Annotated in this window: 56 protein-coding genes (2 of these 56 running past the window's edge); 31 read left to right on the forward strand and 25 right to left on the reverse strand. The window is 64.3% G+C overall.

The window, feature by feature from the left end:
• The 4 genes in view from D4Q51_RS09555 to D4Q51_RS09570 are tightly spaced (at most 5 nt apart) and all read right to left on the reverse strand, a layout consistent with a single transcriptional unit that may run on beyond the window.
• Window positions 1-758 carry the 5' portion of an efflux transporter outer membrane subunit gene (locus D4Q51_RS09555; protein WP_120077541.1) on the reverse strand. Its footprint begins 619 nt before the window's first position, so only the first 758 of its 1,377 coding nucleotides appear in the window; it begins with the start codon at window positions 756-758; the stop codon falls past the left edge of the window.
• A 5-nt stretch (window positions 759-763) separates the two neighbouring features.
• A complete protein-coding gene (locus tag D4Q51_RS09560) occupies window positions 764-1,888 on the reverse strand; it encodes an HlyD family secretion protein (RefSeq protein WP_120077542.1) in 1,125 nt (374 codons plus the stop codon).
• Window positions 1,885-3,570, reverse strand: coding sequence for an MFS transporter (locus D4Q51_RS09565; RefSeq protein ID WP_120077543.1), 1,686 nt, complete (start codon window positions 3,568-3,570; stop codon window positions 1,885-1,887). Before D4Q51_RS09565 ends, D4Q51_RS09560 begins: the two co-directional genes overlap by 4 nt.
• Window positions 3,563-4,195: a TetR/AcrR family transcriptional regulator gene (locus D4Q51_RS09570; RefSeq protein WP_162925278.1), complete on the reverse strand. Its 633-nt coding sequence runs from the start codon at window positions 4,193-4,195 to the stop codon at window positions 3,563-3,565. Before D4Q51_RS09570 ends, D4Q51_RS09565 begins: the two co-directional genes overlap by 8 nt.
• Before the next feature lie 251 nt (window positions 4,196-4,446).
• Between D4Q51_RS09570 and D4Q51_RS09575 the strand changes: the two genes are divergently transcribed.
• Together D4Q51_RS09575 and D4Q51_RS15725 are read left to right on the forward strand one after the other, a co-directional pair.
• The gene (locus tag D4Q51_RS09575; protein ID WP_120077545.1) at window positions 4,447-5,130 is read left to right on the forward strand and encodes a type 1 glutamine amidotransferase domain-containing protein; all 684 of its coding nucleotides are present in this window, start codon (window positions 4,447-4,449) and stop codon (window positions 5,128-5,130) included.
• 217 nt (window positions 5,131-5,347) lie between these two features.
• On the forward strand, window positions 5,348-5,494 hold the full coding sequence (locus D4Q51_RS15725) for a hypothetical protein (RefSeq protein ID WP_162925279.1): 147 nt from the start codon (window positions 5,348-5,350) through the stop codon (window positions 5,492-5,494).
• A 73-nt stretch (window positions 5,495-5,567) separates the two neighbouring features.
• Here the strand turns inward: D4Q51_RS15725 and D4Q51_RS09580 are convergent, their stop codons facing one another.
• A complete protein-coding gene (locus D4Q51_RS09580; RefSeq protein WP_120077546.1) occupies window positions 5,568-7,091 on the reverse strand; it encodes an alanine/glycine:cation symporter family protein in 1,524 nt (507 codons plus the stop codon).
• A gap of 277 nt (window positions 7,092-7,368) precedes the next feature.
• Between D4Q51_RS09580 and secE the strand changes: the two genes are divergently transcribed.
• The 3 genes from secE (at window position 7,369) to D4Q51_RS09595 (ending at window position 8,649) form a co-directional block, all read left to right on the forward strand.
• A complete protein-coding gene (secE, locus tag D4Q51_RS09585; RefSeq protein ID WP_120077547.1) occupies window positions 7,369-7,596 on the forward strand; it encodes a preprotein translocase subunit SecE in 228 nt (75 codons plus the stop codon).
• Between the two features lie 42 nt (window positions 7,597-7,638).
• Window positions 7,639-8,178: a transcription termination/antitermination protein NusG gene (nusG, locus tag D4Q51_RS09590; RefSeq protein ID WP_120077548.1), complete on the forward strand. Its 540-nt coding sequence runs from the start codon at window positions 7,639-7,641 to the stop codon at window positions 8,176-8,178.
• A 150-nt stretch (window positions 8,179-8,328) separates the two neighbouring features.
• Complete coding sequence (locus D4Q51_RS09595; RefSeq protein ID WP_120077549.1) at window positions 8,329-8,649, forward strand: DMT family transporter; 321 nt, start codon at window positions 8,329-8,331, stop codon at window positions 8,647-8,649.
• A 6-nt stretch (window positions 8,650-8,655) separates the two neighbouring features.
• Here D4Q51_RS09595 and D4Q51_RS09600 read toward each other — a convergent pair whose 3' ends face one another.
• Window positions 8,656-9,204, reverse strand: coding sequence for a DUF305 domain-containing protein (locus tag D4Q51_RS09600; protein WP_120077550.1), 549 nt, complete (start codon window positions 9,202-9,204; stop codon window positions 8,656-8,658).
• 20 nt (window positions 9,205-9,224) lie between these two features.
• The gene (locus D4Q51_RS09605) at window positions 9,225-9,497 is read right to left on the reverse strand and encodes a metal-sensitive transcriptional regulator (protein WP_120077551.1); all 273 of its coding nucleotides are present in this window, start codon (window positions 9,495-9,497) and stop codon (window positions 9,225-9,227) included.
• A gap of 51 nt (window positions 9,498-9,548) precedes the next feature.
• Between D4Q51_RS09605 and D4Q51_RS09610 the strand changes: the two genes are divergently transcribed.
• Both D4Q51_RS09610 and D4Q51_RS09615 read left to right on the forward strand, forming a co-directional pair.
• Complete coding sequence (locus D4Q51_RS09610) at window positions 9,549-11,270, forward strand: copper resistance system multicopper oxidase (RefSeq protein ID WP_120077552.1); 1,722 nt, start codon at window positions 9,549-9,551, stop codon at window positions 11,268-11,270.
• Entirely contained in the window at window positions 11,270-12,268 is a 999-nt protein-coding gene (locus D4Q51_RS09615) for a copper resistance protein B (protein WP_120077553.1), read from the forward strand. Before D4Q51_RS09610 ends, D4Q51_RS09615 begins: the two co-directional genes overlap by 1 nt.
• 37 nt (window positions 12,269-12,305) lie before the next feature.
• On the opposite strand, the gene D4Q51_RS09620 is transcribed toward D4Q51_RS09615, so the two are convergent.
• Window positions 12,306-13,124 (reverse strand): CPBP family glutamic-type intramembrane protease, encoded by an 819-nt coding sequence (locus D4Q51_RS09620; protein ID WP_120077554.1) that lies wholly within the window; start codon window positions 13,122-13,124, stop codon window positions 12,306-12,308.
• A 105-nt stretch (window positions 13,125-13,229) separates the two neighbouring features.
• Between D4Q51_RS09620 and D4Q51_RS15730 the strand changes: the two genes are divergently transcribed.
• From D4Q51_RS15730 to D4Q51_RS09645, 6 genes are all read left to right on the forward strand, one after another.
• Entirely contained in the window at window positions 13,230-13,505 is a 276-nt protein-coding gene (locus D4Q51_RS15730) for a hypothetical protein (protein WP_162925280.1), read from the forward strand.
• 60 nt (window positions 13,506-13,565) lie between these two features.
• Window positions 13,566-13,997, forward strand: a complete 432-nt coding sequence (rplK, locus tag D4Q51_RS09625) for a 50S ribosomal protein L11 (RefSeq protein ID WP_120077555.1) — start codon at window positions 13,566-13,568, stop codon at window positions 13,995-13,997.
• A gap of 4 nt (window positions 13,998-14,001) precedes the next feature.
• Complete coding sequence (rplA, locus tag D4Q51_RS09630; RefSeq protein WP_120077556.1) at window positions 14,002-14,694, forward strand: 50S ribosomal protein L1; 693 nt, start codon at window positions 14,002-14,004, stop codon at window positions 14,692-14,694.
• A 129-nt stretch (window positions 14,695-14,823) separates the two neighbouring features.
• Entirely contained in the window at window positions 14,824-16,836 is a 2,013-nt protein-coding gene (locus tag D4Q51_RS09635) for an acyltransferase family protein (protein WP_120077557.1), read from the forward strand.
• 105 nt (window positions 16,837-16,941) lie between these two features.
• The gene (locus tag D4Q51_RS09640; RefSeq protein ID WP_120077558.1) at window positions 16,942-20,169 is read left to right on the forward strand and encodes an autotransporter outer membrane beta-barrel domain-containing protein; all 3,228 of its coding nucleotides are present in this window, start codon (window positions 16,942-16,944) and stop codon (window positions 20,167-20,169) included.
• Window positions 20,170-20,316: 147 nt separating this feature from the next.
• Window positions 20,317-20,553 (forward strand): hypothetical protein, encoded by a 237-nt coding sequence (locus D4Q51_RS09645; RefSeq protein ID WP_162925281.1) that lies wholly within the window; start codon window positions 20,317-20,319, stop codon window positions 20,551-20,553.
• A 26-nt stretch (window positions 20,554-20,579) separates the two neighbouring features.
• Here D4Q51_RS09645 and D4Q51_RS09650 read toward each other — a convergent pair whose 3' ends face one another.
• From D4Q51_RS09650 to D4Q51_RS09675, 6 genes are all read right to left on the reverse strand, one after another.
• The gene (locus D4Q51_RS09650; protein WP_120077560.1) at window positions 20,580-21,347 is read right to left on the reverse strand and encodes a competence/damage-inducible protein A; all 768 of its coding nucleotides are present in this window, start codon (window positions 21,345-21,347) and stop codon (window positions 20,580-20,582) included.
• The gene (locus D4Q51_RS09655) at window positions 21,344-22,852 is read right to left on the reverse strand and encodes a flavin-containing monooxygenase (RefSeq protein ID WP_120077561.1); all 1,509 of its coding nucleotides are present in this window, start codon (window positions 22,850-22,852) and stop codon (window positions 21,344-21,346) included. Before D4Q51_RS09655 ends, D4Q51_RS09650 begins: the two co-directional genes overlap by 4 nt.
• A gap of 94 nt (window positions 22,853-22,946) precedes the next feature.
• Complete coding sequence (gene folD, locus D4Q51_RS09660) at window positions 22,947-23,807, reverse strand: bifunctional methylenetetrahydrofolate dehydrogenase/methenyltetrahydrofolate cyclohydrolase FolD (RefSeq protein WP_120077562.1); 861 nt, start codon at window positions 23,805-23,807, stop codon at window positions 22,947-22,949.
• 42 nt (window positions 23,808-23,849) lie between these two features.
• The gene (folD, locus tag D4Q51_RS09665) at window positions 23,850-24,776 is read right to left on the reverse strand and encodes a bifunctional methylenetetrahydrofolate dehydrogenase/methenyltetrahydrofolate cyclohydrolase FolD (protein WP_120077563.1); all 927 of its coding nucleotides are present in this window, start codon (window positions 24,774-24,776) and stop codon (window positions 23,850-23,852) included.
• 25 nt (window positions 24,777-24,801) lie between these two features.
• Window positions 24,802-25,650: a formyltetrahydrofolate deformylase gene (purU, locus tag D4Q51_RS09670; protein WP_120077564.1), complete on the reverse strand. Its 849-nt coding sequence runs from the start codon at window positions 25,648-25,650 to the stop codon at window positions 24,802-24,804.
• Window positions 25,650-26,525 (reverse strand): methylenetetrahydrofolate reductase, encoded by an 876-nt coding sequence (locus tag D4Q51_RS09675; RefSeq protein ID WP_120077565.1) that lies wholly within the window; start codon window positions 26,523-26,525, stop codon window positions 25,650-25,652. Before D4Q51_RS09675 ends, purU begins: the two co-directional genes overlap by 1 nt.
• Window positions 26,526-26,664: 139 nt before the next feature.
• On the opposite strand from D4Q51_RS09675, the gene D4Q51_RS09680 reads away from it, so the two are divergent.
• The 3 genes from D4Q51_RS09680 (at window position 26,665) to D4Q51_RS09690 (ending at window position 29,592) form a co-directional block, all read left to right on the forward strand.
• Window positions 26,665-27,366: an alpha/beta fold hydrolase gene (locus D4Q51_RS09680; protein WP_120077566.1), complete on the forward strand. Its 702-nt coding sequence runs from the start codon at window positions 26,665-26,667 to the stop codon at window positions 27,364-27,366.
• 68 nt (window positions 27,367-27,434) lie between these two features.
• Window positions 27,435-28,859, forward strand: a complete 1,425-nt coding sequence (gene desA, locus D4Q51_RS09685) for a syringate O-demethylase (protein WP_120077567.1) — start codon at window positions 27,435-27,437, stop codon at window positions 28,857-28,859.
• A 97-nt stretch (window positions 28,860-28,956) separates the two neighbouring features.
• Window positions 28,957-29,592: a hypothetical protein gene (locus D4Q51_RS09690; RefSeq protein ID WP_120077568.1), complete on the forward strand. Its 636-nt coding sequence runs from the start codon at window positions 28,957-28,959 to the stop codon at window positions 29,590-29,592.
• Window positions 29,593-29,595: 3 nt separating this feature from the next.
• Here the strand turns inward: D4Q51_RS09690 and D4Q51_RS09695 are convergent, their stop codons facing one another.
• Together D4Q51_RS09695 and D4Q51_RS09700 are read right to left on the reverse strand one after the other, a co-directional pair.
• On the reverse strand, window positions 29,596-30,375 hold the full coding sequence (locus D4Q51_RS09695) for an IclR family transcriptional regulator (RefSeq protein WP_120077569.1): 780 nt from the start codon (window positions 30,373-30,375) through the stop codon (window positions 29,596-29,598).
• A gap of 50 nt (window positions 30,376-30,425) precedes the next feature.
• Window positions 30,426-31,553, reverse strand: coding sequence for a cobalamin-independent methionine synthase II family protein (locus D4Q51_RS09700; RefSeq protein WP_120077570.1), 1,128 nt, complete (start codon window positions 31,551-31,553; stop codon window positions 30,426-30,428).
• Window positions 31,554-31,692: 139 nt separating this feature from the next.
• On the opposite strand from D4Q51_RS09700, the gene D4Q51_RS09705 reads away from it, so the two are divergent.
• The 5 genes from D4Q51_RS09705 to D4Q51_RS09725 all read left to right on the forward strand — a co-directional run bounded on the left by D4Q51_RS09705 (window position 31,693) and on the right by D4Q51_RS09725 (window position 35,205).
• A complete protein-coding gene (locus D4Q51_RS09705) occupies window positions 31,693-32,082 on the forward strand; it encodes a nuclear transport factor 2 family protein (RefSeq protein WP_120077571.1) in 390 nt (129 codons plus the stop codon).
• Between the two features lie 10 nt (window positions 32,083-32,092).
• The gene (locus tag D4Q51_RS09710) at window positions 32,093-32,842 is read left to right on the forward strand and encodes an SDR family NAD(P)-dependent oxidoreductase (RefSeq protein WP_120077572.1); all 750 of its coding nucleotides are present in this window, start codon (window positions 32,093-32,095) and stop codon (window positions 32,840-32,842) included.
• Between the two features lie 2 nt (window positions 32,843-32,844).
• Window positions 32,845-33,375, forward strand: a complete 531-nt coding sequence (locus tag D4Q51_RS09715; RefSeq protein WP_120077573.1) for a DUF3237 domain-containing protein — start codon at window positions 32,845-32,847, stop codon at window positions 33,373-33,375.
• Between the two features lie 192 nt (window positions 33,376-33,567).
• Complete coding sequence (locus D4Q51_RS09720) at window positions 33,568-34,515, forward strand: sensor histidine kinase (RefSeq protein ID WP_240624665.1); 948 nt, start codon at window positions 33,568-33,570, stop codon at window positions 34,513-34,515.
• 168 nt (window positions 34,516-34,683) lie between these two features.
• Window positions 34,684-35,205 carry a DUF1097 domain-containing protein gene (locus tag D4Q51_RS09725; RefSeq protein ID WP_120077575.1) on the forward strand — a complete coding sequence of 174 codons (522 nt, stop codon included), beginning with the start codon at window positions 34,684-34,686 and terminating at the stop codon, window positions 35,203-35,205.
• 61 nt (window positions 35,206-35,266) lie between these two features.
• Here D4Q51_RS09725 and D4Q51_RS09730 read toward each other — a convergent pair whose 3' ends face one another.
• Genes D4Q51_RS09730 through D4Q51_RS16045 form a run of 3 tightly spaced genes read right to left on the reverse strand, consistent with a single transcriptional unit; the run spans window position 35,267 to window position 36,876 of the window.
• Window positions 35,267-35,689, reverse strand: a complete 423-nt coding sequence (locus D4Q51_RS09730; protein ID WP_120077576.1) for a hypothetical protein — start codon at window positions 35,687-35,689, stop codon at window positions 35,267-35,269.
• Window positions 35,686-36,726 (reverse strand): hypothetical protein, encoded by a 1,041-nt coding sequence (locus D4Q51_RS09735; protein WP_120077577.1) that lies wholly within the window; start codon window positions 36,724-36,726, stop codon window positions 35,686-35,688. Before D4Q51_RS09735 ends, D4Q51_RS09730 begins: the two co-directional genes overlap by 4 nt.
• A 24-nt stretch (window positions 36,727-36,750) precedes the next feature.
• Window positions 36,751-36,876 carry a hypothetical protein gene (locus D4Q51_RS16045; RefSeq protein ID WP_276309490.1) on the reverse strand — a complete coding sequence of 42 codons (126 nt, stop codon included), beginning with the start codon at window positions 36,874-36,876 and terminating at the stop codon, window positions 36,751-36,753.
• A gap of 88 nt (window positions 36,877-36,964) precedes the next feature.
• Between D4Q51_RS16045 and D4Q51_RS09740 the strand changes: the two genes are divergently transcribed.
• Window positions 36,965-38,725 (forward strand): hypothetical protein, encoded by a 1,761-nt coding sequence (locus D4Q51_RS09740; RefSeq protein ID WP_120077578.1) that lies wholly within the window; start codon window positions 36,965-36,967, stop codon window positions 38,723-38,725.
• A 15-nt stretch (window positions 38,726-38,740) separates the two neighbouring features.
• On the opposite strand, the gene D4Q51_RS09745 is transcribed toward D4Q51_RS09740, so the two are convergent.
• Window positions 38,741-40,231, reverse strand: coding sequence for a lignostilbene-alpha,beta-dioxygenase NOV2 (locus tag D4Q51_RS09745; protein ID WP_120077579.1), 1,491 nt, complete (start codon window positions 40,229-40,231; stop codon window positions 38,741-38,743).
• 99 nt (window positions 40,232-40,330) lie between these two features.
• On the opposite strand from D4Q51_RS09745, the gene D4Q51_RS09750 reads away from it, so the two are divergent.
• Both D4Q51_RS09750 and D4Q51_RS09755 read left to right on the forward strand, forming a co-directional pair.
• Entirely contained in the window at window positions 40,331-40,861 is a 531-nt protein-coding gene (locus D4Q51_RS09750; RefSeq protein ID WP_120077580.1) for a MarR family winged helix-turn-helix transcriptional regulator, read from the forward strand.
• Window positions 40,862-40,877: 16 nt separating this feature from the next.
• On the forward strand, window positions 40,878-41,303 hold the full coding sequence (locus D4Q51_RS09755; protein WP_240624666.1) for a nuclear transport factor 2 family protein: 426 nt from the start codon (window positions 40,878-40,880) through the stop codon (window positions 41,301-41,303).
• Here D4Q51_RS09755 and D4Q51_RS09760 read toward each other — a convergent pair.
• Window positions 41,293-42,534, reverse strand: coding sequence for an MFS transporter (locus tag D4Q51_RS09760; protein ID WP_162925282.1), 1,242 nt, complete (start codon window positions 42,532-42,534; stop codon window positions 41,293-41,295). The two genes, D4Q51_RS09755 and D4Q51_RS09760, sit on opposite strands and share 11 nt — an antisense overlap.
• The gene (locus D4Q51_RS09765; RefSeq protein ID WP_120077583.1) at window positions 42,524-43,423 is read right to left on the reverse strand and encodes a DUF8021 domain-containing protein; all 900 of its coding nucleotides are present in this window, start codon (window positions 43,421-43,423) and stop codon (window positions 42,524-42,526) included. Before D4Q51_RS09765 ends, D4Q51_RS09760 begins: the two co-directional genes overlap by 11 nt.
• A 98-nt stretch (window positions 43,424-43,521) precedes the next feature.
• On the opposite strand from D4Q51_RS09765, the gene D4Q51_RS09770 reads away from it, so the two are divergent.
• Genes D4Q51_RS09770 through D4Q51_RS09780 form a run of 3 tightly spaced genes read left to right on the forward strand, consistent with a single transcriptional unit; the run spans window position 43,522 to window position 46,024 of the window.
• The gene (locus D4Q51_RS09770) at window positions 43,522-45,084 is read left to right on the forward strand and encodes an FAD-binding oxidoreductase (protein ID WP_120077584.1); all 1,563 of its coding nucleotides are present in this window, start codon (window positions 43,522-43,524) and stop codon (window positions 45,082-45,084) included.
• On the forward strand, window positions 45,081-45,509 hold the full coding sequence (locus D4Q51_RS09775; RefSeq protein WP_120077585.1) for a c-type cytochrome: 429 nt from the start codon (window positions 45,081-45,083) through the stop codon (window positions 45,507-45,509). Before D4Q51_RS09770 ends, D4Q51_RS09775 begins: the two co-directional genes overlap by 4 nt.
• Window positions 45,506-46,024, forward strand: coding sequence for a hypothetical protein (locus tag D4Q51_RS09780; RefSeq protein WP_120077586.1), 519 nt, complete (start codon window positions 45,506-45,508; stop codon window positions 46,022-46,024). Before D4Q51_RS09775 ends, D4Q51_RS09780 begins: the two co-directional genes overlap by 4 nt.
• Window positions 46,025-46,027: 3 nt before the next feature.
• Here D4Q51_RS09780 and D4Q51_RS09785 read toward each other — a convergent pair whose 3' ends face one another.
• Window positions 46,028-46,525 carry a nuclear transport factor 2 family protein gene (locus tag D4Q51_RS09785; RefSeq protein WP_120077587.1) on the reverse strand — a complete coding sequence of 166 codons (498 nt, stop codon included), beginning with the start codon at window positions 46,523-46,525 and terminating at the stop codon, window positions 46,028-46,030.
• A 91-nt stretch (window positions 46,526-46,616) separates the two neighbouring features.
• Between D4Q51_RS09785 and D4Q51_RS09790 the strand changes: the two genes are divergently transcribed.
• From D4Q51_RS09790 to D4Q51_RS09800, 3 genes are read left to right on the forward strand one after another with little or no spacing between them, the layout of a single operon-like run.
• Entirely contained in the window at window positions 46,617-47,525 is a 909-nt protein-coding gene (locus D4Q51_RS09790) for an SDR family oxidoreductase (protein WP_120077588.1), read from the forward strand.
• Window positions 47,522-49,744 (forward strand): PQQ-dependent dehydrogenase, methanol/ethanol family, encoded by a 2,223-nt coding sequence (locus D4Q51_RS09795; protein WP_120077589.1) that lies wholly within the window; start codon window positions 47,522-47,524, stop codon window positions 49,742-49,744. The genes D4Q51_RS09790 and D4Q51_RS09795 overlap by 4 nt, the downstream gene beginning before the upstream one ends.
• An 8-nt stretch (window positions 49,745-49,752) precedes the next feature.
• Complete coding sequence (locus D4Q51_RS09800; RefSeq protein ID WP_120077590.1) at window positions 49,753-51,222, forward strand: aldehyde dehydrogenase; 1,470 nt, start codon at window positions 49,753-49,755, stop codon at window positions 51,220-51,222.
• Here D4Q51_RS09800 and D4Q51_RS16115 read toward each other — a convergent pair.
• Window positions 51,125-51,649: a nuclear transport factor 2 family protein gene (locus D4Q51_RS16115; RefSeq protein ID WP_120077591.1), complete on the reverse strand. Its 525-nt coding sequence runs from the start codon at window positions 51,647-51,649 to the stop codon at window positions 51,125-51,127. The two genes, D4Q51_RS09800 and D4Q51_RS16115, sit on opposite strands and share 98 nt — an antisense overlap.
• 59 nt (window positions 51,650-51,708) lie before the next feature.
• Entirely contained in the window at window positions 51,709-53,889 is a 2,181-nt protein-coding gene (locus D4Q51_RS09810) for an outer membrane protein assembly factor BamB family protein (protein WP_120077592.1), read from the reverse strand.
• 105 nt (window positions 53,890-53,994) lie between these two features.
• On the opposite strand from D4Q51_RS09810, the gene D4Q51_RS09815 reads away from it, so the two are divergent.
• On the forward strand, window positions 53,995-55,837 hold the 5' portion of the coding sequence (locus D4Q51_RS09815) for a TonB-dependent receptor plug domain-containing protein (RefSeq protein ID WP_120077593.1). The gene runs 164 nt beyond the window's last position; 1,843 of the gene's 2,007 nt are visible here — the first part of the coding sequence; the start codon lies at window positions 53,995-53,997; its stop codon lies off the right edge, out of view.

The raw sequence follows: 55,837 nt of genomic DNA on the forward strand, positions 1-55,837 counted from the left end.
GTGATTGCGCCCGGCAGTTCGCCTGTGAGCACCGAAAGGGCATTCTCCTGCTGCGCGATCTGGGCCTTGAGCTGCGGCACCAGTTGCGCGGTTGCCTGGTATTCCGCCTCAGCCTGCCGCAATGGCAATTGCGAGGTGTAGCCCACCTCGGCCCGGTCGCGTGCGAAATCCACCGCTTCCTGCCGTGCCGCCAGTGTCTGTTCGAGCACGCTTAGCCGCGCATCGAGCGCCAGCAGCGTGATGTAGCCGCTGGCTGTCGCGGCCGTAACCGCAAGGCGCGCAGCCTCCTCTCCCGCCGCGCTGGCAGCGACACTGGCCTCGGCGGCGTCCACCCGCGCGGCATTCTTGCCGAACAGGTCCACCTCGTATGAGGCGCGGAAGGCCGGTTGTGCCGCAATCGATTCCTGGGCGCGGCCAAGCGGCGACACCTCGCGCCGGACGCCGGCTTCAACCCCGGCCCCCAAAGAGGGGAGCAGATATCCACGCGAGGCATTTTCGGTGGCTCGCGCTTCCTCGACTCGTGCCGCGGCAATCTGCACGTCGGGATTGTTGCGGCGCGCCTGTTCGACAAGACGCGACAGTTGCGGATCGCCGAAGCTTTCCCACCAGTTCGCCTCGACAGGCGCGGTTACACCCAGTTCGGTGCGCCACTCAGTGGGAGCGGAAACGGAGGCTTCCACCGGTGGTTCCTGCAGCGCGGGCGCACAGGCGGAGAGCGCCAGCGCGGATGTGGCGATAAGGGCAATTGTCTTGCGCATGGCCCTCAGTCCTCCGTGTGAACAGTTGCGATCACCGACATGCCGGGACCGAGGCGGCTGGCCGCTTCCTGCCCCTCGTCGAGGACGATACGGACCGCGATGCGCTGGGGCACCTTCACGAAGTTTCCTGCCCCCGTATCCGGTTTGACGAGGCTGAATTCACTGCTGGCGGCAGGCGCGATGCTCTGCACCCGGCCGGTGAGTTCAAGCCCGCCGAGCGCATCGACCTCCAGCGTTGCGCGCTGGCCGACTGCCATTTCGGACGTCTGTGTTTCCTTGAAATTGGCGACCACCCACAATTCGTCGGGGACAATGTACATGAGCTGCGTGCCAGCGGTGACGAGCTGCCCCTCGCGGGCGGAGACCTCGCTCAGGCGGCCCGAACGCGGAGCGCGGATTTCGGTGCGGGAGAGTTCGAACTCGGCAAGACCCCTCGATGCCTCTGCGCCCGCGACCTGCGCTTCTAGTGCCCCGCGACCCACGGTTACCGAACGCACGTTCTCTGCGGCAATGGCGCGCTGTGCCTGGGCCTGACGAACGCCCGCCTGCGCCTGTTGCAGGGCAGCGCGTGCCTGGTCTCGTTCGCGTAACGAGACCGATCCTTCGTCGACCAGTTCGGCGATGCGGTTCATGTCGGCCTGCGCCTGCTGCAAGGCGGCACGCGCGCTGGCCACGGCGGCTTCCTGCAGTTCAAGCTGCGCCTGGGCCGAGCGCAGGCTCTGCGCGCTGTTCGCCAGCGCCGCCTGCTGTGCCGCGTAATTCGCTGCGCCCTGCTGCACCCTTTCCTGGAACGGCGCATCGTCGATCCTTGCGAGGAGATCGCCTTCCACCACGCGCTGGAAATCGGTGACCGGCACTTGCGTGAGATATCCGGCAACCTGCGGGCTGACGACCGTGGTGCGACCGCGCACATAGGCGTTGTTGGTGGTCTCGTCCCCGCTGTCGAAAGGCGGAAGGCCCCACGCGTAGAGCGCGGCCAGGACACCGGCGAGGACAAGCAGGATCGCCATGCCGATGCGGCGGCGCGAAGGGTTCGGAGACCAGCCCTTCTCGTCCTGCTCAGGAGGAGATCCGGCTGCGTCCTCGATCGCTTCGGGTTCGGCCTCGGTCGGTGAAGGATTGTTCGTCATTGTCTTGTCCTTGCGAGCATGGCCTCCATGAAGGCCAGTTCCTTGGCGAGCGGATTGCGCCCGCGAATCTTGTTGTTGAGCCAGGGCACGAACATCGCGGCGAAAGTCAGGGCCGCGAGAGTGCCGACGAGAAAGAAGACATCATTGAACGCAAGCACGGCGGCTTCGCGCCCGACTTCCTGCGAGACGCTGGCTGCTGCAGCCTGTTGTTGCAGCACAGGATCGGACTGGACCGGTGCGACGCGCTGACCGGCGTTGTTTAGCGCCTCTCCCAGTTGCTGATTGCCCAGCGTCAGCGTGTTCCCGGCATCTATGAGATGGGTTTTCAGGCGGACCGTGTGAAAGGCCGACAACAGCGAGATGCCGGCAAGCCCGCCGACCGATTGCGAAAGCGAGAAGATCGCGATGAAGCTGATCACGAAGCTTTGCCCCGCGGCCAAGGCGCGCAGCATGCCTTCCATCATGATCGGCCCCATGGCGAACACCGCGGCAAAGGCGATGGCCGCCTGCGTCAGGTAAAGGTCCTGCGGCCGGGTCATCACGCCGGTTCTCGTATCTGCGTAGGCGGCGATGCAGATCACCAGCACTGCGAAAAGAACGGGGCGTGTCAGGTCCTTGGGATCGAGCCGGACGACCGAAAGCAGCATGCCGCCGAAAGTGGCCCCGGCCAGCACCCAGAAATAGCCGGTGAGTTGTTCGTTGCCATAACCCAGCGCGGCGAACATGCCGCTGGCACCGAAGCCCTGTTCCGCCACGAGAATGCGAACGGTTGCGCCGATGATGGCAAGGCTCAAGATCGCGCGGCTCGACAGCCAGCTCAGGTCCAGCATCGGGCTCTTGCGATTGGCCTCGATCAGGAAACAACCGCCAAGGCCCAAGATGGCGACGACCAGCGCGTAGCCGAGCCACGGCGTGTCCCACCACTGGATGCGGCCCTGGATCAGGAAAGCACACAGCGCGCTGATGCCGATGATGAAGAGCGCGATGCTTGGTATGTCGAGCTTCTCGAAGGTCTGTTTGCGCACGCCGGGCGGTAGCCGCAGCATGTAAACCAGCCCGAAGCCCAGCAAGGACAAAGCGAACTGGAACTGGAAGACGCGGCTCATGTCGCCGTCCACGAGCAGCGCGGGCGAAATCGCACGGGTCAGCGGGAAGGCGATCTGGACCAGGCCCAGCGATATCACCAGTCCCGCCACGCGCATGGCCGCGGGAAGTCCCTGCATCAGGTAGTAGATGGACAGGGCCGAGAGACCGGAGGCCGTTATCCCCGCAACGGCGCGTGCTATCAGTTCGGGATAATAGCCCGGCCCGATCATCTGCACGAAGTTGGCAGCAACGAGGCCCGCCATGGCCCAGCGCACGAAGGGTTGGATGCCGAACTCCTGCCGCACGCGGAACAGCAGCATGCTCATGCAGGCGTAGGTCGAGTAGAAGGCGACGGTCAGCCATCCGGCTTCGACGGGCGTGAGTGCGAATTCGGCCTGCAAGGCTCCCGCATTCGCCAGCAGGAAGCCGTTCTGCGCCCCCCCGATAAGCCCCATCAACACGCCGATGCCAAGGTAGGCCGCGCGCCGCCGTGCGGGGTGATCGGGATTGGCCGGCGATCCCGGCAGAATCGGCATCTCGTGCGGCTTGAAGCGATAGCCGTCAACCTCGTCGACCAGGGCATTGCGATCAGTCACAGCGCAGTGCCTCCTCGATCAGGGTCGCCTCCAGCGCGGCCTCGAACGAACTGTCGTCGGCGATACCGTCGGCCAGCTTGGTCAGGCGCTCACGACGCGCGACCGTGCTCGACGCGGAATAGATGAAGCTGGCCACGCGGAATTGCAGGTGTTCCACCTTGCGTTCGCAGTTGGCGGCCGCAGCCTGCGCCAGTTCGACGAAGTAGCGATGGAGCGGGAGCGAAAGCTCGTCGAGCAGCCACTGCGACCGCTCGCTGTCGATAGTGATGTCGCGCAGCAGCAGGCGCGGGACTTCCGGGCGGGAGAGGAGATAGCCGAGAAAAGTCTTCATAGCGTGGTGAAGCCGTTGCTTCGGCGACGCCCCCTGCGTTTCGGCCAGCGCTGCGTCGAGAGCGTCCTGAAGTTCCTTTGCGGCCTGCGAAACGATCGACTTCCACAGGCCCGTCTTGCCGCCGAAGCGATAAGCGATCAGCGCAACGTCGATATTGGCGTCTGCGGCAATCTCGCGCAGCGATGTGGCGTCGAAGCCTCGATTGGCAAAGCGCAACCGTGCGGCGTCGGCGATGGCCTCGCTTGTATCCGTATCGGTCTTTCTCGGCCTTCCCGGCCTGCGTCGCTCGTTCACTGGGCACTCCTTTGTGCGACGCAACATAAGCGGGAAGCGGCACTTATTCAATGATCGTTGAATAAGTGGGGAATGCTGCATCGATGCCTCCATGAAGAGGCGACCCATCGCATCGAATATCCCCCGCTCCGCGTTCGGTTCCGCAGCGCACAAACGCCAGATGCGGAAACAACCCGCCCGGTCGCGTGTTCGAGCGGTGAGACCCGCGATCTCGTGTCAATCCGAGATCCCAACGAAGGGAAATTAAGCGCATGAAAATCCTGATGGTTCTTACCAGCCACGACAAACTGGGGGACACCGGCGAGAAAACCGGCTTCTGGCTCGAAGAATTTGCCGCCCCCTATTATGTCCTCAAGGACGCCGGCCACGAAATAACGCTTGCCAGCCCTGCCGGCGGGCAGCCGCCGCTCGACCCCAAGTCGGACACGCCCGATGCGCAGACCGATGCCACCAGGCGCTTCAAGGAAGACGAGGCCGCGCAGGCGCATCTCGCCTCGACCGAGAAGCTCGATACGATCGATGTGTCGGCTTTCGATGGCGTCTTCTATCCTGGAGGACACGGCCCGCTATGGGATCTGGCCGAAAGCGCAGTTTCGAAAGCTATCATCGAAGATGCGCTGACTGCCGCGAAACCCGTCGCGCTCGTTTGCCATGCGCCAGCAGTGCTGAAGAACGTCACGGCGCCGAACGGCGATCCGATCGTAAAGGGCCGCAAGATCACCGGCTTCACCAACCAGGAAGAAGACGCGGTCGGTTTGACCGATGTCGTCCCTTTCCTGCTGGAGGACGTCCTGATCGAGAAGGGCGGTACTTTCTCGAAGCAAGGTGTCTTCGAACCCTACGTAGTGCGAGACGGACTGCTGATCACGGGCCAGAACCCGCCCTCCAGCGAACCTGCGGCCGAGAAGCTCCTGGAGGCCTTGGAGGGCAAATAGGTTGGATAAAGACGCATCGGACGGCCCGAAGTCCGCACATGCCGCTCCGCGAGCGAACGATCATTCTTGCGTCAATCCACAGTTACCCACAGCTCCCATTTCGCGAGAATCGCCGGGTTCGCCCATAGTCCTGCCATTGCGGTGCCGTCCCGCACACGGGAACCGCCGCGCGGCATGGAGAGTTATCTCGCCATGTTTCGACGGAAAGGATACCGGCATGGCCAGAATCTTTCGCAGTAGCAAACCCGATAGCTGGAGCAGCCCGCGCTTCCACAGTGACGCGAGCTTTCGTGCAATGTCGCACGGCAAGATCCAGCCGATGGAAGAACCCGGCTTCTTCGAACGCCTGTTCGGGCGTCACTGACGCCGACACCGATACCAAATGAAAAGGGCCGGGAAGCGATCTGCTCCCCGGCCCTTTTTGCGTCGTTCTACTCTCAGTATTCCTCAGGCTCTTCCGGCGTATCCGCGTGGTGGTCCGGCCCGGCGTTGCGCTGGCCCCTTGCCAGCTTGAACACCACGCCACTCAGCAGCAGCAGGGCGAAGATGTTTGGCAGCAGCATTGTGGCGTTGGAAATGTCACCCAGGCGCCAGACCAGTTCGCTGGGCTGCGCCGCGCCGATGAAGATCACCACGCACCACAGCACGCGCCAGGCCATGTGCAGCTTCTTCTCGCCCGCCCGGTTGGAGCCTTTGACCCGGTCGTAGATGAAGGTGATCGCCCGCTCGCCGTAGTAGGACCACGTCAGCAGGGTGGTGAACACGAACAGGATCAGCACCACCGATGCCACAAGCGTGCCAATGGGGATGGAGCCGATCAGCACCGGGAAGGCCGCAGCAAAGGCGCCGCTGGTCATCTCGAAGCCCACGCGGTCCGACTGCCAGGCGTGCAGCACGGCTTCTCCGCCTGCGGTGAAATCGCCGCGCACGGTCAGGATCACCAGCGCCGTCATGGTGCAGATCACGATGGTGTCGATGAAGGTGCCCAGCATCGCCATGCGGCCCTGCTGTTCGGGATCGTTGGTCTGCGCCACGGCGTGGGCGATGGGGGTGGAACCCTGCCCTGCTTCGTTCGAGAACAAGCCGCGGGCAACGCCTGCGCGGATCGCCATGATGATGGCAGCGCCAGTGAAGCCGCCCACCGCGCTCTGCGGATTGAACGCCCCGTCGAAGATCAGCGCGAATGTTTCGCCAAGGTCCTCGAAGTTCAGGATCAGCGCGATCACCGCCATGACGATGTAGGCCAGCGCCATGAACGGCACCACGCTCTCGGCCACGCGGCCGATGGACTTGATGCCGCCGATGATGACGATGAACACCAGGATGGCGACGATCAGGCCGCCCAGCCATTCCTCCAGCCCGAACAGTTCCTGCAGACCGTCGGCCACGGCGTTCGCCTGGATCGAGTTGCCGGTGACGAGCGCGGAGAACAACGTGCCGATACAGAACACCACTGCCAGCCACGTCCATTTGGGGCCGAGGCCCATCATGATGTAGCTCATCGGGCCGCCGCGATAGACGCCGTCCGATGTCTTCTCGCGGTAACGGATCGCCAGCGATCCTTCCGCAAAGGCCAGCGCCATGCCAAACAGCGCGGTGATCCACATCCAGAAGATCGCGCCGGGTCCGCCCAGCGCGATGGCAGTGGCAACGCCCGCGAGGTTGCCGGTGCCCACCTGCCCGGAAAGCGCGGTGGAAAGAGCGGCGAAGGGCGAGATCTCGCCAGCGCCTTCGCCCTTGCGGCCCGCAAACAGACCCTTGATCGCGCTGCCCAGCTTCACCAGCGGATAGAACCGCAGCCCCACCATGAACCAGACGCCTGCCCCCAGCAGGATCAGTGCCAGCGGCGGGAAGGGGATGACTTCGGCGCCTTCCCAGGTGCCGCCCCACAACAGGTCGGAAATGTTGGTGACCGGTGCGACCAGTCGATCCCCCAGCGAAACTTCAGTCGGAGCTGCCATCTATGTCCCTAAACCCTCATGCGTCCCTTCGATGAAGCGCATAGTGCTATCGGCGGCATGGCCCGCTGCATAGCCCCCACGTTACATTTGTAACCGATCCGTGACGCGGAAGAGGTCTGCAAAGCCTTGCCAAGCATAACGCCCGCGCCTAAATAGCCAGCCGTCTTCCGACATTGGAAACTTCGCCAGCCCCTCCCGATCAGCAGATCGGGGCGGCGAGGAGCCCTACCCGGAAGCCACGACATAAAGTTTCAATCGAACAAGCGACGGACCGACCATGGCCGAAGAACCGAAGAAAGTTGCCACTCCCGCGAAGAAGCCGACGCCGGGCGAATTCATTCGCCAGGTACGTTCGGAAACCTCGAAGGTGGTGTGGCCCACGCGCGAAGAGACGGTGCGCACCGCGATCTTCGTGTTCATCCTGGTGGTGATCCTGTCGCTGTTCTTCCTCGGCGTCGATTCGGTGTTCGGCTGGGTCGTGCAGCAGCTCCTCGCGCTGCTCTGATAGACGTCCCGCTCAACAGTTCAGGTTAGAAAAGAGAGATCCATGGCTGCCCGCTGGTATATCATCCACGCCTATTCCGGTTTCGAGAACAAGGTGCGCGACGCGATCCTTTCCGAAGCAGAACGCCTCGGCCTGTCCGAAGGCGTGGAGGAAGTGGAAGTCCCCACCGAAACCGTGACCGAGATCAAGCGCGGCAAGAAGGTGCAGGTGGAGCGCAAGTTCATGCCCGGCTACGTGCTGGCCAAGCTGAACATGACCGACGACGTGTACCACCTCGTCAAGAACACCCCCAAGGTGACCGGCTTCCTCGGCAACAACAACAAGCCGCAGCCGATTTCCGAAAAGGAAGCCGCGCGTTATTTCGGCGGCGTGGAAGAGGCCAAGTCCGCACCCAAGAAGGACGTGCACGTCGATTACGAGATCGGCGACCAGGTCAAGGTGCTGGAAGGCCCCTTCGCCAGCTTCAACGGCGTGGTGGAAGAGCTCGATTTCGACAAGGCCAAGGTCAAGGTCAGCGTGTCCATCTTCGGCCGCGCAACGCCTGTGGAACTGGACTTCGAGCAGGTCGAACTGGTCAAGTAAGACAGTAGGGCGGGCTGCGGCCTGCCCTGCGCTTTCGATCCGGCCCCGGATTGACGGGCCATCGACCGATCACTAACTGCGCCCTCGCGAAGACCACGTTCTCGCCTTTGTTTTCAAGACCGGGACGGCCCGGCGAAAAAGGAGGTTCCCGTGGCCTGGATCGCGCTTTTCTTTGCAGGTTTGTTCGAAATCGCGTGGGCGACTGCGATGAAGCAGTCGGACGGATTTACGCGCATCTGGCCGACGATCGTGATGGTCGTCACCATGCTGCTGAGCTTCGGCCTGCTGGCATGGTCCCTCAGGGTCCTGCCCCTGGGCACGGCCTACATGATCTGGACCGGGATCGGCGCGGTCGGCGCGTTCATCGTCGGCATCGTCTGGTTCGGAGAAGCGCTGAGCGCCTCGCGCGTGCTGGCGGCGATCCTAATCGTATCGGGCCTAGTGCTGATGAAGGTGTCGACGCCCACCTAGCCGCTGCTATTCGCTCGGTGTCGGCGTGCCCGGATTCACTTCTGCTTCGAACTCGGGAACCGCGCGCGCCTCGGCTTCGGCCTGCGTCGCGGCCACGCCGTTCGCGTCGATATCCTCCAGCAGCCAGCGCATCTCGTCGATCTCGCGGCGCTGGGCGCGGATGATGTCGTTCGCCAGCTTGCGCACGCGCACGTCCTCGATGCCTGCACGCTCGCTGGTCATGATCGCGATCGAGTGGTGCGGGATCATGGCCGACATGTAGTCGCTGTCGTCGATCGTTGTCTGGCTTCGCACGAGGAACAGCGAGAGTGCGAACGTCACCACGGCCACGCCGATGATGAACCAGTTCTTCGCCTTGTTCCTGTACATGCCCCACATGAAAGCGAGCATGACCACGGCCATGACCGCGCCCATCACGAACATCATCCAGAAGCGCGTCTCGCTCCAGAAGACATGGTCGATCACGTAGGTGTTGAGATACATCAGCCCCAGCATGATGAGCGTGGACGTGCCCACCATCGCCATGAAGCGCTTGTAGTTTCCCTCCGATTTCATGGTGCCTCCTTCCGCTGGCGCTAGCGCTTTGCTTTCGCGAACAGGTCCACCAGTTCCCCGAACTTGGCGCGCTGTTCCTCGGCATCGCCCGACGCGATGGCCTCTGCCACGCAATGCGAAGCGTGGGTCTTGAGAATCTCGTCCTCGGCCTTCGCGAGGGCGGCTTTCACCGCCTGGATCTGGTGCAGGATGTCGATGCAGTAGCGATCCTGATCCACCATTGCGCGCACGCCGCGCACCTGTCCCTCGATCCGGCCGAGGCGGTTTATCAGTGACTTGGTTTGCTGGACCACGTGCTTTCGTCCTTTATTGAAATACCCCCCTAGGGTATGTAGGTAGCCTGCATGAAGCAACCCCTCATATCCCGGCGCGGCCTACTGGGCACCGGCGCGCTAGCCGCTGCAGGCCTCGCCATCCCCTCTTGGGCACGCGGACAGTCGCTCACCCATGCGCGGCAGGGTTTCGGTGAGCTTTCGGGCGATACGATCGACCTGTCTATCGGCGACCACCACTTCAGCACCGGCGGGCGCAGCGGCCACGCAATCGCCGTGAACGGCACGGTGCCCGGTCCGCTGATCCGCCTGCGCGAAGGGCAGGACGTGACGCTGAACGTCACCAACAACCTCGAGGAGGACAGCTCGATCCACTGGCACGGCCTGCTGCTGCCGTTCCAGTTCGACGGTGTGCCCGGCGTCAGCTTCCCCGGCATCCGTCCGGGCGAGACGTTTCAGTACACCTTCCCGGTGCGTCAGTCGGGCACCTACTGGTGGCACAGTCATTCCGGCCTGCAGGAACAGGCGGGGCATTACGGCCCCATCGTGATCGAGGGCGAGCACGCCCATCACATGCCGGACCCGCGCTATGACCGTGACTATGTCGTGCTGCTGAGCGAGTTTACCCCGCGCCACCCGCACGAGATCGCGCGGATGCTCCATGTGGGCGAACACTATTTCAACCGCCAGATGATGACGGTCGGCAGCGGCGAGATGAGCCTCGAGGATCGCCTCATGTGGGGCGCAATGCGGATGAATCCGCGCGATATCTCGGACGTGACGGGCGCGACCTACACCTTCCTCGTCAACGGACACGGCCCCGCTGACGATCTCGAATTCCTGTTCGAGCCGGGTGAGCGGGTGCGCCTGCGGATCATCAACGGCTCCGCCATGACGTTCTTCAATGTCCGCATTCCCGGCGTGGAAATGACCGTGATCGCCGCCGACGGGCAGGAAGTGGACCCGGTGCCGGTGGACGAGTTCCAGATCGGCGTTGCCGAAACCTACGACGTGATCGTCCAGCCCAGCGACGGCAGCCACGCTTTCGTGGCAGAGGCGATGGACCGCTCCGGCATGGGGATCGCCAGCCTCACCTCGCACGCGGGCCACAAGGCCGAAGCGCCGCCACTGCGCGAGCCGGTGACGCTGACCATGGCCGATATGGGCATGGGTTCGATGGAAGGGATGGACCATTCCGGCATGGATCACGGCTCCGGCGATATGGACCATTCCATGCGCGACGTCTCGTTGCTGCCGGATGATGTTAAAGTTGGCCCCGGCATCGACATGGTTGCCCCTATGCCGATGGACCGCATGGACTTCCCCGGCCTTGGCCTCGACACCGTGGACCACCGCGTGCTGCGCTATACCGACCTGAAGGCGAAGAACGCCAACCCGCACCGGATGCCAACGCGCAGCTTGGAGATCCACCTCACCGGGAACATGGAACGCTACATGTGGTCGTTCGACGGCAAGCAGTTCAGCGCCGTCACCGACGATCCGATCCGCTTCGGTTATGACGAGCGCGTGCGGGTTAAACTGGTGAACGACACCATGATGGCCCACCCCATCCACCTGCACGGCCATTTCTTCGAGCTGGTGAACGGTGCCGGGATGATGAACCAGCCGCTGAAGCACACGGTGGTGGTGCAACCCGGCGGCACGGCAACGTTCGACCTGACGGCGAACGAGCCGGGCGACTGGGCCTTTCACTGTCACCTGCTCTATCACATGCATGCAGGCATGATGCAGACCGTCACCGTGCGACCCTTCCCAGAGGAGGGAGAAGTGTGATGCGCGTCCTGCTTTTCGCCACCGCCGCGCTGATCGCCGCACCCGCCGCCGCGCAGGACCATTCCGCGCACGAAAGCCACGACGCTCCGGCGCAGGAGGATCATTCCGCGCATGGCCAGATGGACCACTCGCAGCACGACGGGATGGATCGCTCGCAACATGAGGGAATGGACCACTCGTCCATGAACCACGGCGAGATGGATCACGGCGAGATGGACCATTCGCAGATGAACCACGGCGGCATGGAAATCCCCGAAGGCCCGCCTCCGCCGCGCGCTTTCGAGGGGCCGGCCCACGCCGCCGAGCTATTCTTCGACCACGAACGCATGGCTGCCGCCCGCGCCTACAACCACGTATCCCACGGCAACATGACCACCGGCACGGTGCTGGCCGAGCGGCTGGAAGCGCGGCTTTCCGACGGGCACGACGCCTACTTGTGGGACGTCAGCGCCTGGTACGGCACGTCCATCGACAAGGTCGTGCTCAAGACGGAAGGCGAGGGTGAACTGGATAGCGGCGCCGTCGAGGATGCCGAGATGCAGCTGTTGTGGGGCCACGCCATCGGCCCCTTCGTCGACCTCCAGGCCGGGGTGCGCGTGAACGTGGAGCCGCAAACCACGGCGCACCTTGCCGTCGGCGTTGCGGGCCTTGCGCCCTACATGATCCACTTCGACGCAGCGGCCTTCGTGTCCGACGACGGCGATATCACCGCGCGGATCGAGGCCGAGCATGACATGAAGTTCACGCAGAAGCTGATCCTGCAACCGCGTATCGAGGCGGAACTGTCCGCGCAGGACATTCCCGAACGCGGCGTGGGCGCGGGCCTGTCCAAGGTCGAGGTGGGCGCGCGATTACGCTACGAATTCGTGCCCGAATTTGCCCCCTACATCGGCGTGGAATACGAGGCCGCGACCGGGCAGACGGCAGATTTCATCCGCGCTGCCGGAGACGATCCGGATGGCGTGGCCGTTCTGCTCGGCCTGCGGTTCTGGTTCTGACGGCGGGACATCTTCGGCGGAAGCCTTCGCCGAAGTGCTATCCGGTCATCCAGCCCAGCTTGTCGGCATAGGCGAGGCTCATCGAAACCGTGTCCACCGCGGCATGGGCGATGATCGCGGCCCACAGGTTTCCGCCGCAGCGATTGCGGATATAGCCAAGCCAGAAGCCGACCGTTGCCGTTACCAGCATGCCGCCGAGGCCCTGGTAGGCATGCGGCAGGCCGAACAGCAGCGCCTGGATCACCAGCACAGCCCAAGGCCGACCGCGCAGTCCCGCCACTCGCTCCAGCCGGTCCATCAGGAAACCGCGGTAGAGCACTTCCTCCCCGAAGCCTGCGGCAAACCACGCGACCGCGACGATCCACAGCGCCAGCATGGCGGGGCTCTCGGTCACGAGATCGAGGATGAAAGCGGGGTCCGGTGCCTCGAGGCCGAGGGCCTCCGTCACCGGCGCGCCCAGCGCGAAGATCAGCAGCGTTACGCCGAGGCCCAGTGCGGCCCAGGCAAGGGTGGAGCGCCAGTTGGCAGGCGCTTCCAGACGGATCGCTTCGGCCCATCGCCCCTCGCGCCGCAGCCACAGCCACGCGATGAAGATACCGACCACGGCGCTGCAGACCACGGTGAACGCGACAGTGGCCGAGCCGAGATCCGGTTCGACGGTTCCGGCGCCGGGGTTCTCCATCGCCGTCGTGATCGTTTCGAACAGGGCGGGCAGCAACGGCAGCAGGCTGCCGAGGAAATAGGCGAGCGCCACGGTTATGAACTGGGCGATGAAGAGCGGCCAGCCGATTGCCTGCTTGAGCCGGTCTGCGGGTGTTGCCGATGCGCCGGGCGCGGCAGGTGTCTGGTTGGTCAATACGATCCCCTGTGTATTGCCGGGTTTCTGGACCCGGGAATCGCGACGCGCAAGGGACGGGCGCAGACTTTCCTACATCGGCCGCGACCTGCCATTGCCGGGGTCATGCCGAAAAAGCCGTTCCCACACTTCCTGCTCACCGGAAAACCGAGCCGCAGCCGGAAGGTTACACGTCCAACAGGCGGAATTCGCCTATCTGCTTGTTTGAATGAAGAAATCAGGCAAAATGCGATTTTTCAAAAGCGCCACCTGGGCGTTCCACGTCACCTGCGGCGCAAGGTGCAAGGCCCTTGCATCTTTCGCCGATTTCGCTATGTGCGCGCCTTCCCAGCTTACAGCTTGGAAATCCGCGCGGGAGCCGGTCCTTACGATCGGCGCTGAACCGCTTAACATGAGCTTCGGCCTGAACCGCCGTGGCAACAGTGAGAAAAGGAGGCCACCATGGCCAAGAAGATCGAAGGTTACATCAACCTTCAGGTGCCCGCCGGCACCGCCAACCCGTCCCCGCCGATCGGCCCTGCGCTGGGTCAGCGCGGCGTGAACATCATGGAATTCTGCAAGGCTTTCAACGCCGCCACGCAGGACCTTGAAAAGGGCGCCCCGATCCCGACGAAGATCACGGTCTATGCCGACCGTTCGTTCACCTTCGTCACCAAGAGCCCGCCCGCCAGCTTCCTCATCAAGAAGGCGATGAAGATCAAGTCGGGTTCCAAGGAGCCGGGCAAGGACATCATCGGCACGATCAAGACCAGCCAGCTGGCCGAGATCGCCGAGCAGAAGATGGCCGACCTCAATGCGAACGACAAGGACCAGGCCGTGAAGATCATCGCCGGTTCCGCCCGTTCGATGGGCATCGAAGTGGTGGAGGGCTAAGACCATGGCAACGCTTACCAAGAAGCAGAAGACGCTGGCCGAGCTGGACAGCGAAAAGCTCTACACCGTCGACGAGGCACTCGCCACGCTGCGCGAGCACAAGGCCAAGTTCGACGAGACCGTCGAAGTCGCCATGAACCTGGGCGTCGATCCGCGCCACGCAGACCAGATGGTGCGCGGCATGGTCTCGCTGCCGGGCGGCACGGGCAAGGACGTGAAGGTTGCCGTGTTCGCACGCGGCGACAATGCCGAGAAGGCTCTGGCCGCCGGTGCCGACAAGGTTGGCGCCGAAGACCTGATGGAAGACATGCAGAACGGTAACCTCGATTATGACCGCGTGATCGCCACGCCGGACATGATGGGCGTCGTCGGCCGTCTCGGTAAGGTGCTGGGTCCCAAGGGCCTGATGCCGAACCCGAAGCTGGGCACCGTCACCCCGAACGTGGAACAGGCCGTGAAGGACGCCAAGGGCGGCCAGGTCGAATTCCGCGTGGAAAAGCAGGGCATCATCCACTCCGGCATCGGCAAGCTCTCCTTCAAGGACGAAGACCTGAAGAAGAACTTCGAAGCGCTGACCCAGGCCATCGTCAAGGCGAAGCCCTCGGGCGCCAAGGGCAAGTACGTGCGCAAGGTGTCCGTCACCAGCACGATGGGCCCCGGCCTGAAGATCGACCTTTCGGAAGTCGAGGGAGCGTAACCCGCGCTCAAGTAGCGAAGCGGTAGCGCAAAAAGGGAAATCCCTTTCCTACCGATCATTAGAAAAACGAAAGGGCCGGGGAAGCAATTCTCCGGCCCTTTCTCTTTTTGCCAAGGTGTCTGCTAACGCATGGCGATGGAATACCGCCGCGATATCGATGGTCTGCGCGCCGTTGCCGTTCTCGCGGTGGTCCTGTGCCATGCCGGCGTGCCGGGGTTTGCCGGCGGGTTCGTCGGCGTGGACGTGTTCTTTGTCATCTCCGGCTACCTAATCTGCGGCATCCTGGCGCGAGAGCTGGAGGCGGGCGAGTTCTCGCTGGCGGGGTTTTACGAACGGCGCGTGCGGCGCATCCTGCCGCCGCTGTTCCTGGTGATCGCGGCGTGCTTCGCGCTCGGCTGGTTCCTGCTGCCGCCGCCCGCCTACCTCGACCTCGCGCGCTCGGCGATCCCGGCGGCGCTGTTCTGGTCGAACCTGCATTTCCGCAATGAAGGCAGCGACTACTTCGCCATCGATGCGGAATTCCAGCCGCTGTTGCACACCTGGTCGCTGGCGGTGGAGGAGCAGTTCTACATCGCCGTGCCGCTGGCCATGTGGCTGGTGTGGACGATAGGACGCCGCGCCGCCCTGCCAGCGGCGGTGCTGGCAACGGCAGCTTCCTTCGCCTGGAGCGTGCACATGGTGGATACGACGCCCACGGGCGCCTTCTACCTGCTCCAGTCGCGCGCGTGGGAGCTGGGCGTGGGGGCCGTGCTGGCGCTGGGTGTTGCCCGCATTGCCCTGCCGCGCTGGCTGGCCGAGGCGGTCGGTGTGCTCGGAATCTTCGCCATCGCCTACGCGACCTATCGCTACGACGGGACCACGCCCTTTCCCGGTGCGGCAGCGCTGGCCCCGGTGCTGGGCGCAGCGGCGATCATCTGGGCTGGACAGCATCACGCGACGCTGACCAGCCGCCTCCTTTCCCTCGGTCCGATGGTGTGGGTGGGGCTCGTCTCCTACGCGCTCTACCTGTGGCACTGGCCTGCGCTGGTACTGGTACGGCATCTCTATGTCAGCGTGGAGATTCCGGTGCCTGCAACCGTGCTGGCCCTTGCTGCATCGCTCCTGCTGGCGTGGCTGAGCACGCACTGGGTCGAGCATCCGATGCGCCGACGCGGCAAGAGGGCCGTGATCGGACGCAACGCTGCCTTCGTGCTGGGCGGCCTCGCGGCTCTGGCAATTGCCGGGATCGCCAGCCTCGTGGTCCGCAGCGAAGGGGCTTGGTCGCGCGCGCCCGACGCGCGTGCGGTAATAGAGGCGGCGACGACGCGCAGCGCGCTGGAGGAGCAATGCCGCGCAAGCTGGCGCGAGGCCGGGGCGCCTTGTGAATTCGGCACAAGCGGCCGCGAGCCGCAGGTGTTCCTGTGGGGGGACAGCCATGCGGCCTCGCTACTGCCCGGCCTTGACGACCTGCTGAAAAAGAACGGTGTCGCCGGGGCCGCTGCCGTATCCACCGGCTGCCCGCCGCTGCCTGGCTATCGGCGCGCAAAACACGGTGAGGACATGGACTGTGCTGCCATGAACGCCGCTGCCGTGCGCCTGCTGGAGGAGCGCCCCGATGCCTACCGGACGGTAATCCTTGGTGCGCGCTGGATCACTCACATCGCGCAAGCCAACGCGCCCGGCGAAAGTGGCAGCTACGATCCGCTGGTGTCGGTCCAAACGGGCGAGCCGGTATCGCCGGACAGGGCGGCCGCGGTAGTGGAAGAGGCGCTTGGCACCCTGGCCGGTCAGATCACCGCAACCGGCAGGAGCGTGATCATCGTCGCCGGCATTCCCGAGCAGGGGAGTGACGTTCCTGGCCGCTATCTCGCGTCACGCTTCGGCGGGCTTACCGGGCTCGAACCGGTCCCTCTCTCCGCCGCAACCGCGCGCGAGGCACCCGCGCAGGCGATCCTGCGCAGGCTGGACCAAAGGCCCGGTGTGACTGTCGTCAATCCGTTGATAGCCATGTGTGACGCGAACTGCCCGGCGGAACAGGGCGGCATCTTGCTCTACCGCGATGGCAATCATCTGACGGTTTTCGCATCGCGATCACTCGTGCCCGAAATGCTGGGCAAGCAGCTAATCTCTCCGCTTTATCAACATGATGAACGCGTTAATTAAACAAGTTACTGTTGATATAATCTTCGACTTCTGTTCACATGGTCTTCATTGGGTCTCTTGGGGCGATGGTGCTCCGGGACTTTCTCACCAAAGGGGACACCGGCCATGAATCGCGCATTCGTCACAAAACTTGCAGGCTCCATTTCCGTCGTCGCAGCTTCCGCCGTGCTGGCACAAGCCGCCCACGCACAGGGTGCGGGCCAGCATGCCGGCCTCAAGGTTCTGGACGAATCCGGCGTGGTCGTGACGGATGGCACTGACCTGCTCCTGCCGCCGCCGGAAGGGGCGTACGATTCCACGCAGGATGTTACCGGCGTCGGCCAGATGGTGACGCAGCCCGATCCCAATTCGTTCGCCGTCGGCCTTTGCACCGGCACCCTCATCAACCCGCGCACGGTCATCTTCGCGGCGCACTGCGTGAACGATATTGCTGCCGAAGATTACGGTGCGGCCAGCGGCGGCGTGCCGATCAGCTTCGGCTTCAGTGCCGACAACCTCCCCGCCGCGCGCGACTGGCTGGGCGTGTTCGGCAACACGCCGTACCAGTCGAACCCCGATCTCAATATCTACAACGTAGAACAGGTCTGGTACGATCAGCGTTCGGTGGAACTGGGCTTCCTCGAAGCCGACGTCGCGCTGGCCACACTCGATACCCACGCCGATGGCGTACCGATCTGGACGATGCTGTTCTCTCCCCTGACCGAAGAGACGCATGTCCTGATCAACGGCTACGGTCGTTCGGGAACGGGCTCGGCCGGTGACGTCAACGGTGTCGATTTTCGCCGCCGGATTGCCGAGAATGTCGTTTCCGTCCTCGGTTCGCTGAACGACCGGAACGAGTGGTTGTTCGGCCCCGGTGACTATGGTCTTCCGCAAAACCTCTATCAGACCGATTTCGACAGCCCGGAAGGCGAAGCGGGCTTCGGCGTTACCAGCTTCGATTTCGACGTGTTCAACGGCACCGCGCTGCCCAATGAAGGCTCCACCGCTGGGGGCGACTCAGGCGGCCCGCTGATCGCAGACGAGAAGTTCGACGTTCCCGTGATCCTCGGCGTCTTGTCGGGCGGTTCGCGCTTCTTCGACGCGCAGCCATCCTCCAGCTACGGCACGACCAGCTTCTACCAGCCGCTGTTCATGTTCTGGGAATCTATCGTCGCGAACAACAGCTATGTCTATGTCAGTGCAGAGGGCGGGACATCCAACTGGAACAATCCCAACCACTGGGTGCAGGATATGGACCCGGCCTATGCCGTAGAAGTCGACGGTGAGCTTCAGAATGCCCTGCCGGGCTTCGCGCAGCCCGGTATCTCCGGGGAGACGCCGCAGTTCGGTGAAGTCTGCTTCCAGGCCGATTGCACCGACCTTGCCGATGGCAGCGTTCCGCTGGAAAGCACGGGGCTGAACAGCATTTACGTTCCCGGCGGACCCGGCACGACCGGCTTCGTGCCGGACAACGTCGTGGGCGATCCCTCGCAGGGCATCAAGGCGCGCTACTACGAGGTGACTCTGGACCAGGCAGGTGCAACCATCCTCGGCGACAGCAAGACCATCGACCGCCTGAACATTGCAGGGCAGGCTGCCCTGCTTGTGCGCGGCGGTGGTGATCTGTTCGTCTGGGGCGACTACACGCAGACCGGCGGCCTTCTCGACCTCGACGGCAGCCTGCGCACGGGTGAGGCCTTCATCAACGCCGGTTTCCTGTCGGGCACGGGCTTCTTCGACCCGACCTACCTCACGGTGGCACAGGGCATCATCGCACCCGGTGACATCGGCAAGCCGGGCACGCTCACCATTGCGGGCGATGTCATCCTCTCCAGCGCGTCGGTCACGATTTTCGACCTGCTGAAGCGTGGCGGCGACACGCTGGCCATCGTCGGTGATGCCGACAACGCCGGGATCGCCTCGCTGGGCGGCACCGCGGCTTTCGCGCTGGGCACCAAGGGTCAGACCCCGCGCTGGGGCCAGAGCTTCGAAGTCCTCACTGCCGAGGGCGGCGTGCAGAACGAGTTCGATACCGTGGTGACGATGGGCGTGGGCGTGCTCTATCCCGAACTCACCTACAATGAGTTCGACGTGACGGCTGAGATCAAGGCCGGCTCCTTCGTGAACTACCTCTCCACCAGTGGCATCAGCGACCAGTATGCGCTCGCCTTCGGCAACGCCTTCGACAGCCTGCGCATGTCGAACTACGCCGACCTATCCGGGATCTACGGTGCCATTGACGTGATGGGTGCGGCTGATGTGGCCGCTGCTTTCGGTGCCAACTCGGTGGCCGCCACGGGCAACCTGTCAGTTTCCGACGAGCGACAGGGCAGCTACGTTCGCACGCTGGTGGGCGATCGTCTGTCCATGCTCGGCCAGAAGCAGAACGCCGGGCGTATCCGCCTGTCGGGTACCACCGCGGGCTACACCGGCACGGGCGAGGTTTCGCCTGCCGCCGCGTCGCAGATGTCGTTTGCCAGCAACTACCATGGCGGCAACATGGAAGGGCTGGTCCTGCCAGATCACATCAGCGGCTTCATGTCCGTCGGTTATGATCGCAAGAACGAACTGGGCGGGACGGACGCCGTCGACCAGAGCGGCACCTGGAACATGGCGATGGGCCTGGAAATGGCGATCGACGATGACAGCGTGGTCGGCACGGCAGTCGGTTACTCGCGCGGGCAGCGGCAGATGTCGGGTGCGCTTGCCTCGCTCGATACCAGCCAGATGGCGCTCTACGGTTCGCACCAGCTTGGCGGCGGCATGTATGTCGGCGGGCAGGCGTCCTTCGCCTTTACCAAGCTCGATGCCAGCAGCCGCGTGAACAGCAGCCTCGCCGCCGGTTTCGCGGTCGACAGCACGGCCAGCTCCTACGCTGCCGATGTGGAGCTTGGTTACAACCACCAGCTGGGCGACCTCACGCTCACCCCGCGCACGCGCATCGGTTATTCGCGCTATGCGGTAGACGGGTTCCAGGACAGCCGAGCGCAATTCGCCATGGCCGTCGACGGCGTGAGCCGTGCCGGTGTCGACTGGCGCACGGGCCTGAAGGTCGCCGGCGAAACCCGCATGGGCTTTGCCAGCGACTGGGTGGTGCAGCCGGAGATCCAGGCCGAATATGTGCGCCGCCTCAGCGGTAACAGCACCGATATCGACCTGCACTTTGCCGAGGCTGCCCACGTGAACCTCAACCTGCCGGTCAACCTGCACGATGCCTCCTACGGCGAGGTGCGCGGCGGCGTGAACTTCAGCAACGGGCCGATCACCATCGGCGCCGCTGTGGAAGCCCGCGTGGCACAGGACACCTATCGCGACGACCGCGCGACGGTGAACTTCAGCTTCAGCTTCTGAACGCTGCGATAGCGATATCGAGAAGGGGGGCGGGGAAACCTGTCCCCTTTTGCGTGCTTGCCCATACCGGCTCTTCACGAAGTAATGGTCGGGGTTTTTCGGAAACTTGACCCAAGCGCCGCGTTGATTTTCCGAAAGGAAATTCCAATGGCCGGAAGATTGATGTTCATTCTCGTCGCCGTAGCGGTAATCTTCGGACTGTCCGTTTGGGTGGATAATCGCATAGCCGCAGGGGCGGGTGCGCTCCTGCTGCTAGGCGCTCTCATCTACGGCTATGTGCAGACCAAGCGCACAACACCCGCGCAGGACGTGCGCTCCGAACGTGGGGCACGGAAGTTGCGAGAGGAAATCGTCGAAGACGAAGAAAGGCGCGGAACGCGCTGACCGAGGCCCCGCTTTCGACGCGGGCTTCAGATTCCGCCCGGCGTGAAATCGAAGCCTGCTTCGGCCAGCGCTTCGCTGAGCGTATCGACCGCGCTTTCCAGCACTTCGCGGCTGGTGGAGCGGATCACGAAGTTCGAGCCGACCCGCCCCTCGCGGAAGAACGGATAGCTGCCGATCTGACAGCCTTCGTGTGCCTTTTCCACTTCGCGCAGGATATCGGCGACTTCGGTTTCCGGAATGAACCCGCCCACGGTTTCGCTGATCAGCGGCGCTCCGCCCTCCAGTTGGCCTGTCAGCCCGTCGAGCATCTGCGCGGTGATGTGCGGCACACCCGCCATCAGGAACAGGTTTCCGTGGCGAATGCCGGGTGCGCCCGACATGCGGTTGGGGATGAGGTCGGACCCTTCGGGCACCCGCGCCATGCGCAGCCGCGCCTCGGTGAGGCCGCCGGGCCTGTCCTTGTAGTATTCGCGCAGGATGGCGTGCGCTTCGGGATGGATGACCACGGGCACGCCCAGCGCGGCGGCCACCGCATCGACGGTGATATCGTCGTGCGTCGGCCCGATCCCGCCGGTAGTGAAGACGTAGTCGTATGCGGCGCGCAGGGCGTTCACCGCTGCGGCAATGGCCTCCATGTCATCCGACACCACGCGCGCCTCGGTCAGGCGAATGCCCTGCACCTGCAGCCAGCTGGCGACCTGTGCGATGTTCTTGTCGGCGGTGCGGCCCGAGAGGATTTCATCCCCGATCACCACCATTCCGGCGGTCCAGACCTTTTCTGCTGCTTGGCTCATTCGGCGGCAATCTTCTCGTGTTCGGCCGCGCCTTCGTGTTGCGAGGCGGTGGGCGCTTCGCAAAACCGGAGCACGCCGTCGGCGACCGGGCGGCTCTGGAAGTCCCGACGGTCTTCCAGGTAGTTGTGTGCAAGGGTCCAGGGGCGCTCTGCCGCGACCTTGGGCATCATGTCCTTCGCTCGGTTGAGATAGCCGGAGGTGTAGTCCCACGGCTCCACGGCTTCGGGCTCGTCCTCCGGCGCGAGTTCGGGAACGGCGATGTCCGCCCCGCGCCGCGCCATTTCATTCAGCACTTCGCAGGCATAACGCGCATTGCAATCGGCCCGCAACGTCCAGCTGGCGTTGAGGTAGCCGAAGACGAAGGAGAGGTTCGGCAAGTTGGAGAACATGGTGCCGCGGTAGAAGAAGTGCTCCGGCCACTCGACCGCCTCGCCATCCTTCGAAACCTCGACCTTGCCTGCCAGCACTAGCCGCAGGCCCGTGGCGGTGATCACCACGTCGGCCGGCACGTAGTCGCCCGATTCCAGCTTGATCCCGTCTGCATCGAACCCGGCGATGTGATCGGTAACAACGCGCGCCTTGCCCGCTTTCATCGCCTCGAACAGGTCGCCGTCGGGCACCAGGCAAAGGCGCTGCTGCCAGGGGTTGTAGGGCGGCTCGAAATGCTTCGGGTCGTAATGCGGGCCTAGCTCGTCTTTCAGGCGGCCCCTGATGAGTTCTGCCAGCCGCTCGGGCTTGCGCCGCGAGAGGTTGAAGAAATAGCTGCGCAGCGCGATGTTCTTCCACCGGGTGAGGCGGTATGCGAACTTCTCCGGAAACCAGCGCAGAAAACGCTGGCTCCACACGTCCTGCCGTGGCCCTGCACCCATCCATGTGGGCGTGCGCTGAAGCATGGTGACGCTTTTCGCCTTGTCGGTCATGGCGGGCACCATCGTTACCGCGGTCGCGCCCGAGCCGATGATAACCACGTCCTTGCCCGAATAGTCGAAATCCCGAGGCCAGAACTGCGGGTGCAGCACCTCGCCGCCGAAGTCGCCGATACCGGGAATGTCGGCCTCGTGCGGCTTGTCGTAATCGTAATAGCCGCTGGCGAAGTAGAGCCAGCGCGCGGTGGTGACGGTCTGTCTGCCATCGGCTCCGCGCGCCGTGATCGTCCAGCGCGCCGTCATCGAATCCCAGTCGGCGGAGAGTACTTCCTGACCGAAACGGATGTTCTTGCGGATGCCGCGTTCGTCGGCGATGCGATTGAGGTATTCCAGGATGCTCGGCCCGTCGGCGATCGCATCCTCGTGCCGCCACGGCTCGAAATTGAAGCCCAGCGTGTGCATGTCGGAATCGGAACGCACACCGGGATAGCGGAACAGGTCCCACGTGCCGCCGATCTCGTCGCGCCGTTCGAGGATGGTGTAGCTGCGGTCAGGGCACATCATGCCGACGTGCGCGGCCATGGAAATGCCCGATATGCCTGCGCCGATAATGCAAATGTCGGTGTCTGGCTGGGGCATTGAATTCCTGTCTGTCTGCGCGGCGATGCTAGGCACTACTCATAGGGCGAGAACTCCGATCGGCAAAGGGTGGCTTTGGCCCGTGAGCCTCTGTTCAACCGGATAGGGCCTTCGCCGCCTGCACCGTGTTGGCCAGCAGCATGGCGATCGTCATCGGCCCGACGCCGCCCGGCACCGGGGTGACGGCGCGGGCGTGCTGCACCTCGTCGAAGGCGACATCGCCCACCAGCTTGTTCTTGCCGTCCTTGCCCTCGATCCGCGTAATTCCGACATCGATCACGATGGCGCCTTCCTTCACCCAGTCGCCTTTCACCATTTCCGGGATGCCGGTGGCCGCGACGATGATATCCGCCTGGCGTGCCTTGCCGGGCAGGTCGCGGGTCTTGCTGTGGGCGATCGTGACGGTGCAGCCTAGGGCGGTGAGCATCATGGCAACGGGCTTGCCGACGATGTTGGAGCGGCCGATCACCAGCGCATCGAGACCCTCGAGGTCCGGCTCCACCGATTGCAGCAGCTTGATGCAGCCGTGCGGCGTGCAGGGCCAGATGCCTCCTGTTCCGGTAGATAGTCGACCGACGTTCACCGGATGAAATCCGTCGACATCCTTGGCTGGATCGATGGCGTCGATCACCGCGCGCTCGTCGATATGACCGGGCAGGGGGACCTGCACGAGGATGCCGTGGACGTGCTCGCTGGCGTTCACCCGGTCGATCAGCGCGAGCAATTCCTCCTGCGTGGTGCTTGCGGGCAGGCGATGCTCGGTCGAGCGCATGCCGACCCTGTCACACGCCTTTACCTTGTGCCGAACGTAGACGTCGCTCGCCGGGTCGTCGCCCACGAGGATAACGGTGAGGCCGGGCCGGTTGTGGCCGGCCGCCACCAGCGCCTCCACATCGGCCTTCGTCTGTTCGTCAATGCTGCGCGCGAGGGCGCGCCCGTCGATTGTTTCTGCCATGTGCAAACATTCGACCAGCGAATGCCGCTTGGCAAGCGAAGCTCAATCGGCGGTGTACATGCTCCGGTCGGGCGCGTCGGCGTAATCGTCCCCGCGCTCGGCAATTCCATACCCCATGAGATTGCGCGCGGCCTGCACCGTGTTGGCCAGCAGACAGGCGATGGTCATGGGGCCGACGCCGCCGGGGACGGGGGTCACGGCCCTGGCGTGCTGGACCTCGTCGAACTTCACGTCGCCCACAAGCTTCGTCTTGCCGTCCTCGCCCTCCTTGCGGGTGATGCCGACATCGATGATCACCGCGCCATCCTTCACCCAGTGGCCCTTTACCAGTTCCGGTGCACCAGCAGCAGCAACGATCACGTCCGCCTGGCGGCAGATTTCGGGCAGGCCGGTGGTGTAGATGTGGGTGACGGTGACGGTCGCCTCGGCATCCAGCAGCAGGTTTGCCACCGGTTTGCCGACGATGTTGGACTTGCCGATCACCACCACGTCCTTGCCCGTCAGATCGGGGATGACGCTTTTCAGCAGCATCATCACGCCCAGCGGAGTGCAGGGCACGATGCCACCCGTACCGGTGCTGAGGCGGCCGACGTTGACCGGGTGGAAGCCGTCCACATCCTTTTCGGGCGAGATCGAACGCAGCACGAGGCGCGTATCGATGTGATCGGGCAGCGGCACCTGGCACAGGATGCCGTGAACGTCGTCGTCCTTGTTGAGACGGTCGATCAGCGCCAGCAGGTCTTCCTGCGAGGTATCGGCGGGCAGGCGATGCTCGGTGGAACGGATGCCGACCTTTTCGCACGCCTTGATCTTGCGGCGGACGTAGACTTCGCTGGCGGGGTCCTCCCCCACCAGGATCACCGTCAGGCCGGGGGCGGAGTGCCCAGCCGCGACCAGCGCGTCGACCTCGGCCTTGGTCTTTTCGTCCAATTGGCGCGCGATCGCGCGGCCATCGATAATGTCCGCCATTTCCGGCAAAACTCCCGTCAACTTGTTATTCGAATACGACCGTGCGGTCGCCGTTCAGGAAAACCCGATCCTCCAGGTGCGCGCGCACGGCTTTCGCCAGCACGCGCCGTTCCACATCGCGGCCCTTGGCGACAAGATCGTCCGGGCTTTCGGCGTGGCTCACGTTCTCCACGTCCTGCGCGATGATTGGGCCTTCGTCCAGATCGTCTGTCACGTAGTGGCTGGTTGCCCCGATCATTTTCACGCCGCGGGCATAGGCCTGATGGTAAGGCTTGGCGCCCTTGAAGCCGGGCAGGAAGGAGTGGTGGATATTGATGCAGCGGCCAGACAGGTGCTTCGACATGTCATCCGAGAAGATCTGCATGTAGCGCGCCAGCACGACGAGGTCGGCGCCGGTCTCCTCCACGATCTTGCGAACCTGCGCTTCCTGCTGCAGCTTCGTCTCCTTGGTGATCGGCAGGTGGTGATAGGGAATATCGCCGATCAGCGAGGTGGTCAGCTTCTCTCGCGGATGATTGGAGATGATCGCGGGCACCTCCATGTTGATCTCGCCGATGCGCATCCGGTAGAGCAGGTCGCCCAGGCAATGGTCGAACGCGCTCACCATCAGGATGACCTTCGGCACCCAGCCGGGTTCGCGCAGGTCCCACTCCATCTCGAAATTCTCGGCAATGGCGGAGAAGGCATCGCGCAGGGACGCGACGTCGTTATCCTGCGGATCGAACACCAGCCGCATGAAAAACCGCCCGGTTCTCCGGTCGGAGAACTGCTGCGCTTCCTCGATGATGCAATCGCGATCGGCCGTGAATGCAGTCACGCGCGCCGAGATGCCGGTGCGGATGGGGCAGGCTAGGCGGAGCGTTGCCGTCGCCATTACTGGTGCCGTGCGTCGTAATCGTTGATCCATTCGGCAGAGGCGGTGAGCGCGCCGAAGGGGTAGAAATGCAGGCGCACGCGACCGTGGCGTTCGGTCAGCTTCTGGCCGAGGCTGTCCACCAGCTTGTCCGGACCAGCCTTGCCGACGAGATTGGTGATTGAAACACCGTACTTCTTCATCACGCTGGCAGACGCGCCAACGCCGCAACGCTTGGCAAAGCCGAGCAGGCGCTTGATCCCGGCGGGGCCGGGCACGCCAAGGCGCACGGGTACGTCGATGCCGCGCTCGCGCATTTCGGCGAGCCATTCGACGATGGCATCGTCATCGAAAGCGAACTGGGTGACGACCAGCGGCGTCATGCCGTGGGCGCGCACCGCGTCGATCTTCTTCTGCATCCACACCCACAGGTCATCCTTGCTGACGTTGGGGTGGCCTTCGGGGTGTCCGCCAACGCCGATCACTTCGTAGCCGTACTTTTCCAGCAGGCCGGTCTCGATGATCTGCAGGCTGTCCTCGAACGGGCCTTCGGGTTCGGGCGGGTCGCCGGCGATCACGAAAATGCGCTTGGCCTTCGCGCGCTCGGCTGTTTCGCGCAGGTAATAGTCCAGTTCCTCGTGGCTCTTGATGCGGCGCGCGGAGACGTGGGCGATCGGCTCGAAACCCAGTTCGCGCACAAGGCACGACGCCTCGATGCGCTGCTCGATTTCTTCACCGGGAAGGAAGGTGACGGCGATCTGCGTGTCGGGACGGATCAGCGGCGCGGCCTCGCGCAGGCCATCGATCTCTTTTGCCGTCATTTCCAGCGAATAGCCATCGACCATGTTCTCGGCCGGCTTTTCCCAATTGGGATGGATCGTCTCGTAAGATGCCATGTCACTCTCCTGGTGCGGACTGCCCGCCAACCACTCCGGCAGGCCCGAATTATTGTCGAGATAGGCCCTAGCCTAAAGTGACAAATTCGTATAGATGAAATTTTCAAGAACGCGAAGAAAGTGAGGGGAAGCCGCCGAAATGCTCATGTTCCTGCCTGGTCTCATCTGCGATTCGCGCATCTATGCGCCGCAGCAAGCCGCCTTTCCCGACGGACTGGTGGTGGATGGCTATGGCATGGCCGACTCGCTGGCGGAGATGGCGCGGATCGCGCTCGCCCAGGCGGATGAGCGTGGCGTTGAGAAGCTCGACGTGTTCGGCCATTCGATGGGCGGGCGCGTCGCGATGGAGGTTTTCCGCCTTGCGCCGCAGCGCGTCCGGCGCCTCGCGCTGGTGTCGACCGGCATTCACCCCGTGGGCGAGAACGAGCCGGCCAAGCGCGCCGATCTGCAACAAGTCGGCTACGACAACGGGTTCGAGGCGCTGGTCGATACCTGGCTGCCGCCGATGGTGGCAGACGCCAATCGTGATACTCCCGAATACGCCACGATGCGCGACATGTGCCTGTCGAAAGGCCAGGCCACGTTCGACGCGCAGATCAAGGCGCTGCTGGGCCGCCCGCCCTTCGACGACCTTCTCAAGCAGGTGCGCTGTCCGACGCTGGTGATGACCGGCGAACTGGACGCCTGGGCGCCCCCTTCGCAGCACGAGACGATCGCGGCGGCCATTCCCGGCTCGAAACTGGTGGTGGTGCCCGGCGCGGGACACATGATCCAGCTCGAAGCGCCCGACGCGGTGAATGCCGCCATCGCCGACTGGCTGGCCCAGCCTGCCGGGGATTAGGCCCGCCGACGACTGAATTCTCGAATACCTGAACTATCGCAACCTTCCCCAGAGAGAGGAACTGAAAGATGAGTGAGACACTGCAACAGAAGCTGGACAGCAAGGGCGACATCGTCGAATTCCTGCGCAACCAGCAGCTTGGCCCGAACCCCTATCCCGGCGTTCCGGCGGAATATTCAAACTGGCGCAACGAACAGCGCGCCTGGGCCGAAAGCGCCGTGCTTTTCAACCAGAGCTATCACATGGTGGAACTCTACGTGCGCGGCCCCGATGCCATGGCGCTGCTGGAATACACTGCCATCAACAGTTTCAAGAACTTCGCCGTGAACAAGGCGAAGCAGTACGTTCCGGTCACCCCGGACGGCTACGTGATCGGCGACGTGATCCTGTTCTACCTCGACGAGAACGAGTTCAGCCTCGTGGGCCGTGCCCCGGCAATCGAGTGGGTGGAATTCCACGCCCAGTACAAGAAGCCCGACGGCAGCAAGTGGGACGTCGAAGTCGAGCGTGACGAGCGCACCGCAATGCGTAACGACGGCAAGCGCAAGAACTATCGTTTCCAGCTTCAGGGCCCGAACGCCATGAAGATCCTGGAAAAGGCCATGGGCCAGACCCCGCCGGACCTGAAGTTCTTCAACATGGCTCACGTCGACATCAACGGCAAGGACGTGATCGCGCTGCGTCACGGCATGGCTGGCCAGCCGGGTTACGAACTGTTCGGCCCCTGGGCCGATTACGAAGCCGTGCACTCCGCACTGGTGGAAGCCGGCAAGGACCACGGCCTCGCGCTGGTGGGTGGCCGCGCCTATTCGTCGAACACGCTGGAATCGGGCTGGCTGCCTTCGCCGCTGCCCGCGTTCTACACCGGCGACAGCGAGATGATGAAGGACTTCCGCACCTGGGCATCGGGCAAGTCCTATGCCGGCATGTGCTCCATCGGCGGCAGCTACGTTCCCGACAGCATTGAGGGCTACTACCTCACGCCGTGGGACATCGGCTATGGCCACATCGTGAAGTTCGACCATGACTTTGTCGGTCGCGAAGCTCTCGAGAAGATGGCTGATCAGAAGCACAAGCAGAAGGTCACGCTGGCTCTCGATAACGAAGACATGATGCGCGTCCTCTCCTCGCTCTATGCCGAGGGCGACCGCGCCAAGTACTTCGAGTTCCCGAGCGCCGTTTACGCCATGCACCCGTTCGACGAAGTAAAGAACGAAGCTGGCGACGTGATCGGCGTCTCGACCTGGGTCGGCTACTCCTCGAACGAAGGCAAGATGCTCACCCTCGCCATGATCGATCCCGACGAGGTCGAAATGGGCAAGGAAGTGAAGCTGGTGTGGGGCGAGCCGAACGGCGGCACCTCCAAGCCGACGGTCGAGCCGCACGTGCAGACCGAGATCAAGGCCGTCATCAGCCCGGTTCCCTACTCCAACGTCGCCCGCACGGCCTATGCCGACAGCTGGCGCGCCAAGGGTGTCGGCGCCAACGCCTGATAACGCGTTTCCCGGTTGGGAGGGGAAGGGGCGACTTGCGCAAGCAGGTCGCCCCTTTTGCTTGCGACAAGTGCCCCGATTGCGCCATGCTGCGCGAATGGTTGCACGACTTTTTCTTTTCTTCGCGGCTCTTTGTCTCTCTGTGCCTGCCTTCGCGGACGATCACGACCCGTCGCTGGAGGGGCACTGGGCCTTCCGCATCGGTGATGCGACGATCTTCGTTTTTTCTCTCGAGCAGCAGGACGATGGCGGCTGGGAAGGCGCGTGGACCCGGCCGGCCGAAATCGACAGCAACGGCGTTATCTTCCGCGCCATGGCCGGGCAACAGACCGTGCGCCCGCTATCGACTTCCGAGCGTGATGGCGGGTTGCAGCTGACTTTCGCCGGTCCCGGCGATACCGCGCGCAATGATGTTCTGCGGTTCCGGCAGTCCGGGGAGAACCGCGCCGAGCTGAACTACGTGGGGATCCCGGGCGATCCCTACCCGCTCGTCCGCGTTGCACCGGATACGCCTCTGGGTCCGTTTGACGAGGTGCGTATCTACGATCGCGACCACGCGGTGACCGAAGCAGAATACGTGGCACAGGCCGAAGAGCCGTCCGTAGCGGAGGCCGCAGGCGTTGTTGAAGAAGCGGATCCCGGGAATGCCGAGGAAGCGACGGAGGCTGACGAGGAAGCCCAGAGCGATGAGGAGCCTCCCCGCATCACGGCCGATTTCCTTGACGACCTATAAGCCTTAGCCGCCTTCCAGCAGCGAGGCGGTCTTGTCGAGCATGTTGCGGACACGCTGCTCCGTAGCGTCATCCACGCGGACCTTGGGCATGGCGACCGAGATGGAACCCACCGGATTGCCGTCGATCATCACAACCCGCGCGATCCCTTCGATCCCGCGGGAGAATTCCTCGTTGGTGGTGGCAAAGCCGGTTTCGCGGGACTCGGCAATCTGCGCGCGCAGTGCTGTTTCCTCGGTCACGGTCATCGGGGTGAACGCTTCGCGCGTCGTTTCCGCGAAATAGCGATCGAGGTCCTCTTCCGGCAGGGCCGCCAACAGCACCTTGCCCGCCGCCAGCGCGTGCATCGGCAGGCGCTGCCCGCTGGGGACGGAATAGCGCAGGGCCTGTTCGCTGCTCTCGGTAACGATCGCCTCGATTTCCCAGCCCTCGCGAATGAAGAAGCTGGTGGTTTCGTCCAGTTGCATCCGCAGCGTGCGCACCAGCGGTGCGGCGCGGTCGCGCAAGGTGTAGTGCCCGCCGGTCGTCTGGAGCCGCGCAAGGCCCGGCCCGGCGGAATAGCGCCGCCCATGCCGCTCCAGGTACTCCCGCTCCACCAGCGTGGAAAGCAGGTAGGAGAGACTGGACACCGGAATGGCCAGCGCTGTCGCGATCTCCTGCGCAACCAGCGGGCGATCGTGAGCGACGACATACTCGATGATGTCGAGCGTGCGCGTGGCCGATTTTACCTGGCTGTTTTGCGCAGGAGCACTCGATGCCGCAGTTCTGGTGGTCGCTTCCGCCATGCGAAAGCTATTTCATATATACGAAAATTACGCAAGAGTGAAAATACGGGTCAGCCAAGTCTTTCGTCAGCGATATCCGCCCCATCGCGAAGCGCGCGCAGTTTGGCCCATGCCACCTTCGGATCGATCTTGCCATATCCGGCGAAAGTGCCGAAGCCGCAGTCCGTACTGGCGATCACCCGGTCCTTGCCCACGATGGCCGCGAACCGTTCGATGCGCTGGGCGATAAGCTCTGGCGTCTCGACGTAGTTGGAGCAGGTATCCACCAGACCGGGTGCCAGCACCTTTTCGGCAGGCAGGTCCGCTTTCGCCCACACCGCCCACTCGTGTTCGTGGCGGGGGTTGGCGGCTTCGAACAGGATGGTGGCGGGGCGCGCGCTCAGCACGACGTCGAGAATCGTCTCCAGCGGAATGTCGTGCGTGTGCGGCCCTTCGTAGTTGCCCCAGCAGACGTGCATCCTCATCATCTCTGGCGCGATGTTCTGCGTCGCCTCGTTCAGCGCGTCCACATTGGCGCGGATCGCGGCGAGGAACTCGCTCTCGCTCATGTCCTGGTAGCCGGTGTGCCGGCTCATCGCGAGGTCCGGGCAGTCTAGCTGAAGTTGCAACCCGGCATCGACGATCGCCTCGTACTCGGGCCGCATGGCTGCCGCGAGATCGGCAAGGTAGGCGTCGTGGCTGGGATAGTACTGATTCGGCTGGAACGCCGTGATCAGGCCCGGCGATGCCGAATTCAGGAACGCTTCGGTGCCGTTTCCCTCAGCTTCCAGTGCGGCTTTGAAGCGGCGGATATCGTCGTGAAGAGGTTGCAGGTTGACCAGTTCCACCTTGTCGATGGCGCTGGCCCGCGTGAACTCCTGGCTGCCCATGATGTGCGACAGTTTCTTGGCAAGGTCCGGCACCTCGGCAAGGTCCTTCGCGGGCTTGCGCGGCGTGTGTCCGCCAAAGCCGGAAAGCCGCTCGATGATGTAGGTGGAATAGCCCACCTTGCCCAGTTCGCCGTCGCTGACGACAGACACGCCCGCCGCCACCTGTTGGCGCACCGCCTCGGTGACGGCGTCCTGCACCACGCGGTCGAACTCCTCCGCGTCGTATGGCTCCCCCTTGTCGCGAGCGAGAAGGAGTGGAACGAGTTGCTCCCCGCGCGGCAGGCTGCCGACATGGCTGGTCTTGATCATTTGCGCCTCATTTCATGCACGTGAAGCTTTCGCAAGGCCGAACTTTGAAGGTGACGATGATCCTCAAGACCGTTGCCCATAATCGTAACGCTCGTTAACGTCCGTCGGAAATGCTCATGGATGAGCAGGGGAGAGAGAAATGAGCCGAACGCCCGAGGAAGAGGCGAACCTGGCGCTGGTGGTGGCGATGTTCGAAAAGATGCTGGTGCCGCTCGATAGCAGCCGCGTCGACGATTACATTGCCGAGGATTACATCCAGCATCACCAGAACGTGGAGCCGGGGCGGGAGGCGCTGAAGAGTTTCCTCGACTGGGCGAAGGGCCAGCCCGGGGAGGCGGAGCAGATTCTCCACCGCGCATTCGTGGATGGCGACCACGTGATGCTGCACTACCACGTGATCCGTCACGAGGGCGATCCGGGCTTCGCCGTCATGGACATCTTCCGTGTGGAAAATGGCAAGATCGCCGAGCACTGGGACGTGATGCAGGATGTCGATCCGGGCCGCCTCAACCCTCTGTCGCCATTTTGAGGAACTGCCGATGAGATTCAAAAACAAGATCGTCCTCGTCCTCGGCGGCAATTCCGGCATGGGCCTCGCCGCGGCGCAGGCCTTTGCAGCCGAGGGTGGCAAGGTGCACCTCACGGGCCGGGACCAGTCGACCATCGATAGCGCGGTCGCCAGCATCGCGGGCGCAATTGGCTACAGGTCCGACATTTCCGATCCCGCAGCGACCGAGCAGGTCGTGAAAGCCATCGAGGACACCGATGGCCGGATCGACGTGCTCTACATCAATGCCGGCGTCGGCGGGTTCGCACCCTTGCGGGGCATTACCGAAGAGGCGTGGGACCATACGCACTCGATCAACCTTCGCGGCTGCGTGTTCGCCTTGCAGAAGGCGGTGCGGATCATGGGCAGGGGCGGCTCTGTCGTCGTTACCGGTTCGATAGGCGCCCACGGCGCGCTGGAGGGCAACGGGGCCTATGCTGCGGCAAAGGCGGGGCTGTTCATGGCGATGAAGGTGTTCGCCAAGGAACTGGTGGCAGAGGGCATCCGCGTCAATGTGGTCAGCCCCGGCCCCATCGACACGCCGCTGCTCTATCGCAATCCCGGCATGACGGACGATCAGGTGGCGCGTCTGAAGGAAATGATGATCGCCAACATCCCGATGAAGCGGATGGGCGAGAGCGAGGAAGTGGCGAAGGCCGTATTGTTCCTCGCCAGCGACGATGCGAGCTTCATCAGCGGCGCGAACCTCTTCGTCGACGGCGGCCTGATAGAACTGGGATAGACATGACCGACTTCAAAGACACTACCCCCTTCAACGGGCCGTTCAGCGAACTGGACAACCCGCGCATGGAATTCGTCATGGAAGTGCGGCTGACTTTTCCCGAAGTCTACACCATCACTCCCCATCCGAACGGCGGAATGCGCAGCGCCGTGCTAGTGAAGGGCGGCACCTTCGAGGGACCGCACCTGAAAGGGCGCGCCGTGCCCGGTTCGGGCGGGGACTATGCGTACTTCCGGCCGGACGACGTAGCCGTGTTCGATGCGCGCTACTTACTGGAGGAGGACGACGGCACGGTGATCCTTCTGCACAACAAGGGTTTCCTCTGGGGCCGCCAGCCCGATACCATGCAGCGCCTTCGCGACTGGGCCTTTGCCGATGGCGAGCCGGTGCCACATCCGGAGTATTACCTGAGAGGCAACCCCACGTTCGAATGCGCCGTGGGCAAGCACGACTGGCTGACAAAGCACGTCTTCATCGGGGTGGGAGAGCGCCGCAGCGACGGCAACAGGTTGCGGTATTACGCCCTGACTTGAGTTGCAGACACTGAAAACACTCAACTTTCTGAATTCGTTCCCGATTTGACTCGCGAATACCTCCCAAAGGCTGTATCCCTTTCGACTTGGAGCGATCATTTCCGCGTCGCCCGGAAAGGCTGATGCAGCATGCATCGCGTTGCCAACTTCGATGTTGCCAGGCAATTTCACAGCAAGCGCCTGGGCTTGTTCATGAAGATTATGTTCGGCTTGGGCTGCGCGCTTGCCATGGTGGGCATGCGCGTGATGCTGGACGTGTGGGCCGAAGCTTCGGGGCCGTTCGCGCTGGTCTATCCCACGGTGCTGATCGCCACCCTGTTCGGGCACTGGCAGGCGGGCATCACGGCATTCACCGCCAGTTTCCTGTGGGCCTGGTATTTTGCCCTTGCCCCGATACGGGCATGGGGCTTCGAAGTCGCGACAGACCCGTCGCGCGTTGCCATCAATGCCTCAGCCGTCTTGATCGTGCTGGTGCTGGCCGAGGCGTTCCGGCGCGCAGTATCCAATGCCCTCAACGAACGCGACCAGGAGATCGAGCGGCGGGTCATCCTGCAACAGGAACTCGAGCACCGGACCAAGAACAACTTCGCACTCGCCGCCAGCCTGCTGGAAATGCAGAAACGGCGTGAGGAGCAACCGGAGGTATCCGCCGCGCTGGAAACCGCGATTGCCCGCATTCACTCGTTCTCCTCTGCCTATTCGAACCTTGCCCTGACGCAAGGGGAGGGGGCGATGGTCTCGATGCAGGATTACCTCGTCGACGTGGTCGACCGGGTGACGCGCGGCGCGTTCATGGAAAACGTGCGGGTGGAGGTCGACAGCGGCACCGCCGATTGCGTGATGCCGCGCGAGGTAGCCGTCGCCATCGGGCTGTTCACGAACGAGGCACTGACGAACTGCGCGAAATACGCCTTCCCTGACGGGCGGGACGGTAAGGTCACGGTGAAATTCGATGGCAGTGGCGACACATGGTCGCTGGCGATCGAGGATAACGGCGTCGGCACTTCCACTAGCGCGCAAGGCTCCGGCATCGGCGAGCGCCTGTTCGCTGCCTTCGCACAGCAGGCGCAGGCGGAATATCGCGTCGATGCAAAACCCGGCGGACGGGCGCTACTGCTCGCCAGCCACTCCGTGAATTGAAGCGACTTTTGGAGGGCTGAAGTCCTTTGCCGCAATCAGATTGCTCATGTCCGCCGCCTCCGTGAGTCCACAGGGTGATGCGTCGTCGTATGGACTCTCCTGCAAATTGACTTAGTCTTTCCTCCCGGCAGCCCGACAAGAGGCTGCGTCAAGGAGAGGGGAACAATCATGACTGCATATCTTGCGCTCGCATTTTCGGTGGGCCTGCTGGCCATTCTGGACACCTGGCTGTTCGGGGTTCCGCTGGCGAGCTTCCTGCCCGGTCTCGTATGGATCAGCTTCGTCGCCTGGGGCTGCCACTTCCATTCGGGCGGCGGCATCAAGGGCATGACGACGGCGATTGTCGGCATGAGCTTCGGCGCGCTTGTCGGCATGGTCGCCGTGATCCTAGCGGGCGGCGCGCTGGCTGGTCTGGGCGACCTTGCTGCACCCGTGGCCGTGGGCCTCGGTGCTCTTGTGATCTGTCTCGCCAGCGCCGTGCCGTTTCTCGCGACGATCCCTGCCAGCGTCTATGGCTTCGCGTCGATCGCCGGACCGATACTGCTCGCTGGAATGGCTCCGACGGAGGCTATCGTGCCGACCGTCGTATCCATCATCATCGGCGCCGTGTTCGGCATCGTCTCGGAGAAGCTCGCCGGTGCGCTGACGAAGAAGGACGTTGCCGCAGCCGCGGCCGAACCTGCTGAATAAGGCACTGTTGCCTGAAATGGCGAACGGGGGCCCGCTTCGGCAGCCTCCGTTCGCCTGCGGGCTATCTTGTTCTGGCGGAAGAAAGCGAGTGGTCAGGCGTGCCTCTCCAAACGAGGAGCGGCACGAAATAGTGCCGCCAGGGCCAGGCCAGCACCACGTTGAATACTACGGTCAGCGCGCCGAAGACATACTCGATCAGGCCTTCATCCAGCACGAAGTTCCAGTAGACGATCACGAAATTGATCGGCGCAATGGCGATGACGCTCAGCGGCATCAACCGATTGGCGAGGATCAGCAGGCCCAGTACGATCTCGGCCACTTTCACGCAGGTCATCAGGCCGGAATCGATCATCGCGAGAGAGAAATCGATCGCGGCCTGTTCCTGTCCCAGCGGCTGCCACGCGGGATCGATGAAAGGCATCGCGCCGGAATAGACCCACCAGCCGCCGAAAATTACCCGGCTGGCGTGATAGAGCCACTTCACCTGACGGGCACTCCCTCGCTCGGTTCCTCGCCCTGTTCGATCCAGGCCTGCGCGCGCTCTTCGGCGAAGCGCGGGCTGGTGGCGGTGATGTAGCCGCGGATCTGCACGTTGCCCTCGTGGCAGGCATATTCGTACATGCCGTAATCGTCCTCCCGCAGCCACGGCAGGTCGATCTTGTAATGGCCTTCCATCACGACGGGGTCGCGCACCCAGGCTTCGTAGTGGATCTGGTTGTCGTTCATCAGAGTAAGGTGTTCGGTAATGCGGAGCTGATCCGAATTGGGTGCGGGCCCCATGGACATGCCGGGACGGAAATTGGTGGTTTCGATCACCAGCTTATCGCCTTCCCAGTGCCCCGCCGAATAGCCGAGGTCATACTGCACGTCGGGCGCCGGAGGCTCGCGCCCGTCGAGGTAGACGAGCCGCGTCTCGTGGATCATCTCGAGGCTGATCGCGACAAGGCCGGGTGCCTGAAAGATCTCGATCCCGCCGTTGTAGGCGCCGGGCAGCATGGAACCGGGCATGCCCCGCGTCAGGCAGCGGTCGAAGATGCCGAAATCGTTCATGCTCTCGAACACGTCGGTGTTCCAGCTCGTGCGCTCGTTCGCCTTCCATTCCTGCCCCTGTGCGGTCAGCGGCGGGTAGCGACCGTTGGCGGGTTCCACCACCATGCTCGACTGGCGCAGCGGATGGCCGAATTCGGCCCAGTGGCCCATTGCCATCAGGCCCGCCTTGTCCTCTTCCTCGTACCGGTCAAGATCGCTGTCCGCGCGGGCGAAGGCACGCTCGTATTCCTCGTCTGTCAGGAAAGCACGTTCCCCCAGCGCGGGGCTGCGCTCGCGCGGGGTGCGGCCGAGGTAATCGACCGGCCACTTGCCGCGAAGGTCCGGATCGCCCCACTGCGTGCGCGGCATCGTCCAGCCCTCTGGCGGCGGTTCGAACCGCGCCGCCATCTGTTCCTCGAACGATGAGTCCTGCGCGCCCAGCGGCGATGCCGCCAGCGCGCACGTGGCCAATGCCAGCACGAGTTTTCTCATGCACCTCTCCCCTCTGGGCAGAGCCTATGCGGCATCGCGCGGCGCGGCAAGACTGCGCGCTGCAATCGCTTCGGCACATCCAGGATGCAGTTCGTCGCCGCAAGCCTGCGGCCCGATGAACCGTGCTTCCACGGCCGGTTCAGCGCGCACGTGCGACATTGGCAATCAAATGAGCCGAGGACCCGCGAAATCGGTCCCTCCAAGGCGTGAATGAAACCTGGGCTGAAGGAGGCCCCCGATGACTGTCCAGACCCGCATCTCAAGCCGACTAGGAGCGGTATCCGCACTCGCCCTGGCGCTTGCAGCCTGCGGGCCGGACGAGACGGCGGGTACCGACCAGCTTGCGCTTACCAGCGCGCTTGGCCCCTACAACTACTCGCTGGAGGAAGAGGACTGGGACGCGGGCGGTGACGTCCTGCCCGAGGCCCTGCCGATGCAGGCGGACTACCCCGGCGGCCCCGGCCCGAGTTACGCGCCCGCGCCATCGTGGAACTACGCTGACGGCGGATATTATGACGATGGCTATGCCAGCGGGTGGGACGATAGCGACTATGGCTATTACGACGCCGGATATGCCGACGACTACTACGACAGCTACGGCGACGATTACTATTACGACGATACCGTCGGCAGCGATCAGTATGCATGGCTGGCGCTGGCCGCGCTGATCGGCGGCCTGCTGGCGGACTCGCCGCCCGACTACGGCTATTATTACGACGGCGCGCAGCCGTGGGCGTGGCGCACGCATGACGGGTACTACCGTTATGCCGAGCCGGTGCGCGGTGGCTATCGCTACTACTATTACGAACCGCGCTCGACCCGTCCCTTCCTCGTGCGCGATCCGCTCTACAGCTACGGCTATCGCGAGAGCCGCCTCGTCGTCGTCTACGACCGTGACGGGCGTATCCTGCGCGACAGCCGGGCGCGAGACCGCCGCCGCGTGGCCGCCAGCTACTTCGACAGGGGCGAGCGTCTCTACACAGCGGCGCATCGGGGTGACAGGTTCGGCGTCTCAGCGCCGCTATGGCAACAGCGTCGCAGCGCATTCAGGGCAGAACAGGATCACTGGGAGCGCGCCCGCGCACAGCGCAGTGAATGGCGCGACTGGAATTCCTCGCACGAGAAGGCTGCCGAACGGCGCTGGGAGCGTGAACGCCGCGCGCGGCGCGTCGCGGCCAACCGCTTCGATAGCTGGCGTGAAGAAGGCTACCGCAACGAGGCTCCGCGCCTTTATCGCGAACGCACCGGGGATCGGCCCCGGATCGAGCGTGCATCGCTGGTTCGCGAGCAGGAGCGCGCGGATCGGCAGGCAGAGCGCCGCCGGGCAGATCGCGAACCCGTGCGCGCGGATAATCGCGAGCGGCGCCGCGAAGTCCGCAGGGACCGCGAGCGTATCGAGCGTAGTGCCGGCTTTGCCCGTGCCGAAGTCCAGCGGGGCGAGCGTCGCCAGGCCGCCTTGCGCGATCGCGGACAACGACAGGATGCCGAACGCGACGACCGACGCCGCGAGTTCGCACGTCAGGAACGCGCCCAGAACGCCCGGGATCGTCAGCATTCCGAGCGCAACCGGCAAGTGCGCGAACAGCGCGCATTGGCCCAGCGAGAACGTCGCCAGCAGGAACGTGCTCAGGAGCAGCGGGCCCAGCAGCAGGACCGCCGCCAGCAGGCGCAACGTGAGCGGCAACGCGCCGAGAACGACCGTCGCCAGCAGGAGCGCGCGCAGGAAGATCGTCGCCAGCGGCAGCAGGCCCAACGTCAGCAAGCCCAGCGAGAGCGCCAGCAGGCGGAGCGCCGTCAGCAACAGCGCCAGGAGGCCCAGCAGCAGCGTCAACGCCAACAGAGCGAGCAGGCCCAGCGTGAACGCCAGCAGCGTCAGCAAGCCGAGCGCCGGGCAGAGCAGCAAAAGCAGGCGCAGCGAGAGCGTCAGCGGGCGGAGAGTAATCGCAACGAACGGAGCGAGCGCGGCAACGGTCGCGGGCGGGACAGGCGCGGCGATTAGGCCGCGCCTTGCCGGTCAGCCCTTGCGCACGCTCGCATCCAGTTTTGCGCGTCCCACCCAGGTGCCGTGAACCTGGCTGCGCAGCGCCTTGCCGGTCCTGATCCTGGCGACCGGACCTTTCTCGACGGCGTCCGCTTCTACCACCCAGAGTTCGCTGAAATAGTCGGAGGGGTCTCCCGCACCCGGAGGGCCGTTGGGAATGTCGATCATGGTGAGCAGCCAGCCACCATGGCCATCGGCGGCGTCGACCACGTGCGCGGGTTCGCTGATGGCGGCACCGGGCGGGGTTTCCATCATCGATAGCTGGCCTGTGTTCGGGTTGATCCGCAGCAGCGCGTTGAAGTTCGCGCCGACAGGTCCGCCCAGCATCGGCGGGCCTTTCGCCTCGGGGTTCATGCTGAGATACCACGCGCGGTCGTAGGGGCGGCCCTGCACCGCGTCTTCCACCCGGCACAGGTCCCCCGGAGGGCCGAGCGGACGTTCGGCGATCGCCAGCGTGTCGGCGCTCATGTCCACGCTCCAGCGCGTCATCGCGCCCTGGATTTCCTGTTGCGGAATGTCGATCCCGCCCGCCTCGCGCATGAACTGAAAGGCATTGGTATTGGTGAGGCACAGGTCGACGTGCACCGTATCCCCTTCCTCGAAGGCATTCACCTCGTGGAAGCAGGAGACGCCGATTGGCCCCTCGATCCATTTCATTTCGGACACATCGCCATAGCGCGGCATGATCCCGAGGTAGCTCGGCAGGTCCTGGTGGTGCGCCCAGTGTGCGCCGCCTTCCTTGATCCGGTCGAGATCGGCCAGGGTCGGGAAGATCGGGAAGATCGCGTAATTCTCGGTAATCACGAAATCATGGATGGTGGAGCAGTACGGCTGGTCGAACCATTGTTCCTTCACAAGATTGCCGTCCTTGTCGGCAATGGCATAGGCGACATCCAGCGTACACAGCCCGCCCGCCTCGTATCCGAAGAAGAACATCTCACCTGTTTCAGGGTCGATGCGCGGGTGGGCGGTGAAGGTTTCGCTCCTCAGCTTGCCTCCGTAGTCCCAGCGGCCCTCGGTCTCCAGCGTGTGCGGATTGATCTCGTAGCCGCGCCCGTCCTCCTTGGTCATGAACAGGCGACCTCCATGCCACACCGGGGTAGTGTTGGCGACGGTGCGGTCCTTGCCCTCGACGCTCGGATCGTCGGTGAAGGGGTTGCGGTATCGCCCGAACAGGGCGCGGCCTGCTTCCTTCTCGGCAAGGTAACGCTCTGTCTCGACATACCTGATGGCGAAATCGACCTTGCCGGCCTTGATCGAGAAGGCGGAAATCATCCCGTCGTGATTGAGCGCGATATCGTCCTCGAACATGGGTTCGTGCGCGTTGTCGGGCACGGCGCGGAAGAAGGTGCCTTCTATCGCGGACGGGATTTCTCCCTCCACCTCGAGGTTTTCCAGCCGGTATTCCTGTTGCCGGGGTGTATTCGTACCGATAAAATGAATGGTCTGCGGAAAAGCGCCCATGACCAGTTCCCTCCCAATGATTCTTGGCGATAACGCTAACGGTTGTTACGATTGGTGCAAGATCGCTTCATTGATAACGGTCAATCAGGGAGAGTGAGGATGGTGGGGGATACCGGGGAAGCCTTGAGGCAGGGCGGAACGGTGCATTCGGGTGAAACCGATGACGTGGTGCTGCTTCACCGCTTGCTGAAGCTCACCAACCGGTTGATGGCACCGTTCTCCATCCACCTGTCGCACCGTTACAAAATTAGCGTGAACGAATTCCGCCTGCTGATGACCATCGGCGCGTTGGGCCGCACGGCCAGCCACGAGGTGGCAGAGCTGACCGGCGTCAATGCCATGAGCATCAGCCGCGCCGTTGCCACGCTGCAGAAGCACGGCCGAGTGGTGGTTGAGCGGGACGAGAGCAACAAGCGGCGCAAGTGGCTCAGCTTGTCGGACGAGGGCGAGCGTCTGTACGAGATCATGCGGCCGCAGACCGAGAGGGTGGCCCATTACCTGTTCGGCAAGCTGGAGAAGGTCGAGCTTGAAGGCTTCGCGAATATCGTCGAACGCCTGATCGAACGGCTCGATGCCGAGGACGAGGACGGCAATTCGTTGTTCCTCGAGCGCACGAAACCCGAAGAATAGCGCCGAAGGAATGACCATGACCGAAGAACAGCGCCGCGCGATCGAGGCCGATGTGACGCGCCTGATTCACCAGTATGTCTGGGCAAACGACGCGCAGGACTGGCAGCAGTGCGCTTCTCTCTACACCAAGGATGCCGTGTTCCGCCGCCCCAGCGGCGGCGACCCGGTGGCGGGACGCGACGCAATCCTGGCCAGCTTCACCGCCCGTCCTCCGCGTTCGCAGCGGCACGTGATGGCGAACACCCTGGTCGAGGTGGTGAGCGAAACCGAGGCGCGGGCGAAAAGCGTGATCGTGCTCTACATGGGCGATGCAGCGGAAGAGGGGCTGCCGGTGCAGGATCCCAAGTCTCCGCTGATCGGCACCTTCGAGGATCGCGTGGTGCTGACCGACAACGGCTGGCGCTTTGCCGAACGAACCGGCGGACTGGACTTCAGGCCCTAGCTTCCGCCGCTTCACGCCGCCTGAGGGCTGCGGGCACGAGCAGGGCTATCACCACGCAGGCGAGCGCGGGCAGGGCGGCCACGCCGAGGAAGTCCTTCGGCGCGACGGAGGTTGCCAGCATCCATCCCCCCAGCGGAGGGCCGGCGAAAGCACCCAGCCGCGCCACCAGCACACCGACACCGACTGCGCTCGACAGCATCCGGGCGGGAAACAGGTAGGCGGCAAGGCCGGGCAGCACCATTCCTCCGGCATTGGCCCCGCCAACGCCCACCATCAGCAGCAGGGTCCACCGCGCCGGGTCGGGCGCGGTCAGCCAGATCGCTGCGAAACTTGCGGCCATCGCGCCGAACAGCAGGACCAGCGTCAGCCCCTTGCGCCACCTGTCCAGCAGCAGGCTTGCGGCAATGCCGATGCCCAGGCCCGCGAGGTTCGCCACCCCGGTAATCCGCGCCGCGGCGTCCATCGTCAGGCCCGCGCCGGGCAGGACGGTGGGCAGCCAGCTGTTCAGGAGATAAAGGTTGCCCGCGTTGAAGGCGAGCATCGCTGCGAACACGGCGAAAGGGAACAGCCAGGGCGACTTGAGCAAGGCCAGTTGCGGAAGCGGTTCCTTCGCCGTTTCTTCGGAAGCTTCCCGACCTTCGCCGACACCGGGAATGCCGGGTTCGAGTATCGGCCATAGCGCGGCGGCCAGCACGATCGCAAAGGCACCGGGGACGAGGAACAGCCCCTCCCATCCCAGCAGGTCGACGATCTCGGGGGCGAGCAGCCCGGCCAGTGCGAGGCCCACGGGAATACCGGCTGAAACCACCGCCATGATGGTCGCGCGCAGACGCTGCGGCGCCAGTTCCGCCGAAAGGGCGCTGACATTGGGCAGGCAGGCCCCGAGCGCGAGGCCGGTTACCAATCGCCAGACGAGGAAGCCGGATATGGTGGTGGCGCTCGCCGTCCCGAGGGTGGAAAGCCCGGTGACGAGACATCCGGCCACGATCAGCGTCCGTCGTCCGTAACGGTCGCCCAGCGGCGCGATCAGGGCGCCGCCTGCACCAAGGCCGATCAGCAAGGCGGTGAACACCCAGCCGAACCCGGCGGGGTCGAGGCCCAGCGCCCCCTCGAGCCGGGGAACGGCCAGCGCCATCGCGGCGATGTCGAAGCCTTCCATGATGAAGATCCCCGCCAGCAGGGCGAGGGAGAGCATGGTGCGCCCGGTCATCCCGGCCCGCTCAGGCGACACGGCGCAAATCTCCGCCGCCAACCAGCGCTTCGTCGCGCCCGTCCCAAGGGGAGGGCATGCGGTAGGGCACCGTGAGGAAATCGGCCTCGACCTGTTCGATTGCGCCGTCACGGATGCGGAAGGCTTCGGCGAGGTAGTAGCTATGCGGGCGGCGCACCGGGCTGTTTGCCGTGGTGCCATCGGTCAGCGTGTATTCGCCGATGCGGCCCGAATGGTCGATGAAGCCGTAGGCCAGCACGATCCCGCGCTCTGTATCCACCAGTGGGAAGCGGCGCGCGCGCAGGTCGTCGTCGTAGCGATACCAGCCGAGTGCGAACTGCTCCTCGCAGCTCAGACGCGCGACAGGCAGCGGGAAATCGGCGTTGTTGGTGGTCTGCACCCCGTTTTCCACGCGGTTGCAGCTTGGCCAGAACTTCGTGTTGATCGTGCCGTCGTTGCGCTCGATCGTCTCGAAGTAGCCATCGGCCACGCGCACCAGTTCCGCGCGGGTGGAGCGGGCGCCATCGGGGATCAGCGCTTCCATCACCGGCTTGCGCTCGAAATGCTGCGGTCCAAAGGGGAAGCCCTCGTCCTTGTTGCGGGCCACCACGGTCTCGATGCCGGTGATCTGCCCGCTCGCCACTTCCAGCCGGACGCACGCGGGGTTCAGCGCGTCGGTTTCCTCCACCGCGGTGAACACGGCCACCTGTCCGCGAGAAGGTTCCGCAAAGCGCAGGTCGTAATCGTGCCTGGCGGTGATCGTGTTCCACAGCCCGTCGCCCACGGCTAGTCGCACGTTGTTTTCGGTATTGAAGACGCCCGGCGCAATCGGCGCGCGCGACGGGTCCCTGGCGACGAGCGCCGCCAGATAGGCGTCCAGAACGCCGTACAATTCCTCACGACTGGCCAAGACCCTCTCCCATAGCTTGACTCGGGGCCGTGCTACCTGAAAAGTAACGAACGTTAAAGTCGCGTCGATCAGGCGCGTGGGAGAGGGACGGGAAAATTATGGCGGATACACCGCTGCCACCGGGAATGTCGGCCATGCGGCTGGACGAGGCGCGCCGGGCGCTGGAAAGCGCGCTGGGTTCGGACAAGGTCTTTTTCGAGCCTCTCGACAGGCGCAGCTACCAGGACAAGTTCGCGGTGGACGATGCGCTGCATCATCCCGCGGGCGCGGTCTCGCCGGAATCGGTTGAGGAAATCCAGGCGGTGCTGGCGATTGCCAACGAATACCGCCTGCCGGTCTTCCCCATCGCGCGCGGCAAGAACCTTGGCTACGGCGGCACCGCGCCGGTGATGGCAGGCTCCGTCGTGATGGACCTGTCGCGCATGAAAAAGATTGAGTTCGATGCCGAGAACGGCACCGTCCTGCTGGAGCCGGGTGTCGGCTTCTACGATCTCTACGATTACATCCAGCGCAATAACCTGCCCTACTGGCTCTCCACCCCCGGAAACAGCTGGGGCAGCGTTATGGGCAACGCGCTGGATCGCGGCGTGGGCTACACGCCCTACGGTCAGCATACCGAGAACATCTGCGGCCTTGAAGTCGTGCTGGCCAACGGCGAAGTGGTGCGCACCGGCATGGGCGCTTTCACCGGCGCGCCGACGTGGCAGACCTACAAGTACGGCTTCGGCCCCGCTTGGGACCAGATGTTCGTGCAGTCCAACTTCGGTATCGTGACGAAGATGGGCATGTGGCTGATGCCCGAGCCTGAAAGCCTGATGGGCATGGACGTGGAGTTCGACCGGCCCGAGGACCTGAAAGTGATGGTCGACACCATCGCCCCGCTGCGCCGTGAACGGCTGCTGACCCAGTCGCCCAGTATCGGCAACTGGATGCGCGCCGCTGCCGTGCTGACAACGCGCGACCAGTGGACGGACGAGCCGGGTGCGCTGTCCGACAGCGTGATCGACGCGATCCGCCGACAGTTCAACATCGGGTGGTGGGGCGTCAGCCTGCGCCTTTACGGCCGGGAGGACGTGAACAAGGCGGCTTACAAGGTGCTGGAAGAGGCGATGGGCAATGTTGGCCCCATGTCCATTCGGCCCACATCATGGCGCAAGGGCGAACCGCTGGAATACACCGGCTGGACCGGCACGCCGATGACGTTCCCGATGCAGAACGTGAACTGGTACGGCGGGCGCGGTGGGCACATCGGCTTCTCGCCCATCATCGAGCAGGACGGCGACAAGGCGCTGGCCCAGTTCCGCCGCACCTACGCCCGCTACCAGGAATACGGCATGGACTACCAGGGCAGCTTCGCTTTCGGAGAGCGGCACATGGTCAACGTGAACGCCATGATCTTCAACAAGGACGATCCGGACATGATGGCCAAGGTCGATCCCTTCTTCCGCACGCTGGTGGCGGACGCGAAGGAGCAGGGTTACGGCGAATACCGCACGCACCTCGATTACATGGACCTTGTCGCGGATTCGTACGACTTCAATGGCGGCTCGATGAAGCGGATGAACGAGGCCGTGAAGGACGCTCTCGACCCCAACGGCATCATCGCGCCGGGCAAGAGCGGTATCTGGGGCACCCAATGGCAAGACGGAGGCGCGGCATGAAGCGGCTGGCAACGATCGCGGGCGCTGCGGCGCTTCTCTCAGGCGCGGGCGTGGCGCTGGCGCAAAGCGCAGCGGGCATCGACGACGAGACCGAGGAAGCCGCCGCCGCGCAGGCCGGGCCACCGCCGATGCCGCAGCCCGTGACCATGGCGAAGCGCCCGGATGCGACAGGTGGAGAGGCTCTCTATGTCGAATACTGCGCCATGTGCCACACCGCGAACGGCATGGGCACCGGCCTGCTGGCGCGGCGCGTAGATACGCCGATCCTGGAAGAGCGCGACAACCTGGCAGCGGCCTACGTCATGGTTGCCGCCCGCAATGGCATCGGCAACATGCCCGCCGTGCCGCGCGGCGAACTTTCCGACGAGGATTTGCAGGCGATTGCCGATTATCTTGCCGCAGGGCCGCACGAGGTGACACCATGAAGGTTACGCGGCGCAATGTCATGGCGGGTGCGCTGGCGGTGCCTGCAATCGCGGCACTGGGGGAGACCGCGTGGGCGCAGCCCTCTTCCGTAGTCGGAGTCTTCGACGCGCAGCTCCCTGCCGGGCAGCGGTTCGCAAGCTTGCTGCGAGACGCCGGAAAGGGTGCTCGAACAGTAGAAGGCGACCGGATCAGGCTGGCACGCGACATTCTCGCCAGCCGCCCGCCGATGCTGGCCGGGGTCACGCGCAGCGCCGATGCCCTGCTGTTTGCCGAAGTGGCGGCAGAGTGCGGCTACGAAACGACGCTTGAGTTGCGCGGCAACCGCCTGGGCTGTTCGGGCTTCACCTGCAATCCGGATTGGAACCCGCTCAGCCGCCAGATCGTGGGCGCGGGTGCAGATTGGCTCGGCGCATTTGCCGCTTTCGTCGCCAATCCGTCAGCACCCGTGCCCACCGCGGGCCGGGTCGATGTCGCGGCCACCGCGCTTGCCTGGTTGCTGGTGCGCCGCGCCTGAGGGCTACTTGCGGATGATAAGGCTGTCGGGGCGCTTGCGCGGTTTCCAGTCGCCATGGCCGGGGAAGCGTTCCAGCACCTTGCCGTCCCATAGCCGTACCACGCGCTCCCTGAAACGCCACTTCCCGTCTTCGCCTTTCACCGCGTGATCGTCGTAATAGCCGCAGAAGCGCAGTTCGTAGGGCGGCTCGTCGTGGCATTCCGTGACGAAAGCGAAGCCGCGCATTTTCACGGTGCCGTCGCCTTGCGGGAAATACTGCACCTGCGTTACGTGATGCTGCCTGCCGGGGAAGCCGGGGGCACTGGCATAGTGGTTCATCAGGCCGCGAATGCCATCGTGCCCGCGCCAGATGTCCGGGTCCTCGAACACTTCCTCGCGCATCTCGCAGTCGGGCGTGAAGCATTCCACCAGAGCCTCCGCATCGCCGGTGTCGAGTGCCCAGCTGTAGGCGGCGATCAGGTCTTGCAGACCCAGCCGGTCTTCGATCGAAACAGTCGTCATGTCTTCTCCCTCATATTGCGCCAATCGTAACATTCGTTATGATGAGCGCAAGCAGCGCGCGTACGAAAAGCGGCTGCCATGGGAGAGTTGAGTGGCAAGAATCATCGTTTCCGGGGCGTCCGGCCAGTTCGGCCATGCCGCCGCTTCGCAGCTTCTGGACATGGGTGAGGACGTCATCGCGCTGTCGCGCAGCACCGACAGGCTGGCGGACCTTGCCGAGCGCGGCGCCGATGTGCGCGCGGCCGATTTCGACAGTCCCGAGGGGCTGGAAGAGGCGATGGCAGGCGGGGACAAACTGCTGCTAATCTCCACCACCATGGTGGGAGAGCGCGCCCGCCAGCACGGCAATGCCATTGACGCGGCAAAGGCGGCGGGCGTGAAGCATGTGGTCTACACCTCGCTGCTTGGCGCGCGCAAACCCGGCAATCCTTCGGTCGAGGGGTTCGACCATATCGCGACCGAGGAAAAGCTGGAGCAATCGGGCATCGCTTATACGTTCCTGCGCAACAGCCTCTATGCCGAGGCCGTGGCCACCGCGATGGCGATCCCCGCGCTGGCTTCCGGCCACAAGCCGGAGAACGCGGGCGAGGGCCGCGTGCCGGTGGTCAGCCGGGACGATTGCGTCGCCATCGCCGTCGCCGTGCTGACGCAGGAAGAGCATGAGAACAAAGCCTACGACGTTACCGGGCCGGATCTGTGGACCCTGCCTGATGCCATGGCGCTGGTGGCACAAATGGCCGGCAAGCCCATCGAGGTGCAGCAGGTCGATGACGAGGGGATGTTCGCCTATTTCGATTCGCTGGGCGTGCCGCGCAAGTCCGCCGAGGTCGACCCCAACGGACCTATCCCGTGGGCGAGCGAGGGCATGGTGACCTTCGGCCAGTCCATCCGTGAGGGATACATGAATATCGAATCCGATGATGTTGAGCGCATCACCGGCAAGCCGCCGCGCTCCTTGCGCTCCGTCTTCGAACAGCACCAGGGAGCCTGGCCCGCATGAGCCGCCTTCTCGCATTCGTCGCCGTCATCGGCCTTTCCGCCTGCACCGCCTCTGCCGTGGACGGGCCCCGGACCGGCACCCCGCTCGCTACGCAGGATGCGCCGCTCGGCGCAGGCGTGGATTGGGACAATCCCGGCGGCGACTGGGGCGAAAGCCACTTCTCGCGGCTCGAGTCCATCAACTCCGGGAACGTGGCGCGCATGGGCCTTGCGTGGGAATACGACATGGGCACCGCCCGCGTGCAGGAAGCGACTCCCGTCGTGATCGACGGGGTGATGTACACCTCCGGAAACCTTGGCCGGGTCTATGCGCTGAACGCGGTCACCGGCGAGGAGCTGTGGACCTTCACCCCGGATCTCGACATGCAGGTGAACCGCTTTGCCTGCTGCGATCAGGCCAACCGCGGCGTGGCCGTGGCCGATGGAAAGGTAATGGTCGGCGCACTGGACGGCAAGCTGTGGGCGCTCGAAATGGCGACTGGTGAGCCTGTGTGGAACGTCGACACCATCGTCGATCATACGCGAGGCTACACTTCCACCGGCGCGCCCGAAGTGGCAGGCGACATCGTGGTGATCGGCAACGGCGGCAGCGAATACGACGCGCGCGGCTATGTTTCTGCATACAATATCGCCGATGGGTCGCTGGCCTGGCGCTTCTACACCGTGCCGCGCGATCCCGAAACCGGACCGCAGGAAAACCCAGAACTCGACGCCGCGCTGGCCACCTGGAGCGAGGAAACCCGATGGGATATCGGCGGCGGCGGAACGGCGTGGGATGCCATCGTCTACGATCCGCAGTTCGATCAGGTGATCGTGGGCACCGGCAACGGCGGGCCCTATCCGCAGGCAATCCGTTCGCCCGGCGGCGGCGACAATCTCTATCTCAATTCGCTGGTGGCGCTGGACCGCGAGACAGGGCGAATGAACTGGTATTTCCAGGAAACCCCGCAGGACAACTGGGACCTGACGGCCACGCAGCCGATGATCCTCGCCTCGCTGGACGTGGAGGGCGAGCAGCGCCCGGTCATCCTGCACACGCCCAAGAACGGCAATTTCTACGTGGTTGACCGCGAGAACGGCCACGCCCACGCTGTCAATCCGCTGGTGCGCATGAACTGGTCCGACGGTTTCGATACCGAGACGCAGAAGCACAACGTCACGCTGGCGGAATCGGATTATTCGAATGGGCCGAAGATCGTCTATCCCGGCTCTCCGGGTGCGCGCAACTGGTATCCCGCCGCCTTCGATCCCACCCGCGGCACCTATTTCGCCCACGTGCTGGACATGGGGAACCTGCTGTTCCTGACAGGCCCTGCGGACGATGTGGAATACAAGGAAAAGGCGCTGAACGCGGGCGCGGCGATCATTTTTACCAGTGATTTGCAGGCCGCCGCCGAAACCCTGCCGCCACCCTTGCGCGCTGCCGTGATGGCGGAAGCGGCGTGGAAATGGGTGCTGGACAAGCCTTTCGAAAGCCAGCTTCGCGCCATCGATCCGCTGACGGGCGAGACCAAGTGGGCGGTGGAAAGCCTTGGCTGGCAGGACCGGCACGGCGTGCTTTCCACGCAGAGCGGCCTCATCTTCCACGGCGACGTGGGCGGCACGCTTTATGCGCGCGACGCCGATACGGGTGAAGCGCTCTGGAGCATCGAGACAGGCTCTACCATCATGGCCGCGCCGATGACCTACATGGTGGACGGCGTGCAGTATGTTGCCGTGCAGACCGGCTGGGGCGGCGGCGGTTGGGGCTTTGTGCCGCGCTATGCGGCGGCCTACCAGAAGGGCAATGCCAATCGCATCCTAGTCTTCCGGCTGGACGGCGGAGAGGTGGCGATTCCGGAGGACCTGCCACCGCTGCAACCCGCGCCGGAGCCACCTGCGCAATATGCAGATGCCACGCCGCAAATGATTGCGGCGGGTGCCGCCCTCTTCACCGAGAACTGCACCATGTGCCATTCCAACCAGCCGCGCGCCCCGCTGCCGGACCTCAGGCGCATGAACCGCGGCGTGCACGCCGGTTTCCAGCAGATCGTGCGCGGCGGGCTGTTCGTCAGTCGCGGGATGCCGCATTTCGAAGACCTGCTGAGCGAGGACGAGGTAAAAGCGATCCACGCCTGGCTGATCAGCGTGCAGGGTCCGCTGCGCGAACGCGAATTGCAGTTGCAGGCAGAGGGCCTGCCGCTTGACACGCAATCGCTCACCATCCTGTCGAATTATTGAGACCGACCATGACCCCAGAGAACGTCAACATCGCACATCCGGACAAGCTGTTCATCGGCGGCGAATGGGTGAAGCCGCAGTCGAACAATTCCATCGAGGTGGTGAACCCCGCCAGCGAGGACGTGGTCGCGCGTGTCGCCCATGCCGGAAACCGCGACATGGACGCAGCCGTCGCCGCCGCGCGTCATGCCTTCGACAACGGCCCGTGGCCGCGCCTTTCTCCGCAGGAGCGGCAGGCCAAGCTGATGGAGATGGTCGACTACCTCGAAACCCGCGTGCCCGAACTGGCGGCGGCGTGGACGGCGCAGGTCGGCGGGCTTGCCAGCGCGGCTGGCCCGATGCACGCAGGCGGCGTGGCTGGGCTGCGCGGTATTGCCAGCCTCGGCGAACGCTTCGCATGGACAGAGCAGCGCCCCGGCATGGCGGTAGACACCGTCACCGTGGTGCGCGAGCCCGTGGGCGTTGTCGTCGCCATCGCGCCGTGGAACGGGCCGTTCGCGATCATGGCCAACAAGGCGTTCTACGCCCTGATCGCGGGCTGCACCGTGGTGATGAAGCCGTCTCCCGAAACCCCGCTGGAAGCCTATATCATCGCCGAGGCGGCGGAGGCCGTGGGTATGCCGGCAGGCACGGTCAGCCTCGTCCCCTCAGATCGCGACGCGGCGGACCACCTGATCCACTCGACGCACATCGACAAGATCACTTTCACCGGCTCCACTGCGGCGGGCAAGCACATTGCCAGCGTTGCGGGCGGCAACATGGTGCGCGCGACGTTCGAACTGGGTGGCAAGAGCGCGGCGATTATCCGCGACGATTTTCCCATCGATGCGGCGGCGAACATCCTCGGCAATACCATCACGGTGATGAGCGGACAGGTGTGCGCCATGTTGAGTCGCGCCATCGTGCCACGCGCCCGCCACGACGAACTGGCGGAGGCCATCGCGGGCGTGATGAAAGGTGTGAAGATTGGCCATCCGGAGGACGAGAACACACAGCTTGGCCCCGTTGCCATGCACCGCCAGCTCGAACGCATCGAGATGTATATCGAGGCGGGCAAGGCGAGCGGCGCGGACCTCGTGACAGGCGGCCATCGCCCCAGCCACATGAACAAGGGCTATTACATAGAGCCGACGCTGTTCGCGAACGTCGATAACAAGAGCAAGATCGCGCAGGAGGAGATCTTCGGCCCCGTCCTGTGCCTGATCCCGGCGGAGGACGAGGAGGACGCCATCCGCATCGCCAACGAGAGCGACTACGGCCTCAATGGCTCCGTCTTTACGGGCGACGCGCAGGCCGCCTACGATATCGCGCGCCGCGTGCGCACGGGCGTCGTCGGCCAGAACGGCATGCGTATGGAATGGACCGCGCCCTTCGGCGGCTTCAAGCAATCCGGCATCGGCCGCGAGGGCGGCGACGAGGGGATCTGGGGCTATGTCGAGACGAAGACGATCCTGACGGATGCGAGCGTGAAGGTCTAGCCGCCGGGCTGAACCACTTCGGTAGCCTGCGAAAACACCACCTGCCAGCGCCCGTCACGCAGCTCGTAATAGTCGGTGTGACGGTGCGGGGGGTGGGTAGCACGTTGTCGCCCACTCGCACCGACAAGTCGGATTCGTAGCGGACGGCCCCTGCATCGCCCACGACCTGCACACGGAATTCTCCCACAGGCTCGAACACGAGATAGCGGAAGTCGCCGTTGCGCTGCGGGTCGAGGTACTGCGATTTCGTCCATGTCTCGCCACGCGGGTTCACCAGTTCGAAGTCTTCGGCGTGACGCGCGTAGGCGGTTTCCCAATCGCCCTCGACGAATGCGGTCAGCCGTTGACGTTCGATACTGGCTAGATCGACGTCTGCCGCGAGAGCGGACTCCTGGCGTCTCGCGTCGGCTGCGTTGCAGGCAGCCAGGAGAAGGGATTACGACAAGATTGCCACTGACATTTCATCTCGGTTCTCCTCGTTCCTGATCAATCAATCCCGATAGCCGCCAATATCGCCTCGTCCGGATCGAGCGCGGTGTCGCCCGCCGGGAAGCCGTTCTGCTCCAGCATGTAGACCGTTACCGCCAGATAGTCGGGATCGCTCAAAGAACCCGGCGCGCCCATCGGCATGGCCTCGCGGGTGTAGGCGAACAGTTCCGCCACGCTGCGACCGCGCCAGCGGCTCATGAAGGCGGCCCCGCGAATGGGGGCGACGCCGCCCGCGCCTTGCAGGTCCGGCCCGTGGCAGGCGGCACAGGCGCGCTGGTAGACGGCGAGTCCCGCTTCGGCCTGCGCTGCGGAGAACACCCCGCTGGAGGCCGCGCGGCTGAAGCCGCCGATATTGCCGCCCGGTGGAGGCGCGTCGGCCGATCCCATTGCGCCCGCCGGGTTCACCTGTTCCCGCTCCGGCCCGCGATGGCCGATGCCCGCGTCGGGCAGGGCGAAGACGAACAGCGTGTTCTGCCGACCGTGCAGGAGTTCGGGCGTGAAGTTGTCGCTCAGCCAGAAGCCTGTCGAGAACGCGACATACTGCTGCCCGTCCACCGCGAAGGTCGCCGGATAGCCCGTGACCGAGGAGCCGACGTTCATCGACCACAGCACTTCGCCGCTGCGTTGATCCATCGCCAGCACGAAGCCTTCCGCATCGCCTGCAAACAGCAGACCGCCGCCGGTGGTGAGCAGCGACTGTGTGCCCGCGCGCTGCTGGTAGGTCCACTCACTCCTGCCCGTCACCGCGTTCACCGCGTGGATCGCGCCGATCATGCCGCCCGCCTCCGGGTTGGCGTAGGCGCGCGTGGCGATGCCGTAGATGCCCGTGTCGCCTTCCGCCGGGTCCAGCGCGGACATTTCCGCGCAGGTGTTGGTGAGGGGGAAATACATCGTCTGCGTCAGCGGGCTGTAGGCGGGGGCGTAATAGTTCGCGCCGCCGGTGGGGGCGGGGCAGATAGTGATGTTCTCGCCGTAGCGGCTAGGGATGGTCTCTGGGTTCACCGTCACCCGCCCGGTCGCGCCGTCGATGTGGCCGACGAGGTTCTGCTGCAGCGTGGGACGCGCCCAGAGAAACTTCCCCGTCTCCCGGTCCAGCGTGTAGATCACGCCGGTCTTGCCAGGCACGCCCGACAGCGTGCGATAGGTGCGGCCCGGCTCGATATCGGGGGCCATCCATTCCACGTCTGCCGGATCGGGCGCGACCTGCTGGTCTATCAGCATGCGCGGGAAGGTGTGGTCCATGTCCCACTGGTCCACCAGGTGCTGGTAGTGCCAGACGATCTCGCCCGTCTCCACGTCCAGCGCCAGAGTGGAATTATGGTAGAGATAGGTCTCGTCATTGCCCGCCAGCCTGATCTTGGGCGTCGGCGCGCTGACCGATGTGCCCATGAAGATGAGGCCGAGTTCAGGATCGAAGCTGGGGATCATCCACGCGCCCACCTGCTGCCGGTCCGCCAGCGGCACGCCGCCCCATGTGGCATCGTTGGGATCGGACCCTTGCGCGATGATCGGCGTGCGCCACACCTCTTCGCCCGTTTCGGCGTTATGCGCGACGATCACGCAGGCCGCCGGCCCGCCCTCCGGCTCGCATGATCGTCCGGTGATGGCGAGGCCATTGGCAATGATCGGCCCGCTCGATTGCTTTGCGCCTTGTCGATAGTCGAGGATCTGCGTCTCCCACGCGAGTTCGCCCGTGCGAGCATCGAGCGCGTAAAGATAGTTGTCCGCGGAATTGCCGATGATCAGGTGTCCAAAGATCGCCAGATTACGGGTGGTATCGTAGACTGGCAGGTAGTTGCCGATATCCTCTGGCAGGTCGCGCGCATGACGCCAGATCAGCTGGCCGCTTTTCGCGTCGATGGCGTGGATGGTGTCTGCCGGTCCGGGGAAATACATGATCCCGTCGCGCACCAGCGGCGTGCCTTCCTGGTGGCCGGAGTTGAGCGGCATGGCCCAGACGAGGCGCAGGTTCTGCACGTTGGTGATGTCGATCTGGTCCAGCGGGGAATAGCCCCAGCTATCCAGCGTGCGCCGCCAGCTGAGCCAGTCTGCCGGATCGGGTTGCTGGATTTCCGCATCGGTAACGGGTGCGAAATCTGACCCCGTCTTCGCCGCCACCTGCGTTATCGCCAGCGCCGCCAGAGCGCAGCCGAGCGCGAGTTTCCCGAGTTTTGCCATCAGCCCTGATTCCTCTCCCGGCTCTTTAGTGCCAAAGGCGGGGTGACGCGGCAAGCATTCGCCGCTAGACAGCCGGACAAAATCAATTTCAACCGTGAGTCATCCATGAAATACCTGCTTCTCGCCAGCGCCGCAGCTACCCTTTCCGCCGTTCCCGCCATGGCGCAGGATGAGCCCGTGGGCGATCCCATCATCGTGCTGGGCGAAGGACTGGAAGATACGCCTTCCGTCCCTGCCTATTCGGTGATCGAGCTGGACCGCGAGCAGATCGTCACCACAGCATCGGGCACGCTGGAGGACACGCTGAATTCCGTTGCCGGTTTCCAGCAGTTCCGCCGTTCCGACAGTCGCAGTTCCAACCCCACGGCGCAGGGCGCCACCTTGCGCGCGCTGGGCGGCAATGCTTCCAGCCGGGCGCTGGTACTGCTGGACGGGGTGCCGATGGTCGATCCGTTCTTCGGCTACGTGCCGTTCAACGCCATCGCGCCCGAGCGGCTTTCCTCGATCCGCGTAACGCGCGGTGGTGGCACCGGGCCGTTCGGCGCGGGCGCGCTGGCCGGCGCCATCGAACTGACCAGCGCCGATCCGCAGACGCTGGGCCTCGTCAGCGGGCAGGCGCTGGTAAACGATCGCGGCGGCACGCAGACCTCCGCCACCATCGCCCCGTCATGGGATGGCGGTTATGCCGTTGCCAGCGGCCGTTGGGACCGGGGCAAGGGCTTCTACACCACGCCGGAGGCTGACCGCGTGCCCGCCACTGCGCGCGCCGCCTACGACAGCTGGTCCGCCAGCGGCCGCGTGGTGCAACAGCTTGGCGACAACCTGGAAGTGCAGCTTCGCGGCCTCGCGTTCGAGGATAATCGCACCCTGCGCTTCGAAGGCGCGGACAGTCGTATCCGGGGCGAGGACGTGTCGCTGCGTGTCGTTTCTCGCGGGCCGTGGCAGGTGGATGCGCTGGCCTATGCCCAGTGGCGCAATTTCTCCAATGTCATCATCTCTTCCACCCGCTTTGTGCGCGTGCTGGACCAGAAGGATACGCCCGCCAGCGGTCTTGGCGGCAAGATCGAGGTGCGCCCGCCCTTGGGCGAGAACCACACGCTGCGCCTTGGCGTGGACTATCGCCGCAGCGAGGGCGACCTGTTCGAGGACGCCTACTCCGCCTTCAGCGGCAACCTGACCGAGAACCGCTTTGCCGGGGGTAACAACGACGATCTCGGCCTCTTCGCCGATTACGACTGGAACTACGGCCCGATCACGCTGACGGGTGGCCTGCGCGCGGATCGCTATTCGATCAACGACGGTTTCTACCGCGCGGTGGAGCCCGATGGCACCGTGGTGACCGATGATACCTTTGCCGACCGGTCCGACTGGGAAGTGACCTGGCGCGCCGGTGCCCGCCTGCAGATGAGCCGCAAGCTCACTCTGCGCGCGGCGGCCTACAGCGGGTTCCGCCTGCCCACCATCAATGAACTTTACCGCCCCTTCGTGGTGTTCCCCGTGGTGACGCAGGCCAACGCCGAGCTGGAGCCGGAGCGGCTGGAAGGCTGGGAATTCGGCATGGACCTGGCCGCCGCCGACTGGATGCGCCTCTCCGCCACATTCTTCGATAACAAGGTGAAGAACGCCATCGCCAACGTGACGCTGGCACAGAACCTGCGCCAGCGCCGCAATCTCGACGCGATCGACGCGCAGGGGCTGGAGCTGGCCGCCTCCGTCGATGCCGGGCAATTCGGCTTCGACGGCACGCTGACCTTCCTTTCGCCGGAGATCGAGGGCACCGGCCCCGCCTCCGTGCTGGACGGCAACCTGCCGCCGCAGACGCCCACTTTCGCCGCCAGCGCGACGGCCAGCTGGGAGCCAGCAGAGGGCGCCTTGCTGGCGGCAACGCTGCGACACGTCGGCAAGCAGTTCGAGAGCGATCAGGAAACAGAACCGCTGCCCGCCGCCA

The organism is Aurantiacibacter odishensis (assembly GCF_003605195.1).
GTDB lineage: Bacteria > Pseudomonadota > Alphaproteobacteria > Sphingomonadales > Sphingomonadaceae > Alteraurantiacibacter > Alteraurantiacibacter odishensis.

Coding starts and splice junctions, on each gene's coding strand:
- D4Q51_RS15725 (WP_162925279.1), top strand. CDS start 5,348: ATGGCCAGAATCTTTCGCAGTAGCAAACCCGATAGCTGGAGCAGCCCG.
- D4Q51_RS09795 (WP_120077589.1), top strand. CDS start 47,522: ATGAGCCGCCTTCTCGCATTCGTCGCCGTCATCGGCCTTTCCGCCTGC.
- D4Q51_RS09775 (WP_120077585.1), top strand. CDS start 45,081: ATGAAGCGGCTGGCAACGATCGCGGGCGCTGCGGCGCTTCTCTCAGGC.
- D4Q51_RS09770 (WP_120077584.1), top strand. CDS start 43,522: ATGGCGGATACACCGCTGCCACCGGGAATGTCGGCCATGCGGCTGGAC.
- D4Q51_RS09745 (WP_120077579.1), bottom strand. CDS start 40,231: ATGGGCGCTTTTCCGCAGACCATTCATTTTATCGGTACGAATACACCC.
- purU (WP_120077564.1), bottom strand. CDS start 25,650: ATGGCGACGGCAACGCTCCGCCTAGCCTGCCCCATCCGCACCGGCATC.
- D4Q51_RS09810 (WP_120077592.1), bottom strand. CDS start 53,889: ATGGCAAAACTCGGGAAACTCGCGCTCGGCTGCGCTCTGGCGGCGCTG.
- rplK (WP_120077555.1), top strand. CDS start 13,566: ATGGCCAAGAAGATCGAAGGTTACATCAACCTTCAGGTGCCCGCCGGC.
- D4Q51_RS15730 (WP_162925280.1), top strand. CDS start 13,230: ATGCCGAAAAAGCCGTTCCCACACTTCCTGCTCACCGGAAAACCGAGC.
- D4Q51_RS09680 (WP_120077566.1), top strand. CDS start 26,665: ATGCTCATGTTCCTGCCTGGTCTCATCTGCGATTCGCGCATCTATGCG.
- D4Q51_RS09700 (WP_120077570.1), bottom strand. CDS start 31,553: ATGATCAAGACCAGCCATGTCGGCAGCCTGCCGCGCGGGGAGCAACTC.
- D4Q51_RS09785 (WP_120077587.1), bottom strand. CDS start 46,525: ATGACGACTGTTTCGATCGAAGACCGGCTGGGTCTGCAAGACCTGATC.
- secE (WP_120077547.1), top strand. CDS start 7,369: ATGGCCGAAGAACCGAAGAAAGTTGCCACTCCCGCGAAGAAGCCGACG.
- D4Q51_RS09750 (WP_120077580.1), top strand. CDS start 40,331: ATGGTGGGGGATACCGGGGAAGCCTTGAGGCAGGGCGGAACGGTGCAT.
- D4Q51_RS09675 (WP_120077565.1), bottom strand. CDS start 26,525: ATGGCATCTTACGAGACGATCCATCCCAATTGGGAAAAGCCGGCCGAG.
- D4Q51_RS09655 (WP_120077561.1), bottom strand. CDS start 22,852: ATGCCCCAGCCAGACACCGACATTTGCATTATCGGCGCAGGCATATCG.
- D4Q51_RS09650 (WP_120077560.1), bottom strand. CDS start 21,347: ATGAGCCAAGCAGCAGAAAAGGTCTGGACCGCCGGAATGGTGGTGATC.
- D4Q51_RS09710 (WP_120077572.1), top strand. CDS start 32,093: ATGAGATTCAAAAACAAGATCGTCCTCGTCCTCGGCGGCAATTCCGGC.
- nusG (WP_120077548.1), top strand. CDS start 7,639: ATGGCTGCCCGCTGGTATATCATCCACGCCTATTCCGGTTTCGAGAAC.
- D4Q51_RS09705 (WP_120077571.1), top strand. CDS start 31,693: ATGAGCCGAACGCCCGAGGAAGAGGCGAACCTGGCGCTGGTGGTGGCG.
- desA (WP_120077567.1), top strand. CDS start 27,435: ATGAGTGAGACACTGCAACAGAAGCTGGACAGCAAGGGCGACATCGTC.
- D4Q51_RS09645 (WP_162925281.1), top strand. CDS start 20,317: ATGGCCGGAAGATTGATGTTCATTCTCGTCGCCGTAGCGGTAATCTTC.
- D4Q51_RS09725 (WP_120077575.1), top strand. CDS start 34,684: ATGACTGCATATCTTGCGCTCGCATTTTCGGTGGGCCTGCTGGCCATT.
- folD (WP_120077562.1), bottom strand. CDS start 23,807: ATGGCAGAAACAATCGACGGGCGCGCCCTCGCGCGCAGCATTGACGAA.
- D4Q51_RS09615 (WP_120077553.1), top strand. CDS start 11,270: ATGCGCGTCCTGCTTTTCGCCACCGCCGCGCTGATCGCCGCACCCGCC.
- D4Q51_RS09740 (WP_120077578.1), top strand. CDS start 36,965: ATGACTGTCCAGACCCGCATCTCAAGCCGACTAGGAGCGGTATCCGCA.
- D4Q51_RS09580 (WP_120077546.1), bottom strand. CDS start 7,091: ATGGCAGCTCCGACTGAAGTTTCGCTGGGGGATCGACTGGTCGCACCG.
- D4Q51_RS09695 (WP_120077569.1), bottom strand. CDS start 30,375: ATGGCGGAAGCGACCACCAGAACTGCGGCATCGAGTGCTCCTGCGCAA.
- D4Q51_RS09610 (WP_120077552.1), top strand. CDS start 9,549: ATGAAGCAACCCCTCATATCCCGGCGCGGCCTACTGGGCACCGGCGCG.
- folD (WP_120077563.1), bottom strand. CDS start 24,776: ATGGCGGACATTATCGATGGCCGCGCGATCGCGCGCCAATTGGACGAA.
- D4Q51_RS09690 (WP_120077568.1), top strand. CDS start 28,957: ATGGTTGCACGACTTTTTCTTTTCTTCGCGGCTCTTTGTCTCTCTGTG.
- D4Q51_RS09635 (WP_120077557.1), top strand. CDS start 14,824: ATGGCGATGGAATACCGCCGCGATATCGATGGTCTGCGCGCCGTTGCC.
- D4Q51_RS09575 (WP_120077545.1), top strand. CDS start 4,447: ATGAAAATCCTGATGGTTCTTACCAGCCACGACAAACTGGGGGACACC.
- D4Q51_RS09780 (WP_120077586.1), top strand. CDS start 45,506: ATGAAGGTTACGCGGCGCAATGTCATGGCGGGTGCGCTGGCGGTGCCT.
- D4Q51_RS09755 (WP_240624666.1), top strand. CDS start 40,878: ATGACCGAAGAACAGCGCCGCGCGATCGAGGCCGATGTGACGCGCCTG.
- D4Q51_RS09600 (WP_120077550.1), bottom strand. CDS start 9,204: ATGAAATCGGAGGGAAACTACAAGCGCTTCATGGCGATGGTGGGCACG.
- D4Q51_RS09715 (WP_120077573.1), top strand. CDS start 32,845: ATGACCGACTTCAAAGACACTACCCCCTTCAACGGGCCGTTCAGCGAA.
- rplA (WP_120077556.1), top strand. CDS start 14,002: ATGGCAACGCTTACCAAGAAGCAGAAGACGCTGGCCGAGCTGGACAGC.
- D4Q51_RS09800 (WP_120077590.1), top strand. CDS start 49,753: ATGACCCCAGAGAACGTCAACATCGCACATCCGGACAAGCTGTTCATC.
- D4Q51_RS09735 (WP_120077577.1), bottom strand. CDS start 36,726: ATGAGAAAACTCGTGCTGGCATTGGCCACGTGCGCGCTGGCGGCATCG.
- D4Q51_RS09720 (WP_240624665.1), top strand. CDS start 33,568: ATGAAGATTATGTTCGGCTTGGGCTGCGCGCTTGCCATGGTGGGCATG.
- D4Q51_RS09560 (WP_120077542.1), bottom strand. CDS start 1,888: ATGACGAACAATCCTTCACCGACCGAGGCCGAACCCGAAGCGATCGAG.
- D4Q51_RS09640 (WP_120077558.1), top strand. CDS start 16,942: ATGAATCGCGCATTCGTCACAAAACTTGCAGGCTCCATTTCCGTCGTC.